Annotated in this window: 51 protein-coding genes and 1 tRNA gene (1 of these 52 running past the window's edge); 24 read left to right on the top strand and 28 right to left on the bottom strand. The window is 56.8% G+C overall.

All coding sequences use genetic code 11. The features are described from left to right. Positions 1-167 carry the 3' end of a hypothetical protein gene (locus AC2FH8_RS19780; RefSeq protein ID WP_496690550.1) on the top strand. 604 nt of this gene lie to the left of the window's left edge, so the window shows 167 of its 771 coding nt (coding positions 605-771); its start codon lies beyond the left edge, outside the window; it ends in the stop codon at positions 165-167. Positions 168-274: 107 nt separating this feature from the next. Beyond that, the gene (locus tag AC2FH8_RS19775; protein ID WP_425595613.1) at positions 275-466 is read left to right on the top strand and encodes a DUF1194 domain-containing protein; all 192 of its coding nucleotides are present in this window, start codon (positions 275-277) and stop codon (positions 464-466) included. A 697-nt stretch (positions 467-1,163) separates the two neighbouring features. On the opposite strand, the gene AC2FH8_RS19770 is transcribed toward AC2FH8_RS19775, so the two are convergent. From AC2FH8_RS19770 to AC2FH8_RS19740, 7 genes are all read right to left on the bottom strand, one after another. Continuing rightward, complete coding sequence (locus tag AC2FH8_RS19770) at positions 1,164-2,096, bottom strand: DMT family transporter (protein WP_496690549.1); 933 nt, start codon at positions 2,094-2,096, stop codon at positions 1,164-1,166. Between the two features lie 131 nt (positions 2,097-2,227). Next, a complete protein-coding gene (locus AC2FH8_RS19765; RefSeq protein WP_496690548.1) occupies positions 2,228-2,986 on the bottom strand; it encodes an alpha/beta fold hydrolase in 759 nt (252 codons plus the stop codon). A gap of 278 nt (positions 2,987-3,264) precedes the next feature. Continuing rightward, positions 3,265-4,023: an SDR family NAD(P)-dependent oxidoreductase gene (locus tag AC2FH8_RS19760; protein WP_142638985.1), complete on the bottom strand. Its 759-nt coding sequence runs from the start codon at positions 4,021-4,023 to the stop codon at positions 3,265-3,267. 18 nt (positions 4,024-4,041) lie between these two features. Beyond that, positions 4,042-4,863 (bottom strand): ABC transporter permease, encoded by an 822-nt coding sequence (locus tag AC2FH8_RS19755; RefSeq protein ID WP_142638984.1) that lies wholly within the window; start codon positions 4,861-4,863, stop codon positions 4,042-4,044. A 7-nt stretch (positions 4,864-4,870) separates the two neighbouring features. Beyond that, on the bottom strand, positions 4,871-5,722 hold the full coding sequence (locus AC2FH8_RS19750) for an ABC transporter permease (RefSeq protein ID WP_142638982.1): 852 nt from the start codon (positions 5,720-5,722) through the stop codon (positions 4,871-4,873). Positions 5,723-5,760: 38 nt separating this feature from the next. Beyond that, a complete protein-coding gene (locus AC2FH8_RS19745) occupies positions 5,761-6,924 on the bottom strand; it encodes an ABC transporter substrate-binding protein (protein ID WP_142638980.1) in 1,164 nt (387 codons plus the stop codon). A 34-nt stretch (positions 6,925-6,958) separates the two neighbouring features. Next, positions 6,959-8,071 carry an ABC transporter ATP-binding protein gene (locus AC2FH8_RS19740; RefSeq protein ID WP_142638978.1) on the bottom strand — a complete coding sequence of 371 codons (1,113 nt, stop codon included), beginning with the start codon at positions 8,069-8,071 and terminating at the stop codon, positions 6,959-6,961. A gap of 153 nt (positions 8,072-8,224) precedes the next feature. Between AC2FH8_RS19740 and AC2FH8_RS19735 the strand changes: the two genes are divergently transcribed. Together AC2FH8_RS19735 and AC2FH8_RS19730 are read left to right on the top strand one after the other, a co-directional pair. After that, the gene (locus AC2FH8_RS19735) at positions 8,225-8,980 is read left to right on the top strand and encodes a helix-turn-helix transcriptional regulator (RefSeq protein WP_496690547.1); all 756 of its coding nucleotides are present in this window, start codon (positions 8,225-8,227) and stop codon (positions 8,978-8,980) included. Between the two features lie 226 nt (positions 8,981-9,206). Next, positions 9,207-9,779, top strand: a complete 573-nt coding sequence (locus AC2FH8_RS19730) for a primase-helicase family protein (protein ID WP_496690546.1) — start codon at positions 9,207-9,209, stop codon at positions 9,777-9,779. Positions 9,780-10,033: 254 nt separating this feature from the next. On the opposite strand, the gene AC2FH8_RS19725 is transcribed toward AC2FH8_RS19730, so the two are convergent. Further along, positions 10,034-10,108 (bottom strand) — tRNA-Gln (locus AC2FH8_RS19725). A gap of 438 nt (positions 10,109-10,546) precedes the next feature. Next, positions 10,547-11,068 (bottom strand): SH3 domain-containing protein, encoded by a 522-nt coding sequence (locus AC2FH8_RS19720; RefSeq protein WP_142638974.1) that lies wholly within the window; start codon positions 11,066-11,068, stop codon positions 10,547-10,549. 137 nt (positions 11,069-11,205) lie between these two features. Between AC2FH8_RS19720 and AC2FH8_RS19715 the strand changes: the two genes are divergently transcribed. From AC2FH8_RS19715 to AC2FH8_RS19695, 5 genes are all read left to right on the top strand, one after another. Next, positions 11,206-12,192, top strand: coding sequence for a 2-hydroxyacid dehydrogenase (locus AC2FH8_RS19715; protein ID WP_281973630.1), 987 nt, complete (start codon positions 11,206-11,208; stop codon positions 12,190-12,192). 51 nt (positions 12,193-12,243) lie between these two features. After that, on the top strand, positions 12,244-14,037 hold the full coding sequence (gene ggt, locus AC2FH8_RS19710; RefSeq protein ID WP_496690545.1) for a gamma-glutamyltransferase: 1,794 nt from the start codon (positions 12,244-12,246) through the stop codon (positions 14,035-14,037). Positions 14,038-14,064: 27 nt separating this feature from the next. Beyond that, complete coding sequence (locus tag AC2FH8_RS19705; RefSeq protein ID WP_496690544.1) at positions 14,065-15,477, top strand: FAD-binding oxidoreductase; 1,413 nt, start codon at positions 14,065-14,067, stop codon at positions 15,475-15,477. A 97-nt stretch (positions 15,478-15,574) separates the two neighbouring features. Next, on the top strand, positions 15,575-16,921 hold the full coding sequence (locus AC2FH8_RS19700) for a hypothetical protein (protein WP_496690543.1): 1,347 nt from the start codon (positions 15,575-15,577) through the stop codon (positions 16,919-16,921). A 141-nt stretch (positions 16,922-17,062) separates the two neighbouring features. Beyond that, positions 17,063-19,570 carry a GcvT family protein gene (locus AC2FH8_RS19695; RefSeq protein ID WP_281996081.1) on the top strand — a complete coding sequence of 836 codons (2,508 nt, stop codon included), beginning with the start codon at positions 17,063-17,065 and terminating at the stop codon, positions 19,568-19,570. 65 nt (positions 19,571-19,635) lie between these two features. Here AC2FH8_RS19695 and AC2FH8_RS19690 read toward each other — a convergent pair whose 3' ends face one another. The 3 genes from AC2FH8_RS19690 to AC2FH8_RS19680 form a co-directional block, all read right to left on the bottom strand. Further along, entirely contained in the window at positions 19,636-19,971 is a 336-nt protein-coding gene (locus AC2FH8_RS19690) for a carboxymuconolactone decarboxylase family protein (protein ID WP_142638962.1), read from the bottom strand. Positions 19,972-20,039: 68 nt separating this feature from the next. Continuing rightward, positions 20,040-20,693: a DUF938 domain-containing protein gene (locus AC2FH8_RS19685; RefSeq protein WP_281973635.1), complete on the bottom strand. Its 654-nt coding sequence runs from the start codon at positions 20,691-20,693 to the stop codon at positions 20,040-20,042. Beyond that, a complete protein-coding gene (locus tag AC2FH8_RS19680; RefSeq protein WP_496690542.1) occupies positions 20,690-21,757 on the bottom strand; it encodes an NAD(P)/FAD-dependent oxidoreductase in 1,068 nt (355 codons plus the stop codon). Before AC2FH8_RS19680 ends, AC2FH8_RS19685 begins: the two co-directional genes overlap by 4 nt. Before the next feature lie 145 nt (positions 21,758-21,902). On the opposite strand from AC2FH8_RS19680, the gene AC2FH8_RS19675 reads away from it, so the two are divergent. Together AC2FH8_RS19675 and AC2FH8_RS19670 are read left to right on the top strand one after the other, a co-directional pair. Beyond that, positions 21,903-22,307, top strand: a complete 405-nt coding sequence (locus tag AC2FH8_RS19675) for a hypothetical protein (protein ID WP_142638956.1) — start codon at positions 21,903-21,905, stop codon at positions 22,305-22,307. Positions 22,308-22,310: 3 nt separating this feature from the next. Further along, entirely contained in the window at positions 22,311-23,543 is a 1,233-nt protein-coding gene (locus AC2FH8_RS19670; protein WP_282027800.1) for an HlyD family secretion protein, read from the top strand. Positions 23,544-23,558: 15 nt separating this feature from the next. On the opposite strand, the gene AC2FH8_RS19665 is transcribed toward AC2FH8_RS19670, so the two are convergent. The 8 genes from AC2FH8_RS19665 to xdhA form a co-directional block, all read right to left on the bottom strand. Next, positions 23,559-24,317, bottom strand: a complete 759-nt coding sequence (locus AC2FH8_RS19665; RefSeq protein ID WP_496690541.1) for a nuclear transport factor 2 family protein — start codon at positions 24,315-24,317, stop codon at positions 23,559-23,561. A 145-nt stretch (positions 24,318-24,462) separates the two neighbouring features. Continuing rightward, positions 24,463-25,536, bottom strand: coding sequence for a BMP family ABC transporter substrate-binding protein (locus tag AC2FH8_RS19660; RefSeq protein WP_281973637.1), 1,074 nt, complete (start codon positions 25,534-25,536; stop codon positions 24,463-24,465). 34 nt (positions 25,537-25,570) lie between these two features. Beyond that, positions 25,571-26,491 (bottom strand): ABC transporter permease, encoded by a 921-nt coding sequence (locus AC2FH8_RS19655; protein ID WP_142638949.1) that lies wholly within the window; start codon positions 26,489-26,491, stop codon positions 25,571-25,573. Between the two features lie 2 nt (positions 26,492-26,493). Beyond that, positions 26,494-27,576, bottom strand: coding sequence for an ABC transporter permease (locus AC2FH8_RS19650; RefSeq protein ID WP_142638948.1), 1,083 nt, complete (start codon positions 27,574-27,576; stop codon positions 26,494-26,496). Positions 27,577-27,611: 35 nt separating this feature from the next. Beyond that, a complete protein-coding gene (locus AC2FH8_RS19645; RefSeq protein WP_496690540.1) occupies positions 27,612-29,129 on the bottom strand; it encodes an ABC transporter ATP-binding protein in 1,518 nt (505 codons plus the stop codon). Beyond that, the gene (gene xdhC, locus AC2FH8_RS19640; RefSeq protein ID WP_496690539.1) at positions 29,126-30,061 is read right to left on the bottom strand and encodes a xanthine dehydrogenase accessory protein XdhC; all 936 of its coding nucleotides are present in this window, start codon (positions 30,059-30,061) and stop codon (positions 29,126-29,128) included. Before xdhC ends, AC2FH8_RS19645 begins: the two co-directional genes overlap by 4 nt. Continuing rightward, positions 30,061-32,385, bottom strand: coding sequence for a xanthine dehydrogenase molybdopterin binding subunit (gene xdhB / locus AC2FH8_RS19635; RefSeq protein ID WP_496690538.1), 2,325 nt, complete (start codon positions 32,383-32,385; stop codon positions 30,061-30,063). Before xdhB ends, xdhC begins: the two co-directional genes overlap by 1 nt. Next, positions 32,382-33,743 (bottom strand): xanthine dehydrogenase small subunit, encoded by a 1,362-nt coding sequence (xdhA, locus tag AC2FH8_RS19630; protein WP_496690537.1) that lies wholly within the window; start codon positions 33,741-33,743, stop codon positions 32,382-32,384. Before xdhA ends, xdhB begins: the two co-directional genes overlap by 4 nt. Positions 33,744-34,086: 343 nt before the next feature. Here xdhA and dnaE point away from each other — a divergent pair, with 343 nt between their 5' ends. The 3 genes from dnaE to AC2FH8_RS19615 all read left to right on the top strand — a co-directional run bounded on the left by dnaE (position 34,087) and on the right by AC2FH8_RS19615 (position 38,263). Further along, positions 34,087-37,587 carry a DNA polymerase III subunit alpha gene (gene dnaE / locus AC2FH8_RS19625; RefSeq protein ID WP_496690536.1) on the top strand — a complete coding sequence of 1,167 codons (3,501 nt, stop codon included), beginning with the start codon at positions 34,087-34,089 and terminating at the stop codon, positions 37,585-37,587. Between the two features lie 89 nt (positions 37,588-37,676). Then, positions 37,677-37,889, top strand: a complete 213-nt coding sequence (locus tag AC2FH8_RS19620) for a YMGG-like glycine zipper-containing protein (protein ID WP_496690535.1) — start codon at positions 37,677-37,679, stop codon at positions 37,887-37,889. A 20-nt stretch (positions 37,890-37,909) separates the two neighbouring features. Continuing rightward, positions 37,910-38,263, top strand: a complete 354-nt coding sequence (locus AC2FH8_RS19615) for a hypothetical protein (RefSeq protein ID WP_496690534.1) — start codon at positions 37,910-37,912, stop codon at positions 38,261-38,263. 4 nt (positions 38,264-38,267) lie between these two features. Here AC2FH8_RS19615 and AC2FH8_RS19610 read toward each other — a convergent pair whose 3' ends face one another. Continuing rightward, on the bottom strand, positions 38,268-38,462 hold the full coding sequence (locus AC2FH8_RS19610; protein WP_496690533.1) for a SlyX family protein: 195 nt from the start codon (positions 38,460-38,462) through the stop codon (positions 38,268-38,270). Between the two features lie 128 nt (positions 38,463-38,590). Here AC2FH8_RS19610 and hisS point away from each other — a divergent pair, with 128 nt between their 5' ends. Genes hisS through hisG form a run of 3 tightly spaced genes read left to right on the top strand, consistent with a single transcriptional unit; the run spans position 38,591 to position 41,856 of the window. Next, positions 38,591-40,078 (top strand): histidine--tRNA ligase, encoded by a 1,488-nt coding sequence (gene hisS, locus AC2FH8_RS19605; RefSeq protein WP_496690532.1) that lies wholly within the window; start codon positions 38,591-38,593, stop codon positions 40,076-40,078. 3 nt (positions 40,079-40,081) lie between these two features. Further along, positions 40,082-41,170: an ATP phosphoribosyltransferase regulatory subunit gene (locus AC2FH8_RS19600; protein ID WP_496690531.1), complete on the top strand. Its 1,089-nt coding sequence runs from the start codon at positions 40,082-40,084 to the stop codon at positions 41,168-41,170. After that, positions 41,167-41,856: an ATP phosphoribosyltransferase gene (gene hisG, locus AC2FH8_RS19595; RefSeq protein ID WP_496679372.1), complete on the top strand. Its 690-nt coding sequence runs from the start codon at positions 41,167-41,169 to the stop codon at positions 41,854-41,856. Before AC2FH8_RS19600 ends, hisG begins: the two co-directional genes overlap by 4 nt. Here hisG and AC2FH8_RS19590 read toward each other — a convergent pair whose 3' ends face one another. Continuing rightward, positions 41,857-42,288: a DUF1489 family protein gene (locus AC2FH8_RS19590; protein ID WP_496690530.1), complete on the bottom strand. Its 432-nt coding sequence runs from the start codon at positions 42,286-42,288 to the stop codon at positions 41,857-41,859. It lies immediately after the preceding gene. A gap of 128 nt (positions 42,289-42,416) precedes the next feature. Between AC2FH8_RS19590 and AC2FH8_RS19585 the strand changes: the two genes are divergently transcribed. Continuing rightward, on the top strand, positions 42,417-44,699 hold the full coding sequence (locus AC2FH8_RS19585) for an adenosylcobalamin-dependent ribonucleoside-diphosphate reductase (RefSeq protein ID WP_142638886.1): 2,283 nt from the start codon (positions 42,417-42,419) through the stop codon (positions 44,697-44,699). A gap of 658 nt (positions 44,700-45,357) precedes the next feature. On the opposite strand, the gene AC2FH8_RS19580 is transcribed toward AC2FH8_RS19585, so the two are convergent. From AC2FH8_RS19580 to AC2FH8_RS19565, 4 genes are all read right to left on the bottom strand, one after another. Beyond that, complete coding sequence (locus tag AC2FH8_RS19580; RefSeq protein WP_185956726.1) at positions 45,358-45,645, bottom strand: hypothetical protein; 288 nt, start codon at positions 45,643-45,645, stop codon at positions 45,358-45,360. Positions 45,646-45,916: 271 nt separating this feature from the next. Continuing rightward, the gene (locus tag AC2FH8_RS19575; RefSeq protein WP_496690529.1) at positions 45,917-47,860 is read right to left on the bottom strand and encodes a multiheme c-type cytochrome; all 1,944 of its coding nucleotides are present in this window, start codon (positions 47,858-47,860) and stop codon (positions 45,917-45,919) included. A 56-nt stretch (positions 47,861-47,916) separates the two neighbouring features. Beyond that, positions 47,917-48,894 carry an HAD family hydrolase gene (locus tag AC2FH8_RS19570; RefSeq protein WP_281996096.1) on the bottom strand — a complete coding sequence of 326 codons (978 nt, stop codon included), beginning with the start codon at positions 48,892-48,894 and terminating at the stop codon, positions 47,917-47,919. A gap of 97 nt (positions 48,895-48,991) precedes the next feature. Further along, entirely contained in the window at positions 48,992-50,623 is a 1,632-nt protein-coding gene (locus tag AC2FH8_RS19565) for an arylsulfatase (RefSeq protein WP_496690528.1), read from the bottom strand. Between the two features lie 217 nt (positions 50,624-50,840). Here AC2FH8_RS19565 and AC2FH8_RS19560 point away from each other — a divergent pair, with 217 nt between their 5' ends. Next, positions 50,841-51,182, top strand: a complete 342-nt coding sequence (locus AC2FH8_RS19560) for a UvrD-helicase domain-containing protein (RefSeq protein WP_271952627.1) — start codon at positions 50,841-50,843, stop codon at positions 51,180-51,182. A gap of 259 nt (positions 51,183-51,441) precedes the next feature. Here the strand turns inward: AC2FH8_RS19560 and curA are convergent, their stop codons facing one another. Together curA and AC2FH8_RS19550 are read right to left on the bottom strand one after the other, a co-directional pair. Continuing rightward, positions 51,442-52,473, bottom strand: a complete 1,032-nt coding sequence (curA, locus tag AC2FH8_RS19555) for an NADPH-dependent curcumin/dihydrocurcumin reductase (protein ID WP_281973653.1) — start codon at positions 52,471-52,473, stop codon at positions 51,442-51,444. A gap of 658 nt (positions 52,474-53,131) precedes the next feature. Then, positions 53,132-53,749, bottom strand: a complete 618-nt coding sequence (locus AC2FH8_RS19550) for a helix-turn-helix domain-containing protein (RefSeq protein WP_496690527.1) — start codon at positions 53,747-53,749, stop codon at positions 53,132-53,134. A 101-nt stretch (positions 53,750-53,850) separates the two neighbouring features. On the opposite strand from AC2FH8_RS19550, the gene AC2FH8_RS19545 reads away from it, so the two are divergent. From AC2FH8_RS19545 to AC2FH8_RS19525, 5 genes are read left to right on the top strand one after another with little or no spacing between them, the layout of a single operon-like run. Next, the gene (locus tag AC2FH8_RS19545; protein ID WP_496690526.1) at positions 53,851-55,041 is read left to right on the top strand and encodes an LLM class flavin-dependent oxidoreductase; all 1,191 of its coding nucleotides are present in this window, start codon (positions 53,851-53,853) and stop codon (positions 55,039-55,041) included. Continuing rightward, positions 55,034-55,711 (top strand): glutathione S-transferase family protein, encoded by a 678-nt coding sequence (locus AC2FH8_RS19540; RefSeq protein ID WP_496690525.1) that lies wholly within the window; start codon positions 55,034-55,036, stop codon positions 55,709-55,711. The genes AC2FH8_RS19545 and AC2FH8_RS19540 overlap by 8 nt, the downstream gene beginning before the upstream one ends. Beyond that, complete coding sequence (locus AC2FH8_RS19535) at positions 55,711-56,193, top strand: flavin reductase family protein (protein ID WP_496690524.1); 483 nt, start codon at positions 55,711-55,713, stop codon at positions 56,191-56,193. The genes AC2FH8_RS19540 and AC2FH8_RS19535 overlap by 1 nt, the downstream gene beginning before the upstream one ends. Continuing rightward, positions 56,190-57,086 carry an alpha/beta hydrolase gene (locus tag AC2FH8_RS19530; RefSeq protein WP_496690523.1) on the top strand — a complete coding sequence of 299 codons (897 nt, stop codon included), beginning with the start codon at positions 56,190-56,192 and terminating at the stop codon, positions 57,084-57,086. Before AC2FH8_RS19535 ends, AC2FH8_RS19530 begins: the two co-directional genes overlap by 4 nt. Then, complete coding sequence (locus AC2FH8_RS19525) at positions 57,083-57,457, top strand: nuclear transport factor 2 family protein (protein WP_271952617.1); 375 nt, start codon at positions 57,083-57,085, stop codon at positions 57,455-57,457. The genes AC2FH8_RS19530 and AC2FH8_RS19525 overlap by 4 nt, the downstream gene beginning before the upstream one ends. Positions 57,458-57,671 lie beyond the last annotated feature (214 nt).

The following is a 57,671-nucleotide window of genomic DNA, read 5'->3' as shown; positions in this document are numbered from 1 at the left end:
AGTTAATCAGAGCCATGACGGCCTACAGTTACTTCGGAAACTCCGAGCCACCGGCCGGATTTGTCGTCGCCCTGCTTGGGGAAGACAGGTCCGAATTTCTGATTTTTAGCGAAGGCTCGGCAAACTGGCTGGAGTACGGGGACTACAGGTATGATCAGTGCAATTGATGCCACCCTCCAACCAGCTTCCCAAATAGTGCGCCAGTCGAAAGGTTTGGTTTCCGCGATTGTACTTGCTTCGGGCCTTGTTTGGACCTCACCAGCTGTCGCGGCTGATGTTTCGCAACTTCCGCCCGGTTTTGCGGGCCCGTGAGGCAGTATTGTCGAAGTCGATTATTATAAATGGGTTACCGCTGATGACCCAAGAAGGTATGGGGAGTCAGTGGCACTTCGACGATCTTGACGTCTACTACCAGAACTGTGTGACAGGCGGACCTGGTTTATTCGTAGTCCCGGTGCTTGACTAGCAGGGCTTTGCGGAGGCCGTACGACGAAAATTGGTACTGGAAATTGCGTCAGCGCCAGCAACAGGAGAGGTTATGAAGGCGCAATACACCTCACCCTCAGACTATGACTGCCTGATTGGCGAGAAGATCTGGGAACGGAACCAACAAATCTGGAGCGAACCCTAGAAGCGGCCTTTGCATCAACCACCCGAGGCTCGATACAAAAAGCCAGCAGCAATTATCTGAGGAAAACTAGTGTTCTGCGCTTTCAATAGAAATGCACAGATGGTGGTAGATCTTCGACGCAGTGTGAGTAGACAAACTTATTGACATCGATTTGCACGAACCGAGTGAAATTTGCACGCTTATGGTTAATTCGCAATCATAGAACGACAACAGGCTCTTGGGGCTAAACCCTCCGAGAAACTGGGGAGGTTTCGGGGGCATTTTGCGAAGCGCGGAACGAGGACAAAGGACGAGTGAGCACGGGGCATTTCTGACCGCTAGAGAGGCCGCTGCGAGACCACTAGAGACCCGCCCACTGGTGCTGAGACGACCGCTGGCGAGTCTCGTTCCGGGGGCTGACGGGGGTCGCTGGTGCTGGCGGGTTGGGGGTGTCCGCTACTCAAAAATAGACCCGACGCTTGGCCGGGTCAGTTGGTGACGGCGAGGATCGTCACTCCGTAATGTGGTGGTCAATAGTATTCTAGAAAGCGCCTCATTCTGCTTGTTGGGGCTTGCGCCTGACAAAGCGGGAGAAAAGCCGGCCGTCGGTTACAGCAAAGCCAAGGGCAATGATGGCGAACCCGACCCAAGCCTCTGGCTCCATCTTTTCACCCAGGAATGAAACGCCAAGGCCGATAGCGAACGGTGGAATCAGTAAGGTTACCAAAAGAAGGTTGGCAGCACCTGCGCGCGCAAGGATTGCGAAATAGAGAACATAGGCCAGTGCTGTTGATAGTGCGGCCATCCCAAGAAGCCCAGACCATACGCCAGAAGACAGAGCCAAGTTTGGGGGGCCATCCATCACGAGAACAATCGGGATCATAAGCACTGTGCTGCCGATCAGCATACCAAGCGCATTCACCAGCGGTGGTTGGCCCGAAAGAGCAGTCCTGCCCCATACACCGGCAAATGCATAAGAGAGCGTCGCCCCAAGAATAGCCAGCTGTGCCAGATTGCTCGGATTGAACTCGGTCAATGCGCTTGGCCCCATAATGAAGGCCACCCCCAAAATACCCAGTGCAGCACCTGCTATCTTCTTCGGAGTCAAGGGCTCGTCCTTAAGAAGCAAACCCGCCACGACCGCTGCAAACATTGCTGTCGTTGCATTTAGGATTGAAGCCAGCCCGCTGTCGATTTGCGTTTGCCCCCAGAAGATCAGCGAGAACGGAATGGCATTATTGAGCGCCCCCATTACGAGGTAAGCGCCCCATGTCCGAGGGGTGCGTGGAACACTCAGTCCTTTGAAAAAGACGATTAGCGCAAGAATAGGAACCGCCCAAAAAACCCTGTGCAATGTAATTGTAAGTGGTGGCACCTCTGACAGGGCTACCTCACCAAAAAAGAACGACCCGCCCCAAACCGCGGCGAGCAAAAGCAGCATGACGCTGGCTGTAAAATCCATTGCTGGCATGGGTTGGTTTGTCATGTCTTCTGCTTCCGTCACTAACTATTACCTAACGGATTAGCTTACGTGACCGCGACACCGCGACCCGTTTCTTGCGGAAATCCAATACAAAGCCAACTTTCATCTATCCAATTGTGAACGGCTGCGTTCACCTATCGGTGGAGTGCCTCAGCAATCATTTCTGCAAGCCTTTCGGGCTGATCTACGCTCGCCCAGTGAGTGGCGTTTTCGAGAATAATCCGATCGATCTTGTTTTCTTCCAGCCACCGGACGGTGCTGTCCGGACAGTTGTCAGGATTGTAGAGATAAATCACATTTGCCGCGCTTTGCAAAAGCTCGCCGGGCACGCAGCCTGCTGAAAAATGCCGTGCGTCGGTGCCGAGTTGCCACAGCGCCAGAGTATAGGCCTTCGATACTTCATTACGATACCGTCGGATGATTGGTGCCGTTTTCGCCATTTCATCAAGCCGCTCAAGAAACGCTGCACGAAACGCAACCGGATCACTGTAGTCCGCGGCAGTTCCAGAAAAATAGGCATCCTCGGCGGTGATATTACCCTCTAGAGAAATAATGGTTGTCAAAGGACAGTCGGCCCTTTTGGCGGCCAGGGAGGCTATGATTGAAGCAACCGAATGAGCGACAATGATCTCAGCTCCGTGCTTGATCGCTTTGTCGGCGACGGTTTGTGCAAGTGCTTCAAGAGTTGTTGCCTTTGCCAGAGGCTGAGCGCCAAATCCCGGAAGATTGATGGGTAGCAAACGATAGCTGTTGGCGAGGTGGGTGTCAGCCAAACCTTCAAACATGCTCGCATTGTCACCAAAGCCTGCAACACAGAGAATGGCGGGTCTTTCATCGTTCACTTGACTGGGGTGTTTGGTCATTTTGGCTTCCAGAGCATCGTATGCAGACATTAACACGGCTCCGCAGTATTCGACAATTTGGGCTCACTCCCTGGTTTCGCCGCCTGAAGCGCGAACTATGGCTCCTGATTTCCCAACGTCCGTGCATTGAACGACATGACACAAGATCAAAGACTTGCCCCGATCCTCCTATGGCCGGTCTCGATCAGCCGATCACAACGGTATTGCCGCGCGAGCAACGGGCCGAGCTGAGCCCAAAGCGGACTGAAATGTGCTCGCAAAAAATGAAGTGCGGCGATAGACATTCTCTTGCGTGGTCCAACCCATCACTAAATGCATTCACCGCCATCGATAACCAAGGCTTGCCCAGTCATAAAAGCGGATTCATCTGAAGCTAGATAGACGATCCCATGGCCAATCTCTTCAACTGTCGCCCACCGGCTCATAGGGATCGCCTGCTCGATGTAGCTTTCCAGTTTGGCACGGCCACCCATCTGCTTCTCGAAGCCTGCATTGAAGGGGGTGTCCACAAATCCTGGACAAAGGGCATTGAAACGGATTGCATGGACAGCGTAATCGGCTGCCATCTGCCGGACCATCGCAACAGCTGCGTGCTTTGTGGTCGCATAGGCGATCATACCCCGGTCGTATTGAACGCCAGAATTGGAAGCAGTGACGATCACGCTGCCTCCACCTTGTGATTTCATATGGGGGACGGCTGCACGCGCGGCAATGAAGTGGGCGCGGACGTTCAATGCCCAAGAAGCATCCATTCCAACCGGTTCCACTTCTTCCAGCGTTCCTTCGATCTGTAACCCAGCATGAGAGTGCAACACGTCAAGCCGACCGAAGTTTTTAACTGCTTCGTCTATGGTTTTGGTAAGGGCATCGTCATCGGTTACATCAAGCTGTAAGGCAGATGCTTGATTTCCCTGTGCAATGATCTCGGCCACAGTGGCGTCAGCAAGTGTTGCATCGCGATCCGTTACCATGACATGCGCACCCTCTTGCGCCATTGCCATTGAACCCGCCCGACCAATTCCTGATCCCGCGCCCGTCACGAGCGCGACTTTACCTGCAAGCCGCATGTCACTTGGCTCCTTTATTTAACTATTCGATTTTGAGGCGCCTCGGCGCAAAAGAAGTTGCGCTGTAACGAGAAGCAAGAGCGACGCGCCCATAACCATAGTGCCTATGGCATTGATCTCGGGCGTTACGCCGCGCCGGATGGATGAGAATATGTAGATTGGCAGGGTTGTTTCTGAGCCAGCTACGAAGAACGCGATGATGAAATCATCAAATGAGAAAGTGAAGCTGAGCAGGAAGCCCGCCAAAATTGCCGGGGCTATCAACGGCAGTGTCACCTGCCGAAAGGTGCCCCAGGGCGTCGCAAAGAGGTCCGCCGAAGCTTCCATGAGCGCGCGGTCCATACCCGATAGCCTTGCACGTACGATGATTATGACCAGCGCCATTGTGAACATGGTGTGCGCAGCGACAAGCGTGGGCATCCCCATGGAAAGTTGCGGGGGATTTGCTCCATCGGGCCATAGGCTGGCAAGAACTGGGTTAAGCCAGCCGAATACGGTAACCAAGGCAATGAGCGTCGCGATACCGATGACGATACCGGGTATCATTATCGCAACATAAATCATCGCGTCGAACAAAGTTCGGAGCCATCCCTTAACCCCTTGTAAAGCGATGGCAGCCATAGTTCCGAGAGTGGATGCGAGGCAAGCAGTTATGAATGCTGCAAGCAGACTGGTCTCGAGCGCGTCCATAACAAATGGGTTGTTGAGCGCTTTGCCATACCATTGGGTCGAGAAACCCATGAACTGGCTTGCGTGTCGTCCGGCATTGAAGCTGAAAAGCGCGATGATGCCGATGGGAATATAGAGAAAAAGGTAGACGCAAATCGCGTATAAGCGCATCGGATCCTCACATCAGCGAGACATCTTCGCGCTGGCCACCCAGACGCGAGATGAATTTCATGTAAATTGAGACAGTGACAAGCATTACGACAACCAGAGTCATTGCGACCGCCGATCCGTACGCCCAGTTTCGAGACTGCAGGAACAGGTCCACCAGCGCATTTCCGACGAAAAAGACCTTTCCGCCACCTAAGATCGCTGGGATCAGAAACTCGCCCATCAGCAAGATGAAGACCAGCATGCAGCCAGTTGCGATACCAGGTACCGACAAAGGAAGTGTCACCTGACGGAACGTACGCCATGGGGTAGAGCCGAGATCAGCCGAGGCTTCCAGAAGGCGTTTATCCAGTTTGTCCAAGCTCACAAAAATTGGGAAAACCATCAAAGGTAGATACCCATAGACAATCCCCACAAGCACGGCGAACGGCGTATTTATCAGGCGGACATCATCGATGCCGATCGACTCCAGTAAAGCGGGCAAGCCACGCCCCCCAAGGATGAAAATCCATGCGTATGACCGGATCAGGATCGATGTCCAGAACGGCACGATCACCAGGATCAACAGCGAAGTTCTCCACTTTGGTGAACAACGCACCGCAAGAAAGTAGGCGAGCGGGTAGGCAATTACCAACGCAGCGATAGTCCCCAGAGGTGCAAGGATCAAAGTGTTCTTAAACGCCGTCCATCGCGCAGGAAGGTTGGCATATTGTTCCAACGTGAACGCTGGAACATAGCCTCCGGCGGCACCCCGTTCGCCAAAGGAAAAGACGAAGACGACCAGCAGAGGAAGGGCAAGCATTACCAAAAGCCATATTCCTGCCGGTGCCAGCAACAGTGCTTTTCTGCCTCGTTCGGTCATATTGTCCTCGTCTTTTCCGATATTGGCGGCCTTGCCGCTTAGGCCGACTTGAAGCGGGCGAGCAACTCGGCACGGTTTGGATCGGTTAGCGTAGCCGCCGCGCCGAACTCGAGCGCACTCAGAAGGTCAGCTGCCGGATAAAGGATCGGATCTTCCAGCAATTCCTTCGGCAGCAACGCATTGGTGCGAGCATCAGCCGATGGATAGCCATGAGCGAGGACTTCTTTCGCATTAACTTCCGGGTTCAGCAGGAAGTCGATCAAGGCATAAGCGGCATCCATATGGGGTGCGCCCTTAGGAATAGCGTAGTAGTCGGACCAGAGTTCACCGCCCTCAGCTCCCAGAACGTAGGCGATTTCAGGCATGTCGACATTCATCTGCTTGCCGTCACCTGTCCAGCACATCGTCATCCAGGCGTCACCGTTACGCATCGGTGGCTGATAGTCCGACGAGATTGCAAACAGATGCGGTTTAGCATCCAGCAACAATTTCTCGGCATCGGCCAGTTCCTTCTCATCGACCGAGTTGAAGGAGTAGCCGAAGTATTTCAGGGCATTACCGATGGTGGTGAGTTGGTAATCATGCACCATTGTCCGACCTGAGTAACCTTCCATAGTAAGGTCCCAGAACTCTTTCCATGTGGTTGGAGTCGGAGCGCCGTCAAGCTTGCTAGTATTCACTGCAAAGCCGGTCGTGCCCCAGTTTTTCGGCACCGCGTAAAGTTGGCCATCGACAGAGCCGGCATCCGAAAAGCGTTGTTCGAATGAACCTGCGTCGTAGTTTGGCAGTTTGGACGTATCGAGCGGGATGATCAGATCTTCGCCCACATACGTAGTGATCGTGTAGTTCGTCGGTACGAAAACGTCCCAACCAGACCCACCTGCCTGCAGTTTTGCCAACATCTCTTCGTTCGAGCCAAAAACATTGACCTGAACATGAGCGCCAGTGGCTTCCGTGAAGGCTTCGAAGTTCATCTCGTCATGGTAGTTCGGCCACGTGGCGAGGATCACTCGGTCGCCAATGTCTCCGGCAGCAAATGCCGGGCGTGGACGCAACCCAGGCATAGCCGTGCCCAGAACGGCCGTTGCCATCCCAAGACCTGTCACGCCCAAAAAATGTCGCCGTGTGACCGAACCCTTTTGGTACCGGCGAAGCTCTTCCATGAACTTTTGCTTGGAAATAGTCCCATTATCCTTGGTCATTGTGAACCTCTCTGTTGTTGGATTGCGGGATTTGTTAATTTTCCAGGATCAGCAGTGCGCCTTCGCCCCATGAAACAAAGGCCTGCTCTCCCGCATTGAACGTCCCCTCGTTCAATTCCGCTTGCCTTGGCACAAGTACGTGGAAATCACCCAGTGCTTCGTTGCGCGCAAGGTATTCTGTGTGCTCCCCAAGGAAGATCCGATTTTGAATGGTAACTGGCAGAGCGATTTCAGCTGCGGGTAGCGCGCGGGTCAGCGTGATCTGTTCAGGGCGGATACTGACGCACACTACCTGCCCTACATCGATTGGGATCTCCGGAGTTCCGTGCACCTTTTGGCCACTCGCTAAACGCACAGTGATTTGCTCGGCTGCTGCGTCAGTTACGGTTGCATCAAAGAAATTCGAGGTGCCTACAAATCCTGCCACATAGCGGCTGCGGGGCATGTCATAGAGTTCACGTGGGCTGCCTACCTGCACAATACTGCCGCCTTCCATCACACAAATTCGGTCGGACATTGAAAGCGCTTCTTCTTGGTCGTGCGTGACGAGGACAAAAGTTATTCCTAGTTGTCGTTGCAGGTTCTGCAGTTCAAACTGCATTTCTTTTCGAAGCTTTCGATCCAGAGCAGCCATTGGTTCATCGAGCAGCAAAAGCTTGGGCTCGTTTACGATCGCACGCGCCAAAGCGACGCGTTGCTGCTGACCACCAGACATCTCCCAGATGCGACGTGGGCCAAATCCACCAAGACGGACAGTTTCCAGCGCTTGCTCAACCTTTGTCGCGATTGTTTGTTTGTCTACGCGTGGTCGTTGTTGGCGCAGGCCGTACGCGATGTTGTCGAACACACTCAGGTGAGGAAAAAGAGCGTAGTGCTGAAACACCATGTTGACTGGGCGATGGTGCGCATCCAAGTCGTTGACGACTTCTCCATCGAGCAACACCTGACCTTCGGTTGGCTTCTCGAAACCTGCCAGCATTCTAAGTGCAGTGGTTTTGCCGCAACCAGATGGGCCTAAGAATGACAGGAACTCTCCTTTCCCAATGGAAAGATTCAGGTCTTTGGCAGCGACCACATTCCCGAAGGTCTTGGTCACTCCTCGGAGTTCCGCAATCGTCTGCATGGTGACGCTCATGTCAAAGCTCATATACTGCCGTTTTCCTTTTGCTTGATTTTTTGGCATTTACTGGCATACCACTCAAACAAGGAAAAAGTAACAATAACTCGGAATAACTGTATATACCACAATTGGGGTATAGGGGTGCTTTTCGAAAATCTGGAGCTGCGTGTGTACGATTGGATGGAGGAGGCCGGCAGGGTCGTGGAGAAGATCGGAACCCCAGAGTTTCCCTGTGTTTTGGCAGATGGCTTACGGCAGGTCGCGCCATTCGATTTTACTGTAGTGTTTGGCCATGTCGGAACCGAAGCACCAATAGACCTTCACGACGATTTCCCCAAAAGCAAACGGCGTATTTTTGTTGAGGACTACCAAGCCGGGCCCTACGTACTTGATCCATTTTTTTTGGCCGCGACAAAACCGATAACACCGGGTCTGTACCGCATGCGCGATATCGCACCGGACAGGTTCTATCAGGGCGAATACTATCGCAGCTATTACAAAAGGACTGGGTTAGCAGAGGAGATTGGCTACTTTATCGATATCCCAGGCGCTGGGATGGTTGTGGTCTCGCTCATGCGAGCAGAGAAGCCTTTTTCCGCCAAGGAAATTCGCCATTTGCACGCTCTATGGCCGCTCGTTCGGGCAGCCTGTTGCAAACATTGGAGTGACTTTCCATCGATGGCCCGCGGCGGCGCAGCGAATGGCGTTAGTCGTCGCGTCGATCTAGCATTCCAGGCATTTGGCGATGGCGTTCTGACACCACGAGAACGAGAAGTTGTTGAGTTCACATTGAAGGGCCATTCGGCAGAAGCTGTCGGCACAATTCTCGGCATCTCTCCAGGCACAGTCCGCATCCACAGACGCAACATTTACGCGAAACTTAGGATCAATTCGCAGGGTGAGCTTTTTTCAAAGTTCATTGAAAAGGCACTTTAAAAGGTTCCTTGAACACCCACTTTGTCCGTATTGTCGACCTTGCTACCGTGTGATCCGGAACGCCCCAACTCTACCTGAGGCGGCAACTGATATCGAAAAGGACGTGGCATTACTTGCTCGGCAGATCAGCAAGTGGGTTGTCCGCTATAAAAATCAGTTCTATCTACCTGAACGTCCCTCACATCCTCTGTCGCAGGCGGAGGCCAAACGTATCTGCTTGGGTAGGATGCGGAGCAACTACCCCACGATGGAGTTTACTCCAGGCCATGTGCGAGCGGTGTTTCAGCGGGCTTTCGAAGAAATCCACGATGATCCTAGCCAGAATGTTCGGATATGGAACGGAACTACGAAATGCCGCCCCGACATCAAAGAGCCGATCATACCTGAGGGCGATACAGTTGCTCTCAACGCTTGGAATGAACCGGCCTATCGCGACCTTGCAGTGGCCGACGCTGACACGACTATGTTCGATCGGTTTCTTGAGCGTATCTTCGGCCACGAGGCTGACCGCCGCGTCGTCAAGGATTGGGTTTCGTGGGGTCTTCAGAATGAGGCTGAGAAACTAGCTTGGGCTTTGTTCTTTTACTCCCGATATAAAGGGACAGGTAAATGCACCCTCTGCACCCTGATCACCAAGCTGTTCGGGGAAGAAAACTCGATCACGCAAAACAGCGTTGCCAAGCTGACCGGGAAGTTCAACAAGCCGATTCCGGACAGTAAGCTTGTGGTATCAGAGGAACTTCAACTGAAGCCGGATTCAGGTCGCTGGTGGACGGGTGAGAGGTTCGGTTGGTTATGACCGCCGTGATAACCTTGAGGATGAGCGTGACCGGCAGGCGAACGGGGTCGATTGGGATATGCTATAGACCTGTGGCTATGCAGAAACCTCGACTTCGGAACAGCTAACCCGTTCCTCCCGCAACGTGGGAGGGGCACCCCCGCAGAACCCGCTATGATTGTTAACGGGTGGTTCGGGTGGCTGGGGCATAAACGGGGGCATTTCTCGGAGGGTTTAGCCCCAAGAGCCTGTTGTCGTTCTATGATCTGATGAACTGGCTGGGGTGGTAGGATTCGAACCTACGATACACAGTACCAAAAACTGCTGCCTTACCACTTGGCTACACCCCAACGGTGAGGCGCTATCTACGATTGTTGTTGGTAGGGTTCAAGAGCTTTCAGGCAAAAAAATTAGGCCAGTTATAAAAAAAATTCAGAGCATCTTTCACGGGTCATGTTAGCAGCACCTCTTCCTGCCCGAAGGTGTTGAACATGGTTTGACGGCAACGGCTGTGAATTGGCTCTTCCGCCAAAGAAGCATGACTCTGCGGACAGATGTTGAACGGCTGGGCCGGGCGAGGATTCGTCTGGCAGGCGGACAGGAAGCAGGTTTTCGATTGGTTTAACGAGGGCGAGTGGCAGTCGCGAATGTGGTCTTTCTGGCGCTGCACCCCTTTGTTGCGCCTCCTGCTTACGTAGGGCCGCCCAATGCCGAAGCAGATAACAAGAATAAGCAAGTTCGAGAGTGGCGGATCGGGAACTTCATTGCCGGTTGCTCTGAGATCAGCGCTACTCGCGAATCTCTGAGGGATCGACGCCCCAAAGGTTGGATTTCAGGGCCCAGCCACGATATCCACCTGCAGAGATGCGACACCACTCGATCGTGCAGGTTCCAAGCCGCGCGACAACGCCGGTTTCAAACCGCGCACTGACCTGCGAGTTTGGGTCCGGGTTGGAATAGACCGGCAGCAAGTCGGATTCGATTAGTACTGTGCGAACGCCAGACAACAAGGCGTAATGGACCCAACCCCCTGCGCCATCGCGGTCCTGAACCTTTCTCCAGTTGCCATATTCCGCCGTCACCTGCAAAGGCATCCCGCGCCGTTTGAACACCCAGTCGATTCGATGCGACAGGGATGGTCCTCTGCGCACGTTTCCCTCGGCCGCTTTCATGGAAACATACCGTGGCAAAGGCAGATTCGTGACTTGGCCGCGCTTATCCTGTGCGCTGGCCACAAAGGGACCAAGCACAAGCAAAATTACTGAAAAAAGCGCCAGAATCCGGCGATTTACTGGTAGGAGAACACTCACTGACAGTCTGCTCTTATGCCTGTTAATTTTGCTTCGAAAAAAGGTTGGATCAATGCCCAGGGGTTCTTGTGCCCCGCCTTATCCTGCGCCACGATGCCATGACGCGCGAAAGTTTGCAAAGCAGTGGGAGTACACAGGTGCCTAGAGAACGTCTGAGTGTTGTCGTTACGCGACGGTTGCCCGAGGCTGTTGAAACCCGATTGAGCGAGCTTTTCGATGTCCGGTTGCGTGCGGACGACGCACCCATGACCCGAGAAGAGCTTGTAGCGGCCGTACAAGAAGCGGATGTACTTGTACCAACGGTTACAGACTCGATTGATGGCGGATTGCTGGGGCGGGCGGGTGAAAGGCTGCGACTGATCGCTAACTATGGGGCAGGGGTTGACAATATCGATGTCGCAACCGCCCGTCAGCGCGGCATCCTTGTGTCGAATACGCCCGGAGTGCTGACCGACGATACTGCGGATATGACCATGGCGCTGATATTGGCCGTGACCCGCCGCATCCCCGAGGGGCTGTCCGTCATGCAAAAAGGGGACTGGCAAGGATGGTCACCCAACGCGTTGCTGGGTGGGCGGATCGGTGGGCGGCGTCTTGGCATTTTGGGGATGGGCCGGATTGGTCAGGCGGTTGCCCGTCGTGCCAGTGCCTTCGGAATGCAGATACATTACCACAACCGTCGTAGGTTGAGACCGGAGACAGAGCAAGAGCTTGAGGCGACCTATTGGGAAAGCCTTGATCAGATGGTCGCACGGATGGATGTGATCTCGGTCAACTGCCCGTCTACGCCTTCGACTTTCCACCTGATGAATGCCCGGCGGCTAAAGCTGATGAAGCCGAGTGCAGTGCTCGTCAATACGTCACGTGGCGAAGTGGTCGATGAAAACGCGCTAACCCGCCAAATCCGGTCAGGCGATATCGCAGGTGCAGGTCTTGACGTTTATGAACACGGAACGAAGGTGAACCCTCGCCTACGGCAGTTGCCGAACGTGGTTCTGTTGCCGCATATGGGATCTGCCACGCTTGAGGGGCGGATCGAAATGGGCGAAAAAGTTATCATAAATATCAAGACATTCGAAGACGGCCACCGACCACCGGACCAGGTTGTTCCGTCCATGTTATAGTACGCGGCTTGGTGGCCGGACGATACAAAGTCAATTTTTCAGGAGGATACTATGAAACGAAGTCTGATTTCGGGATTGCTTTTGGCAACCATGACCTTTGCCGGGCCGTTGGCCTCTCAGGAAGCTGCGGATGCGGTTGCACCTGAGGGTGGTACTGACGGGCTGGTTCAAGGCCTGACCGCAGAAGTCATAGCCTCACTCGAAGCGAAATTGGCCGGTGAACCCGTGACGTCGCAGAACTGGATGGTGGCCGCGGCCAACCCTCTGGCGGTTGAGGCCGGGGCCAAGGTGCTGCGGGCAGGCGGTTCGGCGGCTGATGCGATGGTTGCCGTGCAGGTTGTACTTGGTTTGGTCGAGCCGCAATCCTCAGGCCTTGGTGGTGGTGCATTTCTGGTCTGGTATGATGCGGCCTCTGGCAAGCTGACAACACTGGACGGACGTGAATCCGCCCCGCTTGAGGCCACTCATCGTCTGTTTCAGGACGAGAATGGCGAACCGCTGAAATTCTTTGATGCGGTTGTCGGGGGACTTTCTGTCGGCACACCCGGCACCCCGGCTTTGTTGGAAGAGGCGCATCGCCGCTGGGGCCGCAGTCCGTGGCCCGGCCTGTTTTCTGACGGCATTACGTTGGCTGATGAGGGTTTTTTGGTTTCCCCTCGATTGGCCAGCCTTGTTGAGAATGACGCGGAACGCCTGTCGCGATTTCCCGAGACAGCCGCGTATTTCCTGCCGGAAGGACAGCCGCTTGCACAGGGGCAGCGGTTGACGAACCCGGCCTATGCGGAAACGCTGCGCATCATGGCTGCGGAAGGATCAGCTGGATTCTACGGAGGAGAGATTGCCGCCGGGATCGTCAGCGCGGTTCGCAGCGCGCCTGGGAATCCGGGCGTGCTGTCTGGTACAGATCTGGCGCTTTATCAGGTCATCGAACGTGACCCCGTCTGCGCCACCTACCGCGTTTATGAAGTCTGCGGAATGGGCCCGCCATCCTCAGGGGCGCTGACGGTCGGGCAGATTCTGGGCATGTTGAACGGCTATGATCTGGCAGCGTCAGGCCCCGAAAATATCAGATCCTGGCGGCTGATCGGGGATGCTTCGCGTTTGGCTTTTGCCGACCGTGGGCGCTATATGGCTGACCATGATTTTGTCCCGATGCCGACACAGGGGCTGGTCGATCCTGCCTATTTGTCCGAACGGGGCGCGTTGCTGAGCGGTGAGGCCGCATTGATCGACGCCGTTCCGGGGAATCCCGAATTTGACCATGCCTCGAACTGGGCGGATGATATCTCGCTGGAACTTCCGTCGACCTCGCATATTTCGATCGTGGACCAGTATGGCAATGTGCTGTCCATGACCACGACGATCGAAAACGGCTTTGGATCGCGGCTGATGACCAACGGGTTCTTGCTGAACAATGAGCTGACGGATTTCTCGTTCAAAACCCACAGTGATGGCGTTCCGATTGCCAACCGTCTGGAACCGGGCAAACGCCCGCGCTCATCCATGAGCCCGACCATTGTGATGCAGGACGGTGCACCGGTTCTGGCCATCGGATCGCCGGGTGGAAGCCGGATTATCGGCTATGTTGCCAAGTCGATCATCGCCTGGGCAGATTGGGATATGGATGTGCAACAGGCCTTGGCACTGCCGCATCTGGTCAATCGTTTCGGCACGTTCGACGTGGAACAGGGCACCGGGGCCGAAGGGCTTTCGGATGCGCTGACCGAACTTGGCTATGAGGTCAACGCGCGTGATCTGACATCAGGTCTTCATGCCATCGAGATCGGGGACATGCTGACAGGCGGTGCCGATCCGCGACGTGAGGGCATTGCGCTGGGCGAATAGTCTAGCGGCCAGTCAGAAAGGGAAAGCATGGTGCAAGCAAAGTCGCTTCGGCGAAACGAGGCGGGGATTGAAACGGTCGTCGGCATTCTGAAACAGCAATTCGGCGACCGTTTGCAAACGGGTCAGGCGATCCGCGAGCAGCACGGGCATACGACCACATGGATCGAAAACCAGCCCCCTGATGCAGTGGTGTTTCCGCATTCGACCCAGGAAGTCTCGGAAATCGTCAAGGCCTGCGCCACGCATAAGGTCCCTGTGATTGCCTTTGGCACCGGAACCTCGCTGGAAGGGCATGTGAACGCGCCAGCCGGTGGCATTTCGGTTGATCTGTCTCAGATGAACAAGGTACTGGCCGTTCATTCCGGTGATTTGGATTGTGTCGTGCAACCAGGTGTAACGCGAGAGGAGCTGAACACTCATCTGCGTGATCAGGGTCTGTTCTTTCCGATTGATCCCGGTGCGAACGCCTCGCTGGGCGGTATGGCGGCGACCCGTGCCTCGGGAACCAATGCGGTGCGCTATGGCACGATGAAGGACAATATCCTTAGCCTTGAGGCCGTGATGCCGGACGGGCAAATCATCCGGACCGGGCAGCGGGCCAGAAAGTCGTCGGCCGGGTATGACTTGACCCGCCTGATGGTAGGCGCAGAGGGCACGCTGGGCATCATCACAGAACTCACTCTGCGTCTGCAAGGCATCCCCGAAGCGATCACCTCGGCGCGTTGTGTTTTTCCTTCTGTCGACGCGGCATGTCAGGCTGTAATGATGACGATCCAGTACGGCGTTCCCGTGGCCCGGATCGAGTTGTTGGACGAGGTGTCGGTGAAGGCCGCAAACGCCTATTCGGGACTGGCCTTACCGGAAACCCCGCTTTTGCTATTGGAGTTTCATGGATCGACTGGTGGTGCGGTCGAGCAGGCTGAGACATTTGGTCAGATCGCCGAAGAGTTCGGCGGCACAGATTTCGCGGCCACTTCGACAACCGAAGAACGCAACAAACTCTGGCAGGCACGCCATGATATGTATTGGGCCAGCTTGCAGTTGCGCCCGGGTGCGCGGGGCATATCAACCGATGTTTGCGTACCGATCTCGCGACTGGCAGAATGCGTGACTGCGACCCGAAACAAGGCCAAGGAACTTGGGCTTTTGGCGCCGATTGTCGGGCATGTAGGGGACGGTAATTTTCACACCTTGCTGTTGATCGACATGGAAAACGCCGACGAAGTGGCCAAAGCGGACGGGTTTGTTGGGTGGTTGAATAACCTTGCGATCGAGATGGAGGGAACCTGTACCGGGGAACATGGGATCGGGCAAGGAAAGCGGTCATACCTGGCCAAGGAGCTAGGGGCAGCGCTGACCTTTATGGAGGCGGTGAAAAAGGCGCTTGATCCCGACAATATCATGAACCCTGGAAAAATATTTCCGGCTCGGGACGGGTAAAAACCGCGCGGATTATTCCGTATCTAGGCCACAAGGATGCCTCAATTTTCAAAGATTCTGCGCGAAATAAGCAGTGAATGAATATTGAGGTAATTTGATGGACGCGTTGCGGCTGATCGGGTTTACGCTGATTGTTGGATTGGTTGTTGCCGGGCTGGATTACTACCAGCAGGATAAGAAACACGAAGGTACGCTGTCGGCAAACGGCTATGTGGAAACGCTCAAAACGCGGTTCGCCCTTTATCATGAAGAACTGGATGCCGAAGCGGCAGAACGCGACCGCCAGAAGCGTTGGCGCGCAGGGGGCAAGCCCTATATGCCGGTCCCGGATTCAGAGCTTTCGCGTCGGGCAATAATGGACAGTGACTTCACGCTCGATGCGCGTGAAGGGGGGGGCTTGAAATCAGTCAGTGAGGCCGCGCGCCCGCTTGCCAGTAAGGTGGCCGTTCAAAAAGCTGAAATACAGGCCAAAAAACTGGATAAGGCAGGCTGGGTTTATGAAAAGGCTGGTCACACTTACTGGATTGAGATCAAACTGCGGCAGGAGGCTTCCGCGGATTCACTTGCGGGCAATATCGCAAGATCGATCGACTCGATGGATTTCGGCGCCAGCAATTATGCTCCGTTCGGTGTGATCGGGGGCGTTGCCTATTTTCAGTTCGTCGAAGCAGAGTACAGCCCGATCCATCTCGATGTCCGTAAAGTCTGGTCTATGATCACTGCCAAAGTGACGGATCTGACACAGCCGGTTGGGTTCCAGATCTATACGGGCACCCTGGGTCTGGGTGAGGAAATACGTGTTGAGATGTACACAGATGCCCCGGAGCAGGATGTGCGCATATTCCTCAGCCAGCTTGACTATGATGGGATGAACGTGTTGCTTAGCCGGCCGGTGCCTGGTGTAGGAAACGAGGCGGTTACCGACCCGGATGGCGGCATAAAGCGCGCCTTGCAAATGGCCGAAGTCCGGGCCGAGTTCACCCGGCTGCGCAGCGAGATTGCTCAGTTGCGGATCGAAAACATCAACGGGTTGGCCTTGCTTGCCAATACAATGGCGGCACAACACGGGTTGCCATCTGATGCTTTCGATCTGACGGCAAACAAAATCCAATCCCCGGATGATTTGATCCAGATCGGGTATCGCAAAGGGTTGGCTGGCCTGGAAATTGAAAACGCAGATGCGGATGGATCAGGCGGCAGTGTTTTTGGGCGACTTTTCGGGAAGCTAACGGGTGGGTCGGAAGAAAAAGAGGTCGAACCGAAAAGCTCGAGCGGTTTGTTCGGCGGCCTGAAGTCGTTTTTTAAAGGTTCAGAAACTGCCGATGCTTCTGGGAAACGTGTGAACGAAGCATCCGAGATTCGTGTGAACAAGGGTGGAGCAGGGTCTTCGGGCAAATGCGCCTTCAAAGATGCGCGCAAGACCTGCTCGCTGTCTGGCGGCTGAGAAAGTTCAAAACTTTTAGGAAAAACGACCCCCAGATGTCTGAGGGTCGTTTTTTTTATATCACTGGTCGGATGAATGTCGCGCGGTGGGCGCTGATTGCGCCATATGGTGGCAACAGATTCCAAGGGGAGACACCCGGCTATGAAAACCCAAGTCAAAGCACTGGTCGTTGGCGGCGGCGCCGTCGGCACTTCGATTGCCTATCATCTGGCCAAGGCAGGCTGGGACGATGTCATGCTAATCGAGCGGGACGAACTGACGTCAGGTTCGACCTGGCATGCGGCGGGTTTGCTGCCGCTGTTCAACATGTCCTATGCGACCACGCATATCCACAAATACTCGGTCGATTTCTACAAGCAGCTTGAGGATGAGACCGGCCTGAACGCGGGTTTCGCCGTGGTTGGTAACCTGCGCATGGCGCAGACCCAGGAGCGCATGGACGAATACATGCTGTACGCGTCGACCGCCGAAACCTGTGACGTTGCCTATGAATGGTTGACTCCGGACCAGATTAAGGAACGCTGGCCGCTGATCGAGACCTCGGACCTGAAGGGCGCGATATATCACACCGAGGACGGCTATATTAACCCAGCAGACGTGACACAGGCGATGGCCAAGGGTGCGCGTCAACGCGGAGTTGAGATCGTTCGCAAGCTGCAGGCCGATGCCTTCCATTGGACCGGCACTCATTGGGAAGTCACCTGCACCAAAATGGTCGAGAAGGGCGGTAACCTCATTCCGTCGGATGAGCAGGTGGTTATCACCGCCGAGCATGTCGTGACCGCATCGGGCAACCACGCACAGCGGACCGCGAAAATGCTGGGCATCAAGATGCCCGCGATCCCGGTCGAACACACCTTCATCGTCATGGACAAAGACCCTGAGCTGGTCAAATGGCGTGAAGCGGGCAACCCCGAACACCCTGTTGTCCGCGATGCCGACAACGAATCCTACGCACGCGAGGAACGCGGCGGCTGGATTTTGGGGATCTATGAACATGGTGCGCCGGCGCAGTTCGAACACGGCGTGCCGGACAGCTTCCGTGCTGATCTGTTCCCGCTCGATCTCGACCGGATTGCAGATCAGTATATGGCAATGGCCGAGCGCGTGCCGTCCTGTGCCGAATCCGGCCTGAAAGACGATTTCAACGGCCCGATCTGCTACACGCCCGACGGCAACCCGCTGGTTGGTCCGGCTCCGGGTCTGCGCAACATGTGGCTGGCCGAGGGGTTCTCGTTCGGTATCACCGCCGCAGGCGGCACCGGTTACTATCTGGCCCAGATGATGGTCGATGGAGAAGCCGAGATCGACATGGCCTCGCTGGATCCCAAACGCTATAGCAGCAACTGGATGACCACCGAGTTCGCGGCGCGCAAGAACGAAGAGTGCTATGAGCACGTCTATATCCTGCACCACCCCGATGAAGAACGTGCTGCCTGCCGCCCGCTGCGGACTGTTCCGGCCTATGACCGTCAGAAAGCGCGTGGCGCACAGTTTGGCTGGGTTAACGGCTGGGAGCGCCCGAACTACTTCGGTCCGCTGGATGCACCCGAAAACTTCGACCATGATGCCCGCTCGTTCCGCCGCGGTGGCTGGTGGCAGCATGCCGTTGACGAAGCAAAGGCGATCCGCGAAGGCGTTGGCCTGATCGACGCATCGGCCTTCACCAAACATGTCGTCAAAGGCCCTGGTGCGACCCAGTTCCTGGATTGGTTCACCTGTAACAAGCTGCCCAAGGTCGGTCGTATCAACCTGACCTACGCGCTGACCTCGCACGGTACCACCCGCACCGAATACACCATCGTCCGTAACGGCGAGAACAACTACTACATCGTCTCTGCCGGTGCCTGGACTGAGTACGACGCCGATTACCTGCGCAAGGCGGCCGAGGACAAGATGGAGGAGTTCGGTTACATCGAGATCCAGGATGTGACCACTCAGTGGGGCGTTTTTGCCATCGCCGGACCCAAATCGCGGGACGTTCTGAAAGAGGTCATCAAAGACGCCGATCCGGAAACCGCACTGTCCAACAAGCGCTTCCCATGGTTGTCGGCCCGTCAGATCGAACTGGGCATGTGCCCGGTCAACGCGATCCGTGTGGCCTATACCGGTGAGCTGGGTTGGGAACTGCACCACCCGATTGAAATGCAGAACTACCTGTTCGACCTGCTGGAAAAAGCGGGTGAGAAGCATGGCATGAAGCTGGTCGGCGCACGCGCCCAGAACTGGCTGCGTCAGGAGAAATCCTATCGCGCCTTCGGCACCGAACTGGGCCGCGACGCGACCCCGCTGGAAGCCGACCTGCCGCGCTTTGTTGACCTGTCCAAGGACTTCTATGGCAAGGCCAAGCTGGAAGAGACTGGCGTGCGCGTGAAATGCTGCACCCTGCTGATCGACGGACCGGAGGATGCCGATCCGTGGGGCCGTGAAGTGTTGTATACGCCGGAAGGTGAACGCGTCGGTCGTCTGACTTCGGGTGGCTATTCAGTAGCCTTCGAGAAATCCATCGGCATGGGCTATGTGAAGCCCGATCTGGCGGTGGAAGGCACCAAGCTGAAGGTCAAGCTTCAGGACAAATTGTGGGATGCGGTCGTCACCTGCGACAGCCCCTATGATCCGAAAAACGAAACCATCCGCAAGGACGGCTGATCTGGATAAGAACGGCGGCACCTTTTTGGTGCCGCCTTCAAAAGCCCGCAGCACGCGGGCTTTTTTCATGCACTCAGCTCGTCGAAACAGTCCAGCGCCTTAGAGGCGTACATCATCGACGGCCCGCCTCCCATCTGAACCGCCATGGACAGAACGTCCGAAACCTCGTCACGTGACGCGCCGGCTTTGATCAAAGCTTCGGTGTGCAGCATGATACAGGGTTCGCATCGGTCCGCTATGGATATGCCAAGAGCGATGAATTCTTTGGTCTTGTAGTCTAGCGTTCCGCCTTGCTTGACCGCCGCGCCAAGCGCACCGAAGGCGCGGGCGGTATCAGGGATTGCGCCGTTCAAATTGCGAAGACCTTTTCGCGTGTCGTTGATCTTTTCCTGCCAGGGCATGCTACATTCCATTTAACATCGTGTGTTTGGAATATGTTTAGTTGGCTTCGGTCGGGCTTTGATCTGGATCAGGTGTTAGGTTTTTCCACGATGAAGGCCAGGTTATTTGCAGGCATCTCCGCGACTTCCAGGATTTTCAGGTCGTGATTGGCCAAAAGCTCAGAAACGTCTCCGTCGTTTTTATATCCGATTTCAGCATCCTGCTGGACCAGAGCCGTATGAAATCGTTGATCCCCCACGCTGGTCAGGCGATTGTTGCGCATGAAAGGACCATAAAGGATCAACCGGCCATTCGCGTTCAGTGCTTGCGCTGCCTCACCGACAAGCGTTTCCACTTCGGCCCAGCTGATCAGGTGCAAGAGATTGATCAGAACGATCAGATCCCTGCCGCCAAACGGCTGATGCCAACCCTCGATGGTTGCATCCAGAACTTCTGCTTTAGACACATTCGGCAGGCCCGCGGTGTAGGCATTGATGCTGGCCCGCCGTTCGGATTCAACCTCACTGGGTTGCCAATGCATGCCGGGGCGGCACTCGGCAAAGGCTGCGATGTGCTGACCGGTGCCACTTGCCAGTTCTAGCGCTTGTCCGGTCAAAGGGGCGAACTGGTCCAGAAGATCACACAAAGCCCCGACGTTACGGCTGGCTGCCGGAGCGACCAACTGACCGTTCTCTCCTACAGTCGCGACGCTGGCGTTGGAGGGTAACGGGCGCTTGTTCATCTGTGCAACCTGTCTGGTCTCAGAGAGGCGATGGTCGCCGTGTCCAGACTTGATTGGTTGCCGACTGTCAGATCCGCTACCAGTTGGGATGCAGCAGGGGCCGTCTGAAACCCGTAACCACCCTGACCGGCAGACCAGATAAACGTAGGATCGGTCGGATCGGGCCCCAAAACCAGGCTGCCATCCGGTGCGAAACTGCGCAAGCCCGCCCAGTTGGTTTCGACCCGTGTCACAGGCTCGGTGACCATTGCCTCGTACCGGGCCAAGCCCTCGGCCAGAACCATGTCATCGGCAAACGCATCATGGGCGGCGGTCGGATCGGCATCGGCAGGTGAGACCAGCAATTTGCCCGCGTCGGGTTTAGCATACCAGCATTCGCCCGCACCCAACATCATGGGCCAGGCGCGCAAGTCATGCCCGCCGGGGGCCGGGATACGGGCCATTGAGCGGCGGCGCGGCTGGATACCAATCGGCGCGATACCGGCCATCGCCGCGATTTCGTCAACCCAGGCGCCGGCTGCATTGACGATGTGTCGTGCCTCAAAGCTCTCGGTGGCCTCGACGATCCAGTGCCTATGTTTGCGAATTGCCGTGACGCTTTGCCGGGTCAGAACGGATCCACCATTCCCACGGATCGTCCGGGCGAAATCCTGCATCATGCGGTCGGTATCTATATCTTGTTCACTGTCGCTGTGCGCCGCGAACCCGACGGTTTCGGGGTTCAGGATCGGGATAAGGGATTGTGCCGCGTCAAAGGAAATCTGTCGGCCGCCAAGTTGATCGGCATCCCGGTGAAACACATCGTGTTGGTCTTTCCCGCCGATCAGAACCCAGCCGCGTGGCGACAGATAGTCATTCGTCTCAAAATGCGCTGCGCTGGCAAGGTTGAGGGCAATAACAGCAGGCGGACCATAGGCGGGTGCAAACATAGCCGCGGACCGGCCTGATGCGTGATAGCCCAGCGCCTCTTCGCCTTCGAGCACGGTGACCTGGCCGCGCTCTGACAACCGCGCGCCCGCGCTAAGCCCGGCAATACCGCCGCCGATAATCAGGAAATCTATCATGTCGCCCCTTTGCTGGCCGCAGTCGTGATTTTCTGACGTCGAATGCGCCCTGCACGACCGTAGAATTCTAATTGAGACTTTAAGCAGGGTTGAATTTGCGCATCAACCCATCCAAAGAAGTGGAAAGCATTTAGAGGAGGGCAGGGTGAGCACAGCAGATTTACACCCATTGGCCACGGGGCACATTCCGTCTTACGTGACCCAGGCGGATGGCAGCGATTTTCTTTTGACGGTCATGTTCATTTTCACGGTTGTGGTGATCATCCTGATCGGCGTTGGCTATTTCACCCTGCATTCGATCCCCGAAAAGCTCGCGCATGAATCCAACCACCCGCAGTTTCAGCTTGTGGGAATTCTTGCGCTGCTGGCTTTGTTCACTCATAACGGATTGTTCTGGATTGCAGCCATTCTGGTCGCCGGATTCCAGTTTCCCGACATAGGTGCGCCCTTGCGTGCCATTGCCGATGCGATCCGATCTTTAGCGCCGCAACCGCCTGCTGATCCCGATCCCGTTCCATCCCCCGAACCCGTCGCGCAGCAGGAGCAATAGGACATGCTTGAAACACTGATGTGCGCGCTGGTTACAGTGCTGCCTGATTATCTGTTCCGCCGCTTTGTGCAGGGAAAACGTATCGGGCACGAGATCACATTATTCACCATGTGGTACGAGCTGCGCTGGGGTCTGACAACCTGTGCCATTATGGCGCTGACCGTGATCACCACTCTGTTCTATTTTCACCCGGCCAGCAAAACTGCGGCCTCGTATTTCCGCACAGTAACGATCTTGCCGCAACTGGGTGGGCGAGTGTCCGAGGTCTATGTTTCCAACAATCAACAGGTTGTTGCTGGGCAGCCAATCTTCCGGATCGAGGACTTTACTCAAACTGCAATGGTTGAGGCAGCGCATGCGCAGATCGCGCAAGTTCAGGCATCACTGAAAGTTGCGGAGACCGATCTGGCCGAGGCCGCCGCCGGGATCGCGGGCGCAAAAGCGGCGCTGGATCAGGCGCTAGAGGACTTGCAACGCAATACGACCCTGCGGGACGAAGGGTCAAGCGCCGTCCGCCTGGCCGAGATTGACCGGCTGGAAAACCTTGTCGCTGAACGAGAGGCCAAGCTGGTTGCGGCTGAATCGCAACGCGCTGCCGTCGTACAGCAAATCGAAGAGCTGATCCCGGCCCAACTGGCCAGCGCCAATGCGAACCTGGATGCTGCTTTGACCGAGCTGGACAAGACTGTGATCAACGCGGGTGTGACGGGGAGGATCGAACAGTTCGGCCTTCAGGTTGGCGATTACGTCAGTCCTCTGCTGCGTCCAGCAGGTATTCTTGTGCCGTCAAACACCGGGCATGACCGCTTTCAGGCTGCGTTCAATCAGATGTCGGCGCAGGTTATCAAGCCCGGCATGGTCGGAGAGCTGGGCTGCATGACCAAGCCGTTCACGGTTATTCCGGTTGTGGTGGTCGAAGTTCAGGATGTGATCCCATCGGGACAAATTCGCCCGTCAGACGAGCTGAGAGACGTGCAGTCCAACAAGGTGCCGGGCTCGATCCTGGTTTATTTTGAACCGCTTTATAAGGGCATGGCGGATGATATCCCGCCCGGCAGCAACTGTCTGGCGAATGTCTACACCGATAACCACGAGCGGCTGGAGCATGAAGATTTGGGCTTTTGGCACTCTGCTTTCCTGCATGTGGTCGACACGATCGGCGTGGTTCATGCGGCGGGTCTGCGCCTGCGTTTGATCCTGATGCCGGTGAACACGCTGGTTCTGACTGGGCATTAACGGCCCTTACTTAGATCAGAATTTGCCGTTGTCATTCTTCCACTCGCTACGGGGCGCTATGGTTTCCATAGTGCCCCACTGCTCGACGATCACTCCGTCTGCGACCCGAAACAGATCATAAAAGCTGGTATGTTTTCCGTGACTGGCACCTTCGCTCATGCACAGGACGAAATTCCCTTCTGCCAGCACACGATGGACGCGGTGATACTGAACGATCAACTCCGCGTCTGATCTAGCTTCAAGCACCATGCGATAGGCGTCGATGCCGTCAACACCATCGGGATCGTGTTGTATCAGGTTCGCATCAACAAACGCCTTCATCCGCTCGGTTTTCCGGTCTATCAGGACCGTTTGCGAGAAGTTGTCGACCAATTCCCGGTTCTGTTCGGTTCTGTCAATATCCGTGATTTCAGTTGGCCCTTCAAGCATGCCGCGTCCCGAAGCGTTTGGGCCGCGCAGGGGCTGAATGTTATCCCAGTGCTCAACAGCTTTGCTGTCTTCAAATCGAAAGACCTCGAACGCGGCCTTAACTTCGGCAAAATCATATTCGTTATGGGCAAAAGCGAATTCGCCATCTTCAAAAACGCGAACAAATTTAACCTTGGGATTTGTTTTCGACAGGCGGGCAAACAACGTGGCCAGCCCCTCGCTGCCTTCATGGGTCTGGGGATTGTGCTGGATGTATTTTTCTTCGTTGACGACGGTTGCGGCCTCGGCATCCCCGGTTTCGATACCTTTCAACAGTTTCTGCAGCAATTCGCGTTTTGAATTCATCTGGTCCTCGTTGATCGGTAGAGCCGCGGATCAATGTGCTTGGCGCTGGTTTCGGGCTATCGAAGATCAAGAGTGGCATAAAACAGGTGGCAAAATCAAAAAAGGCCCGCACATGGCGGGCCTTTCTGCGTTATCCTGTGCCGCCTTACTGCGGAATCTCACCTTCCAAGCCTTCGACATAGAAGTTCATTCCGGCCAGTGTACCGTCGTCTGCGGTCTCGCCTTCGGCCAGCCAGTCACTACCGTCCTGCTTTTTCAGCGGTCCGGTGAAGGGATGGTATTCACCCGCGGCCATGGCCGCTTTTAGCGCCAGTGCCTCTTCTTTGACGTCAGCGGGAACCGCGTCCGAGATTTCCCCGATTGCAACCATGCCTTCGCGGATGCCATCCCATGTATTGGCGCTTTCCCATGTGCCATCCATGACGGCCTGGGTCCGCGCAATATAGTAAGGCGCCCAGTCATCGATGATCGACGAGACGCGCGGGTACGGAGCGTATTCGCTCATGTCCGAGGCCTGGCCGAAAGTGATGACGTTGCCCGCCTCTTGCGCAGCTGCTTGCGGTGCGGTCGAGTCGGTGTGCTGCAGGATCACGTCCGCGCCCTGTTCGATCAGAACAGTGGCGGCATCTGCTTCTTTCGCCGGATCGAACCAAGTGTAGGCCCAGATGATCTTGAACTCGACATCCGGGTTGACCTTCTTGGCGTGGATATAGGCCGAGTTGATTCCGCGGACCACTTCGGGGATCGGATAGGACCCGATATAGCCAACAATGTTCGACTTGGTCATCTTGCCCGCGATATGGCCCTGTACCGCACGACCTTCATAGAAACGTGCCGAATAAACCGAAACGTTGTCGGCTGTTTTATAGCCGGTCGCGTGTTCGAACTTCACGTTCGGGAATTTCTTGGCCACGTTGATGGTCGGATCCATGTATCCGAACGAGGTGGTAAAGATCAGGTCTGCACCTTCCAGCGCCATCTGGGTCATCACCCGCTCTGCATCCGGGCCTTCGGGCACGGATTCAACAAACACGGTTTCGACCTTGTCGCCGAACTCTTCTTCAACCGCCAGACGGCCCTTGTTATGTTCATAGGTCCAGCCGCCGTCGCCCACCGGGCCGACAAATACAAAGCCGACCTTGGTTTTGTCTTCAGCTATGGCAGTAGTTGCCAAACCCAGCGCCATGGCGGCGCTTGCCAGAAATGTAGTAATTTTCATGTGTTACTCCCCAAGTTGGTTCAGTTGTCCCCGTCTAATGCGAGGCATGGAATATCCGGCCGAGTGAGGCAGGTGCGCTGCTTTTGTCGGCGGAAAGGATCACAAGCACAAGGATCGTGATGATGTAGGGCGACATTGCCAGATACTCGACCGGGATGGCAACGCCCGCTGCCTGCAAATTCAGCTGCAACACGGTGATACCGCCGAACAAATAGGCACCCAGCAGGGCGCGCCATGGCTTCCAACTGGCGAAGACGACCAAGGCCAGGGCGATCCAGCCGACACCGGCTGTCATGCCCTCGGTCCACTGTGGCACCCGGATCAAGCTGATATAAGCCCCACCCAGCCCGGCACAGGCACCGCCGAACAGGATCGCCATGATGCGGATCTTGATCACCTTATAGCCAAGCGCATGCGCCGCATCGTGGTTTTCACCTACCGCGCGCAGGATCAGTCCGACGCGAGTGTATTTAAGCGTAGCCCAGACGGCCGCTGTCAAAGCGATGCCGACATAAAGGATCGGGTCATGCTGAAACAGGATCGGGCCAATCACCGGAATATCGCTGATCACCGGGATATGGATATCGCCCATGCTGGGGGGTTTGACCCCCACATAGCTTTGACCGAGCAGGGCGCTGAACCCTAAACCAAACAGAGTCAGCGCCAGGCCGCTGGCAACCTGATTGGCCAGCGCCACCTGCGTCAGCAGCACAAACAGCAGGGACAGTACTGCACCGCCTATGGCCGCGGCGACAAAGCCCAGCCAGGGCGACCCAGTCTCGACCGAGATCGCAAAACCGCTGATCGCGCCAACGATCATCATGCCCTCTACGCCAAGGTTCAGAACTCCTGCTTTTTCGACGACCAATTCACCGATCGCGGCCAGAAGCAGGGGAGTTGCAGCCACCATCAGTGACGCGACCAGAAGTACGGGATTAATCTCACCTAGGTCCATGATTACGCCACCTCGCTACGGGCCGCACGGATGCGGTAGTTGGTCAAAAGGTCGAAGGCCAGCAGGAAGAACAGCAGCATCCCCTGGAATACTTGAATAGCCGCGGCAGGAAGACCCATTTGGGACTGCGCAATTTCACCACCGATATAGGTCAACGCCATTAGGCCACCGGCTAGCAGGATGCCCACCGGATGCAGTCGACCCAGAAAGGCCACGATGATCGCGGTAAAGCCATAGCCGACGTTAAAGTCGATGCTGACAACACCCGAGGGGCCCGAGACTTCGAACATCCCCGCCAGCCCGGCCAGTGCGCCTGACAGGCCAAGACAGAACAGGATCAGTCGTGCTGGGTTTACCCCGGCGAATTTGGCTGCGCGCGGTGCCTCACCCGTCAGGCGGATGTGAAAGCCCAGCATGTGCCGGTTCAGCAGGATATAGGAAAAGATCACGGCTATCAGTGCGGTCACAACGCCCCAATGCATCCCCGATCCTGCGATCAGCTCGGCATTATGCGCACTCTCATAGGATTGCAGATTGCGTGAACCCGGAAAACCGAACCCTTCGGGGTTTTTCAGCAGTCCCAGCGAGACCGAGGCCATCATCTGTTCAGCCACATAGACCAGCATCAGCGAGACCAAAATTTCATTGGTGCCAAAGCGCACCTTCAGAAAGGCCGGAATAGAGGCCCAGAGCCAACCGCCAAGCGCACCTGCCATCACCATGATCGGAAAGACATACCAGGCATCCAGCGGGTAAAAGGCCAGCCCGGCCCCCGCACCAAAGATGGCGCCCATGATATACTGACCCTCGGCGCCGATGTTCCAGATACCGGCGCGGAAGCCTAACGACAGGCCAATCGCAATCAGCACCAACGGCGCGCCCTTCACCAGCAGCTGCGGGCGGTAATAAAAGGCGAATTCACCGAACAGAGGCTCCCAGAAAATGGTGCCGATGGCCTGAACCGGGTTTTTACCCAGGACGGCAAACAATATGCCGCCAAACAGCATCGTCGCCAATACCGCCACAAGCGGGGTCGCATAAGACCACGCCTTGGACGGCTGTGGCCGTTTCTCCAATACAATCATCTGCTCACACCCCCGTCGTCATATTTTGTTTTGCATCAGACATGGGCTACCTCCATGCCATGTGCACCGCCCATCATCAGGCCGATCTCATCCACGGTCAGACCCATGGTTGTGCGTGGCGCGCTGAGCCTGCCTTCGTTCAGGGCGGCAAAGCTGTCCGAGATTTCCATCAATTCGTCCAGATCCTGGCTGATGCAGACCACCGCCGTGCCCTTGGCGGCAAGGTCCAGAATGGCCTGTCGGATCGACGCAGCGGCAGCGGCGTCCACCCCCCATGTGGGTTGGTTCACGACCAGTACATCGGGGTTCTGCAACACTTCGCGTCCGATCACGAATTTCTGTAGGTTGCCGCCTGACAATGACCGGGCCGCATTCTCGGGCCCTGGCGTGCGCACATCAAAGGCGCTGATGATCTTTTCAGCAAAGCTTTTGGTATCTGCCCATTTCAAGAACCCGTTGCTTTCCAACCCTTCGCGGACCGATCCGGTCAGCAGGGCGTTTTCGGTCAGGCTCATGTCTGGGGCGGCTGCATGTCCCAACCGCTCTTCGGGGGCGGTCAGTACGCCCAGCTTGCGCCGTGCGGTTGGGCCCAGTTTGCCAATCGGCTGGCCATCGAACTTGATCGCATCGGCAGCTGTCTGGATTTCGCCAGACAGGACACCCAGCAGTTCGTCCTGTCCGTTGCCGGCAACACCGCCAATTCCCAGCACTTCGCCTTTGCGAACTGTCATGTGGACATTCTTCAGCGCGGTGCCGAATTCAGACGGTGAGGGCACGGAAAGCCCGCTGACATCCAGCGCGACCTCGCCGAACTCGCGGCCTCCGCGCTCAGGTGTTTGCAGGGTTGAACCGACCATCAACTCGGCCATCTCCCGGGCCGAGGTTTCAGACGGAACGCATTCGCCCACATTCTTGCCCAAACGCAAGATCGTAGCGTGGTCGCATAGGGTGCGGATTTCTTCAAGCTTGTGCGAGATATACAGGATCGATGTGCCTTCAGACCGCAATTTATTCAGCGTTTCGAAAAGGATATCGACTTCTTGCGGAGTCAGAACACTGGTTGGTTCGTCCATGATCAAAAGCTTTGGATCCTGCAGAAGGCAGCGAATGATCTCAACCCGTTGGCGTTCCCCCGCAGACAGGTCGCCGACTGTACGAAAGGGGTCCAGCGGTAGGCCGTAGGTTTCCGAAACTTCCCGAATGCGCGAGGCCAGGTCGCCCATTGGCGGCGGGTTCTCCATCCCCAATGCGATGTTCTCGGCCACGTTCAGCGCGTCGAACAGCGAAAAATGTTGAAATACCATCGCGATTCCGTCAGCACGCGCGGCGCGCGGCTCGGGCGGAGCAAAGGGTTGGCCACGCAACAGCATGGTGCCGCTGTCGGGCTTCACCAAGCCATAGATCATTTTGACCAGCGTGGATTTTCCCGCGCCGTTTTCGCCCAACAGGGCATGAACTTCGCCCTCACCGATGTCAAAGGACACCTGATCATTGGCCACGACGCCGGGATAGGCTTTGGTCAGTCCTTGCAAACTTAGCAGTGGAGTGGTCACGCGCTCAGATCCTTCTTCAAATTGTTTTGCCCGATCGGGCGCAGCAGTTGTGATGCGACGCCCACGGCAATCATCTGCGGGTGCTTGCCCAGGCCCGGGTCGCCAATCGGGCAGGTGATCCGGCTGATCCGCTCGGGCGAGTGCCCCAGCGCTGCCAGCCGAGACCGGAACCGCGCCCATTTCGTAGCCGAGCCGATCAGCCCCGCAAAGCGGAAATCGTGCGAAAGCAGACGGTTGCACAATTCCAAGTCCAGATTGTGTGAATAAGTCAGCACCAGATGTTCAGCATCACGCGGCGCATGCCGAACCAGTTCCGCTGGTTTCGCGGCAGGGACGGCGGTGACTCCGTTCGGTACGGTTTCTGGAAACCGCTTGGATCCTGTATCGACCCAAGTGATTGCGAGATCGGGCAGCGGTGACAGGACATCCACCAGGGCGCGACCGACGTGACCCGCGCCCCAGACCCACAGTGCACGCGCTGGTTTGTGGACCGACTCGACCATCCAGCCTTCGATCAGCTGTGCCTCTGGTGCAATCCCCTGTCCGCGGGCTTCGGTCAACAGGCGTTTGACCGACAGTGGCATGTCCTGGTTCGATGTTGGGCGCGCGATGATGCTGTCGTCCAGATCGTTGATGTTGTTGCGGTCATAGACCTCGCTTAGCAAGGAAACAGCGCCACCGCAGCACTGGCCCATGTCGGGGCCAAGCGCGTGATGGGTCAGGCGCGATTGGGCGGTTTGTATCCGCGCCGCTTCGGCTGCCTGAAACTCAAGTGTGCCGCCACCGATCGTGCCGGATTGCCCGTCCTGCCAGACCAGCATTGCGGCACCAACCTCGCGTGGGGACGAGCCCTTGATCCCGGCGATGACTACCCGGATCACGCGCCCATGGGTTTTGACCGCCTCCCTCAAAGTCTCAAGGTCAAATCCCATCAGTCGTCCCCCTTCATCCTTTGGACACCATGCCAGACTTCTTCTGCCGTGGCGGGGGCATCCAATGCGGGGTAGCTGTTTCCGCAGGCCGCCACCGCATTCGACAGTGCCAGCCAGGCGGATATCCCAAGCATGAATGGAGGTTCGCCTACCGCTTTCGAGCGATAGATCGTGTCCTCACGGTTTTCAGCCTCCCAAAGAGCAACGTTGAAGATGTCGGGGCGGTCGGAACAAGCCGGGATCTTGTAGGTCGATGGCGCATGGGTGCGCAGATTGCCTGTGCCATCCCAGACGAGTTCTTCGGTCGTCAACCAACCCGCGCCCTGCACATAGCCACCTTCGACCTGACCGATATCCAGCGCAGGGTTCAGCGACGCGCCCGCGTCATGCAAGATATCCGTGCGCAAGATGCGGTTCTCACCGGTTAGTGTGTCCACGGCAACTTCGGTGATCGAGGCGCCATAGGCGAAGTAGAAAAACGGACGACCTTGGCCTTTGATCCGGTCCCATTCGATCTTGGGTGTCTTATAGAAGCCGGTGGCCGAAAGGCTGATGCGGCCCTGATAGGTCAGCGCAGCCGCTTCGGCAAAGGTATAGCGTTCCTCACCAACCGATAAATGACCATCCCCGAAGGTGACAGCCGACGGGTCGGCCTGATGTCGCTCGGCCAGATACTCTGCCATCCGGTCGCGGATCGTGTCACAGGCGGCTTTCACCGCCATACCGTTGAGATCGCTTCCCGAAGATGCCGCCGTTGCCGAGGTGTTCGGCACTTTGGCCGTGTCTGTGGCGGTGATCTTCACCATCTCTAGCGGAATACCAAAGCGTGAGGCGGCAACCTGGGCCACTTTTTGAAACAGGCCTTGGCCCATCTCGGTACCGCCATGGTTCAGGTGCACGGACCCGTCCTGGTACACATGCACCAGCGCGCCGGCCTGATTCAGATGGGTCAGAGTGAAGGAAATGCCGAACTTGACCGGAGAGAAGGCGATGCCCTTTTTGATCACGCTGTTCTCGGTATTCCATTTCTGAATTGCTGCCTTGCGCGCGGCATAGTCGCTGGAATTCAACAAGGCTTCGGTCATGCCGTGAAGTTCGAAATCTTCGACTTCCATGCCATAAGGGGTGGTGTTTGGCGTATCGCCGCCATTGCGATCAGGGGCATGGTCATCGGTACCCGCCGGGGCAGCGTAATAGTTCCTGCGGCGCAGCTCGACCGGGTCCAGACCCAGCTCATGCGCGGCGTGGTCCATGACGCGTTCGATTCCAACCATACCCTGAGGGCCTCCAAACCCCCGATAGGCGGTGGCAGATTGGGTGTTGGTTTTCAGCCGGTGACTTTCGATCCGCGCATTGGGCAGCAGATAAGCATTGTCGGAATGCAGCATCGCCCGATCCGCGACGGGCAGCGACAGGTCTTGTGCCCATCCGCATATGGCGTGGTGCAGAAAGGATACCCCCTGAATATGCCCGTCCTGATCGAACCCGGCCCTATAGCCAATGCGAAAGGCATGCCGCTTACCGGTGATGATCATGTCGTCATCGCGGTCATAGCGCATCTTGCAGGCCTTGCCGGTTGCCCGCGCGGCCACTGCGCAGGAAACAGCCAGAGCGTTGCCCTGGCTTTCCTTGCCCCCGAACCCGCCGCCCATGCGCCGGGTTTCAACGCGCACAGCATGCATGGGAACGCCCAGAGCCTCTGCCACTTTGTGCTGAATCTCAGTCGGGTGCTGGGTCGAGCTATGGACCAGCATATCAGCACCCTCATTCGGCACCGCCAGTGCAGCTTGACCTTCCAGATAGAAATGCTCTTGCCCGCCAAGCTCAAAACTGCCTTCGATCACATGCGCCGCGCCTGCGATGGCGGCGTCTGCATCACCTTTGGTGTAGATGCGCGGGCCGTCCTCGAACCGACTGTCGGCGGCCAGAGCCTGCTCAATCGTCAGGATCGCGGTTTCTTCGGCATAGTCGATCTTGCCCAGTCGCGCGGCTTTGCGCGCTGCCAGATGGCTGGTGGCGACAACCAGAAACACGGGCTGGCCGATATAGTGGACGGTGCCGTCTGACAGCAAGGGCTCGTCATGAATGGACGGTGAGACATCATTGGCAAAAGGCAGGTCTTCGGCGGTCATCACCATGACCACGCCGTCGGCCGCCTTGACCGCTGACAGGTCCATCGCGGCAATCCGACCCTTGGCAATCGGGCTAAGCCCAAAGGCCAGATGCAGCGTGCCTTTGGGCGTAGGGATATCGTCCACATAGCGCGCTGAACCCGACACATGCAGGGGCGCGGCGTCATGGGGCAGTGGTTTTGTCACGCTCATGCCGACACCTCCAGCACGTTGGTCACCTCGCCCTGATCCTCGAGGAAGTAACGCTCCAGCATCGCTTTGGCGGTCTCAAGACGGTAATGGGCCGAGGCGCGCATATCTGACATTGGCGCGTAATCCTCGGCAAACATCGTCAGAGCGGATTGAACGGTAGCAGCTGTCCATGGCTTGCCGGTCAACGTAGTTTCGACTTGAGTGGCGCGTTTCGGTACGCCCGCCATGCCGCCAAATGCGATGCGCGCCTGAATGACGGTACCTTCTGCAACGGTAATGTTGAAACACCCACAAACGGCCGAAATATCCTGATCAAACCGCTTGCTGAGCTTGTAGCATTTCAACCGATCCGCCTGGCGCGGGAAGCTTACGGCTTCGACGAATTCTCCGGGTACGCGATCCTGTTTTCCATAGTCGATGAAGAACTCTTCCAAGGGCAGCGTTCGCCTTGTGTCGCCTTTGCGCAGGTGCAGGCTGGCGCCCAGGGCAATCAGTGCAGGCGGGTTGTCACCGATTGGTGACCCATTGGCGATATTACCGCCTACGGTTGCGGCGTGCCGCACCTGTACGCTGGCATAGCGGCGGATCATTTCAGCATAAGAGGGGTGCAGATCCCCCAGCGCTTCGCCCATGCGGTTCATATCGACCATGGCACCAAGGTGAATTTCATCGTCTGTAACCGTGATCTGTTTCAGATCATCGCAACCGTTCATGAAGATTACTGTTTTCAGGTCGCGCAACTGTTTGGTCACCCAAAGGCCCACATCGGTCGCGCCTGCGACCAGGGTGGCTTCGGGGTGGTCGGCATAAATGGCGGCAAGCTCGTCCGAGGACCGCGGCAGCATAGGAGACGCGGCGGGTGCTGCGTCAGGCTTGTCATTGACCCAGACGGGAACAGGGTGCTTTTCGGCGGCTTTGGCGGCACGGATAATCGGCGCATAGCCTGTACAGCGGCACAGGTTCCCGGCCAGCTGTGTGTCGTGATCGGTTGCACCATTTGCATGCCCGGCCACCATCGACATTACAAAGCCGGGGGTGCAAAAGCCACATTGCGACCCGTGCAGATCAACCATTGCCTGCTGAACCGGGTGGGCCTTCCCGTCCGAGCTGCTGGCGCCTTCGACGGTGCGCACCGCTTTGCCGTGGAGCTGAGGCAGGAACAGAATGCAGGAGTTCAGAGCTTTGGCTCCCCCCTGATCCGTCACCATGACAGTGCAGGCACCGCAATCACCTTCGTTGCAGCCCTCTTTGGTGCCGGTCAGAGAGCGATCCTCGCGCAGCCAATCCAACAAGGTGACTGTCGGATCGACATTCGCCAACTCCACTGTCTCTCCGTTCAGAAGAAACGTGATATCCATTCGTGAAACCCGTCGCGTTACCGAATTGCGCCTCTGAATGCTCTCCTTCGATGCGACGTAGAAAGAGTGCGGGCGGATAGCTTGCCATTAGATGTTAGAAACAGCGCAGCCAATCTGGCAAGAAAAACCGCGCTTCTGATGTATCATTTCATTGGTCCGATCCTTGTGTTTCATGTGGTTTCGATGTTCATCACCTTGAAACTAAAAGGTTTTGTAGCATGTTTCACCCTCAGAGTCCGAAGCACCTTATGGATTTCCCGAACAATCAACGCATGTTTTTTTGGCAATCCGAACCTACGGTTCAGGCTTTTGTACCACCACTGGCTGCGATAGCTTGGGCGGCATGAGCAGCACTCCACGATTCATCCACCTCCGCGTTCACACCGAATATTCCCTGCTGGAAGGCGCCGTGCGGCTGAAAAAGCTGCCTGGTCTGTGTGAAAAGCTTGAGATGCCCGCCGTCGCCGTCACGGACACCAACAGCATGTTCTCTGCGTTGGAGTTTTCGGTCACCGCCAGCGGAGCGGGCGTTCAGCCGATCATGGGGTGCCAGGTCGACCTGACCTACCTGCAGGCGCAACCGGGCGAGAAAGCGAAAGCCCCCGCGCCGCTGGTGCTGCTGGCGCAGTCAGAGGTCGGGTATGAAAACCTAATGAAGCTCAGCTCTTGCCTGTATGTGGACAAGGGCGGGCAGTTGCCGCAGGTGACATTGGATGAACTGGCAGAGCGCTCGGATGGTCTGATCTGCCTGTCTGGCGGCCCTGACGGACCGGTGGGTCGCTTGTTGCAGCAAGGGCAGCGCCCAGCGGCCGAGGTCTTGGTGGATCGCCTTGCAACCATGTTCCCGGATCGTCTGTATGTCGAACTACAGCGCCATCCAGGCGAGGGTGGTCAGCCCGAGGCCGAACGTCTGACCGAGCGCGGCCATGTTGAAATGGCCTATGCCAAGAACCTGCCGCTGGTGGCTACCAACGATGTCTACTTCCCGACCACGGACATGTACGAAGCGCATGATGCGCTGATCTGTATTGCCGAGGGCGCTTATGTCGATCAGCAGGATGGCCGCCGCCGTCTGACCGCACAGCATTATTTCAAGTCGCAGCAGGAAATGGCGACCCTGTTCGCCGATCTGCCCGAAGCAATCGAAAACACGGTCGAGATCGCCAGGCGCTGTGCGTTCATGGCCTATCGCCGCGATCCGATCCTGCCGAAATTCGCTGATGACGAGGTGGCCGAGCTGCGCCGCATCGCCAATGAAGGTCTGCAGAAACGTCTGGCCGTGATCCCGCATGCGGTAACCCCTGAAGAGTATCAGAAGCGGCTGGATTTCGAACTGGACATTATCGAGGGCATGGGGTTTCCCGGTTATTTCCTGATTGTTGCCGATTTTATTCAGTGGTCCAAGGATCACGATATCCCGGTTGGGCCGGGGCGGGGCTCGGGCGCGGGGTCGCTGGTGGCCTATGCGCTGACGATCACCGACCTTGATCCGTTGCGTTATTCGCTGCTGTTCGAACGCTTCCTGAACCCCGAACGGGTATCGATGCCTGACTTCGATATCGACTTCTGCATGGACCGCCGCGAAGAGGTGATCCGCTACGTGCAGCAGAAATATGGGCGCGACAAGGTTGGGCAGATCATAACTTTTGGCGCGCTGCTGTCGAAGGCCGCCGTGCGTGACATCGGGCGGGTTTTGCAGATGCCATATGGGCAGGTGGACCGTCTGTCCAAGATGATCCCGGTCGAAGGGGTGAAACCCGTCTCGATTGAAAAGGCGCTTAAAGACGAACCGCGTCTGCGTGAAGAGGCGCGTAACGAGGAGGTTGTGGACCGTCTGCTGACTTATGGCCAGCAGGTCGAGGGGCTGTTGCGAAACGCGTCGACCCACGCGGCTGGTGTGGTGATTGGCGACCGTCCGCTGGATGCGCTGGTGCCGCTGTATCAGGATCCGCGTTCCGACATGCCTGCGACCCAATTCAACATGAAATGGGTAGAACAGGCCGGTCTGGTTAAATTCGACTTTCTGGGTCTGAAAACCCTGACCGTGATCCAGAATGCGATGGATCTGATCTTCAAATCCGGGCGCGACCTGCACATCGCTGCTGACGGAACCGAGCTGTACGAAGCCGCCGAGGGGGCCGCGAACCAGATCAACGCCATCCCGCTGGATGATGAAGCGACTTACAAACTCTACTCAGCGGCCAAGACCGTAGCGGTGTTCCAGGTGGAATCCTCGGGCATGATGGATGCGCTCAAGCGGATGAAACCGGATTGTATCGAGGATATCATCGCCCTCGTCGCGCTATACCGTCCGGGCCCGATGGAGAACATCCCCAAGTTCTGCGAGGTCAAGAACAAGCTGAGCGAACGGGACACGCTGCATCCTTCCATCGACCATATCCTGGACGAAACCCAAGGCATTATCGTCTACCAGGAACAGGTTATGCAGATCGCTCAGGAAATGGCGGGCTATAGCCTTGGCGGAGCGGATTTGCTGCGCCGCGCGATGGGTAAGAAAATTCAGGAGGCGATGGATGCCGAGCGGCCTAAGTTCCTCAAAGGCGCTGCTGAGAATGACGTGGACGAGGCTAAGGCGACCGAGGTCTGGAACCTGTTGGATAAATTCGCCAACTATGGCTTCAACAAATCCCACGCTGCCGCCTATGCCGTGGTCAGCTATCAGACCGGCTGGTTGAAGGCGAACCACCCGGTCGAGTTCATGGCCGGGGTCATGAACTGCGATATCCATCTGACTGACAAGCTGGCCGTTTACTTCGAGGAAGTCCGCAAAGGGTTGGAACTGCCTTACATACCGCCCTGCGTGAACCGCTCGCAATCCACGTTTGACGTGGTGGATCAGCATCTGGTTTACGCGCTGGGCGCGTTGAAAAACGTCGGCGTTGAGGCGATGAATTTGGTAGTAGAAGGACGTGCAGGCAAACCGTTCGTCAACCTCTTCGACTTTGCCCGCCGCGTTGATCTGAAGAAGGTCGGCAAGCGGCCCTTGGAAATGCTGGCGCGTGCTGGCGCGTTTGATGAACTCGACAAGAACCGCTGCCGCGTCTTCGAAAGCCTTGATCCGCTGGTGCAATATTCAGCTGCGATCCACGATCAGAAGAACTCGAACCAGGTATCGCTGTTCGGCGAGGCGGGCGACGACCTGCCCGAGCCACGCCTTTCGCCGACGCCGGACTGGTTGCCTGCCGAGCGTTTGAGCGAAGAGTTCAAGGCCATCGGATTTTACCTGTCCGGCCACCCGCTGGATGACTATATGCCTGCCCTAAAACGCAAGCAGGTACTGACACTGGATGAGGTGATGGAAAAGGCACGCTCGGGTCCGCTGATCGCCAAGATGGCCGGTGTAGTGGCTGGGCGGCAGGAACGGAAATCTGCGCGCGGAAACCGGTTTGCCTTTGCCCAACTTTCTGACCCGACAGGTGCCTATGAGGTCACACTGTTTTCCGAAACGCTGGAGAAATCCCGTGAGTTTCTGGAAACCGGTGCACAGGTGGTGCTGACCGCCGAAGCAACGATGGAGGCCGATCAACTCAAACTTCTAGGCCGGTCCGTCGGGCCGGTAGATGTGGTCGTGGCCGAGGCAGGGGCGACCGGGCTACGCATTTTTGTTGATCAGCCGCAGGTTCTGCCCACAGTTGCCAAAGTTCTGGAAGATGCCGCTGGCGCAGCCAAAGGGGCTGCGAAAGGGCCTATCCATCTGTGCCTGCTTGATCCTGGCCTGCCGGGAGATGTCGAGATGGACCTCGGGCAGGAATTCCCGATCAACCCGCAGATCAAAGGGGCGATCAAGTCGCTGGACGGTGTGATGTCGGTCGAGGAAATCTGACCGCCCCGGAAAAGTTGCCTGACATTCGCCCGCCGGATAGGCTGAGGACTGAAAGAGATTTTCTGGTGATGCCACAGGAGGGCAACCATATGACGATCCCACATTTCGGTTTTCGAACATTGATATTGGCCGCGTCGATGGCCTTGGTCACAGCCTCAGCAGGTGTGGCGGACGACAAGAAGAAAAAGAAAACGATCGAAGGCGCATTGATCGGGGCGGGCGTCGGCGCTTTGATTGGTGATGGCAAGGGCGCGGCAATCGGCGGCGTGGCCGGAGCCTTTATTGGACATAACTGGAAATGACTGCGATGCGTGTGACCCAAATGAAAACCGCTCTCGCAAGCCTGTGCATGATCGTTCCGGGCATGGCCATCGCCGATGAAACTGCTGAACAAATGGTTCAGGACGCATTGCCCGTCATGTATCATACATGTGCAACGGTGGTTGAAGAGGCGGACGGTGATGAGGCCTATATCTTTGCGGTAGTCGAGAAGATGACAGCACTGTCGATCTATAACCGTCAGATTGATATCAATGATCACGCAAGCACGGACGAGGACAAAGCGAAACTGCGCGAGACCTTCATAGCCGCATTGAGAGAGGGCTGCGCTGAGGACCAGCATGCCCTGTTGGGCGGGGTAGTCGATAATGCGGTGAAGACGACGCTGAGCTTGTGATCGCTCAGTAATGCGGCGGGCGTTCGTCTCCGAGAATGATGCCGCCTGATCCTTCTTGTGCCCGTTCACCTTCGCGGCGCATCAGCACCTCAACCCGGCGGGTCAAGTTGTCGATATCATCCTGCTGCCGCGTGACGATTGTGTTCAGATCTTCGACCGTTCGGGTCAGATGGGCGATTTGCTCTTCCAGATGTTGCATTGGAAACTCCTGTCTCGCGCCGGTCATAACGGCACCGGCTGTGCAAGGCCAGCGAAAGCGCGCCTTGCCCCGAAACGGGCCATGGGATAGACCGCGCGCGGAACACTTAACGCCCAAGGACGCCCCAAATGGCCAAGCCCAAGAAACAGCCCCGCCCCAAGGCCGTAACGCCGAAGGGGTTTCGCGACTATTTTGGCGAGGAAGTCACGCAGCGCACCGAGATGCTGCGGACTATCGCGGGTGTCTATCATCGCTATGGCTTTGATGCTTTGGAGAGCAGCGCGGTCGAAACTGTCGAAGCGCTGGGCAAGTTCCTGCCCGACGTCGACCGCCCGAACGAAGGCGTCTTTGCCTGGCAGGAATTCGATGAGAACGAAAAGGGCGATTGGATGGCCCTGCGCTATGACCTGACCGCGCCTTTGGCCCGTGTCTATGCGCAACACCGCAACGATCTGCCGACACCTTATCGCCGCTATGCGATGGGTCCGGTCTGGCGCAACGAAAAGCCAGGCCCGGGGCGGTATCGCCAGTTTTATCAATGTGATGCGGATACGGTGGGCACGGCCTCGATGGCGGCGGATGCCGAGATTTGCGCCATGTTGTCGGATACGCTGGAAACCGTGGGCATCCCGCGCGGTGACTATCTGGTGCGGGTGAATAATCGCAAGGTACTGAACGGCGTGCTCGAGGCGATGGGTCTGGGCGAAGACGCCGCCGCCCGTGACAGCGTGCTGCGCACCATCGACAAGTTCGATAAGGTGGGCGAAGCAGGCGTGCGCGAATTGCTGACCAAGGGTCGTCTGGACGCGTCAGGTGCCTTCATCGACGGCGTGGGTCTAAGCGATGATCAGGCAGAACCGGTCATCGCCTTCCTGACCTCCAAAGCTGCAGATATCGCAGGAACGCTGGCCAATCTGCGTGCCGCCGTGGGTGACAGCCAAATCGGTGCGGATGGCATTGGCGAACTGGAACAGATCGGGACCTTGCTGGAAGCCGGCGGCTATGGCGCGGATCGGATCGAGATTGACCCATCGGTCGTGCGTGGGTTGGGCTATTACACCGGTCCGGTCTATGAGGCCGAGTTGACCTTTGATATCTTTGACGAGAAAGGCCGCAAGCGGCAGTTCGGCTCTGTCGCAGGCGGTGGGCGCTATGACGATCTGGTCAAGCGTTTCACTGGACAGGAAGTGCCAGCGACCGGTGTCTCCATTGGTGTCGACCGCCTGTTGGCTGCTCTGCGCGAAAAGGGGCGGATCAGCGCACAGGCCAAGGGGCCGGTGGTTGTCACCGTCATGGATCGCGACCGCATGGCGGATTATCAGGCCATGGTGGCCGAGCTGCGCAATGCAGGTATCCGGGCCGAGGTCTATCTGGGGAACCCCAAGAATTTTGGCAACCAGCTGAAATATGCGGACAAGCGGAATTCACCCATTGCGGTCATCGAAGGTGGTGACGAAAAGGCGAACGGGATCGTGCAGATCAAGGACCTGATCCTTGGTGCAAAGATCGCCGAAAGCGCCACGCTTGAGGAATGGAAAGAACGCCCAAGCCAGTTCGAGGTTCCGCGCGGTGATCTGGTTGCCAAGGTGCGCGAAATTCTGGACAATCAGGACTGAGCCATGGCCAACCGTACTCAGATACAGGCGCGCGCCGCGATGATGCGGGTGCGTTTCGAGACCGCAGGTGCCCGGGTTGTTGATCCGCCTCTGTTGCAACCGGCTGAAACGTTGCTGGACCTCTATGGGGAAGACATTCGCGCCCGTGCTTACGTTACCTCGGATGCGCTGCATGGTGAACAAATGCTGCGCCCGGATTTCACGCTGCCGGTGGTGCAGATGCACATGTCCGACGGTGCCGAACCGGCGCGCTATACCTATTCGGGTGAGGTGTTTCGGCGGCAGGAACACGATCCGGATCGCGCGAATGAATATATCCAGGTCGGGTATGAGGTGTTTGATCGCACCGATCCGGCCAGTGCCGATGCCGAAGTGTTTTCGCTGTTCGCGTTGCAACTGCGTGGGTTGCCCCTGCGGGCGGCAACCGGCGATATCGGTATTCTGACCGCTGCTGTCCAGGGGCTGAGGACTTCCGACCGGCGCAAGGCGGCGCTGATGCGCCATCTGTGGCGGCCCCGCCGTTTTCGCGTCTTGCTGGACCGTTTCGCTGGGCGCAAGCCGGGGCCTGAAGGACGCAAGACCTTACTCGAGGCTGCTGACCCTTTGGCAACCGACGCGCCTATGATCGGCAAGCGCCGCGCCTCTGAAATTCAGGCACGGATCGAAGCCCTGCGTGAGGATCGTGATACCCCACCGATTTCCGACAACGAACTGGCCGGGTTGGAAACCCTGCTGAACGTCCGCGAAACCATGCCCTTTGCGCTTGAACAGCTGCGCGACGTGGCGGTGGACTTGCCGCAGATCACCCCGGCGCTGGACCGGCTTGAGGCGCGGATCGCGGCCTTGCAAGCGCGCGGCGTGGATGTGGACAGGTTGGATTTCGAAGCGTCTTATGGCCGGACCTCGATGGAGTATTATGACGGGTTTGTCTTTGGTTTCTACGCCGAGGGCCGGCCGGATTTGCCGCCTATTGCCACTGGGGGGCGCTATGATGCACTGACCCGCCACTTGGGCAAAGGCGCAGAAATCCCCGCAGTTGGCGGCGTGCTGCGCCCGGACCTGATGCTGGAGATAGAGGAGGACGCGCAATGAGCCTGAAACTGGGCGTGCCTTCAAAGGGCCGGTTGATGGAAAAGACCTTTTCGTGGTTCGAAAAGCGCGACATCACCCTGTCTCGCAGTGGGTCGGACCGCGAATATGCCGGTAAGGTGGAAGGGATCGAGGGTGTCTCGCTGATCCTGTTATCGGCGGGGGAAATTCCGCGTGAATTGGCTGCTGGTCGCATTCATCTTGGCGTCACCGGAATTGATCTGGTGCATGAAAAGCTGCCGCGCTGGGAACAGCAGGTCGAAGAAGTATCTCCGCTTGGGTTTGGCAAGGCCGATCTGATCATCGCTACGCCAGCCTGCTGGGTCGACGTGGACACGCTTGATGACCTTGACGCGGCGGCGGCGGCTTTTCGCAAGACCCACGGCCACCGCCTGCGGATTGCCACCAAATACCACCGGTTGGTGCGTGAATTTCTGACAGATGCGGGCGTGGCCGATTATACGCTGGTCGACAGCCAGGGGGCGACCGAAGGCACGGTAATGAATGAAACCGCCGAAGCGATTGCCGATATCACGTCAACGGGGGAAACCCTGCGCGCCAACCATCTGAAAATCCTGACAGACGGGCTGATCCTGCAATCGCAAGCAACCCTATGGCGCAGCCGGGTGGCCAAGTATACGGACGAAGACAAGGATGTTCTGACTGAGGTGCTCGACCGTCTGGCCTGATTACAGCACGCCGATATCCGCCAGCGCGCGGTTTAGATCATCGGGCAGGGCATCGTCCTGCGCACGGGTTTTTGGCAGATCGGCGGGGGTGTCCTCGGGCTTGAGATAACGCCACCCCTGAAAGGGGCGCTTCAGGGCGTTCTGGGTGCGATGAACCTCAGGATCCAGAATAATGGCGCAGCGGCGAATGCCGTCATCCCCGATCACTTCGTCCATTCGTAGGATGCGCTGACGGCATTGCACAACGCCTTTGATCACCCAATAGATTGATCCGCCATTCAGAATCTCTGCCTCGCGTTTGGGCCACATGCGTGTCACGTGGCACGGCAATCCGTCCTCGTACAGAGGCATGCGACTCTCCTGCCATGCGATCAGCGTGTCGACGCTCTCTGATCCGACGGACAGTTTTATGAGGTTTACGTACTTATCCACAGCTTTCCCACAGAGTCGTCCCAAGGCTACCTTTATATTGTAGCCTTCTGCACCGCTTCATCAAGGTGTTGTGGTGAAGGTGCGAATTGGGCTAATCTGGATACCTCTTTCAAGACAGGGAATCACCAATGAGCCGCTTTGCCGCCCCCATCGCCGAGCAGATCTGGGACATGAAATACCGCTTTAAGCAGGCGGATGGAACACCCATCGACCAAACGGTTGAAGACAGCTGGCGCCGTATCGCTCGCGATCTGGCCCGCGTGGAACAGGACCCTGCTCATTGGGAAGACAAGTTCTTTGAGGCGTTGGAGGATTTCAAATATCTGCCCGCCGGACGCATCACCGCCGGTGCGGGCACTGCACGCCGGGTGACCCTGTTCAACTGTTTTGTCATGGGAACCATACCAGACAGCATGGGCGGTATTTTCGATATGTTGAAAGAGGCCGCCCTGACCATGCAGCAGGGTGGGGGGATCGGCTATGATTTCTCAACCATTCGTCCGCGTGGCGCGGATGTACACGGGGTGGCGGCGGACGCCTCGGGGCCGCTGAGCTTTATGGATGTGTGGGACGCGATGTGCCGCACGATCATGTCTGCGGGGTCGCGCCGCGGGGCGATGATGGCGACCATGCGCTGCGATCATCCCGATATCGAACAGTTCATCACCGCCAAATCCGACCCGGCCCGTCTGCGCATGTTCAACATGTCGGTTCTGGTGACAGATCCGTTTATGGAGGCAGTCAAGGCCGATGGCCCGTGGGAACTGGTGTTTGATGGCAAGGTCTATCACACCATACAGGCCCGCGATCTATGGAACAAGATCATGCAGGCCACTTACGACTATGCCGAGCCAGGTGTGATCTTCATCGATCGGATCAATGCGGCCAACAACCTCAGCTATGTCGAGACCATCGCGGCGACGAACCCCTGCGGTGAACAGCCCCTGCCGCCGTATGGCGCCTGTCTGTTGGGCTCGATCAACCTGGCGCGTCTGGTGGCCGGACCGTTCGAGGATGCCGCACATCTCGATGAGGCCGCGCTGCAAGAGCTGGTCGCCACCGCCGTTCGCATGATGGACAATGTGGTCGACGCCTCGAAATTTCCGCTGGCCGAACAAGAGGCCGAGGCGCAAGATAAACGCCGCATTGGTTTGGGTGTCACCGGGCTGGCCGATGCACTGTTGATGCTGGGTCTACGCTATGGCTCTGACGAGGCGGCGCGTCAGACCGAGCGCTGGTTGCACGCAATCGCCCGCGCCGCGTATCTGGCGTCGGTCGATTTGGCAAAGGAAAAGGGGGCGTTTCCCTTGTTCGAAGCCGAGAAGTACCTGGCCAGCGGCACAATGCTGCAGATGGATGACGACGTACGCGATGCGATCCGCGAACACGGCATCCGCAACGCGCTGCTGACGTCGATTGCCCCGACGGGGACGATTTCCCTGTACGCGGGCAACGTCTCTTCGGGGATCGAACCGGTCTTTGCCTATGCGTATACGCGCAAGGTCCTGCAAAAAGATGGCTCACGCACCGAAGAAGAAGTCGTGGATTACGCCGTTCAGATGTGGCGCGACAAGTTTGGTGATAAGGACCTGCCCGACTATTTCGTCAACGCGCAGACGCTGCCTCCGTCTGATCATGTCAAGATGCAGGCGGCGGCACAGAAATGGATCGACAGCTCGATTTCCAAGACGATCAACTGCCCCGAGGATATCAGCTTTGACGCTTTCAAAGATGTCTACATGCAGGCCTGGGATCAGGGCTGCAAAGGGTGCACGACCTATCGCCCCAACGATGTGACGGGGTCGGTTCTGACCGTATCAGAGAGTGCCGACAAAGCTCCTGGAGAAAGTGCGGATGCGCCGCACGAGGTTGATGGCGGTGATGTCATCTATATGTCCGAACCGCTGGACCGCCCACAATCGCTAGAGGGGTCAACATATAAGTTGAAATGGCCCGACAGCGAGCATGCGATTTACCTGACCATAAATGACATTGTCATTGGCGGCCGCCGTCGTCCGTTCGAGGTATTCATCAACTCCAAGAACATGGAGCATTATGCATGGACGCTTGCGCTGACCCGCATGATCTCGGCCGTGTTCCGTCGGGGCGGCGATGTGTCCTTTGTGGTCGAGGAACTCAAGGCGGTGTTCGACCCGCGTGGCGGGGCCTGGGTGAAAGGCAAATACATCCCCTCGATCCTGGCCGCGATTGGCGGAGTGATCGAGCAGCACCTGATCAATATAGGCTTCCTTGAGGGCGAAGGGATGGGGCTGAAATCCGACCCTCAGGCGCAAGTGGTCAACCTCGACGGCCCCCGCGGCAAAGCCTGCCCGTCCTGCGGTCAGTTCGACATGGTGATGATCGAAGGATGCATGACCTGCCGTAGCTGCGGTCACTCTAAATGCGGGTGAGCTGAAGTAGTGGATTCTGTTGTTGGTACACCAAGCAATTGAGACCCAAATCAGCGATTTTTTCGCCCAAAGACAAGGTCTTTGTCGGCCTAGTATCAAAATCCCCTTGTTATCATAGGAGTGGGAAAGCGTTTGATTTTCTTAACAGATGCTTTCTCAGCCAGTATCAATAGTACGAAGGTATTGACGTGCGTCCGGCAATAGGGCTGTTTCATTCTATGACGACATCACAGCATATCTTTCTCATACGATTTCTCTGATCTGCCCCTGTTAGTGCCGACCGTTGGCTGCTTCTCAATTCTACTCTTCTTCGCACGTTGTCGGTCGGTTTTTCTCACTGGATAGATGAGGGAACTGCTATGAAGACCATCAAACTCCTACTCGCCACTGATCCCAATTTTAAAAAAGATGCTCTTACGCATCGGTTCACTGAATATTTGAAGAAATAGCGCAAAACGCGGCTGGCCAGAGAATTCATCGGAGACGATGAACATTCGGTCGATCTCGGCGGAGATGATTTCGATAAAGTTGCTCGCGAACTATCGGATGGTGTCGCGCTAACTTGAGATGACAAGCGGCGCATCAAAAATCTAGTTCAGCGCATCCCAAAACACAGGGCTGAAGCCTCAGGTCTTGAGCATCTTTCGGAGAAAGAAATCTAACGACTGCGCCCACTAATGAATGAGGTTCGCTTGGTGGAGCCGAGAGACGAGCACTGGGTGGACGAGACAGTATCTTCTTTACATGAAGAAATGCCGTGGATGTCTGCCGACACCAATGAGGGCTGGCACGCGTTGCGGCGCATCTCTAGTATCAAAGATACAATCTCGTTGCCGAAGGACAGGTCCGTGTACATATAGTCGGTGAGAAAGCTCCATTTCCCGTTACTGGCGGCAAAGGCTCCCATAAAGGCAAAGTCCAGATTCTCAAGAGCGTCGCCAAACATGAGTGCGCCCTTGATCTGCCCTGAGGGTGTATCGATTGCGGTTTTGGTCTCGGGCGCGAACAGGTAGATCGTTGCCTCGTAGTTCCAGTCAGTATTCTGAGCAGACGCGGGCCCGGATGCCGGCAACTGTCGGCACGATTGCGGTCAAGATCGTTTTCATAGGCAGTGCCTTTTGAGCTAACGTTTCATTGTGTGCAGGGTGGCTTCAGGGATAGCAGAAGCTGAGCAGCTCAGCGGTCCGCTCTGAGGTTCCGGATTCTGGCAAGAGCAGTCACTCGCTATCTCCTTGCGGCGCAGGTTTTCCTTCCAGCTCTGCCTGTGCGGCCAGAAGTGCGGGATGTTCCGGATTGGCTGACAGAGCTTCTGCCACAACCGCGGCGGCAGCAACGCGTCCTTGGGTTGCCGCTGTGATCCTGGCCAGTATCATCCATGCATCCAGCCGTTGCGGATCCAGCCGCACCACCTCGCGGAACGCGGATGTGGCCATGCCCATGTTGCGCATGGTCAGTGCCACACCGCCCAGTTGGAGGTGGGTTTCAGGAAAATCGAGCCGGTTTGCCATGGCATCCTGCCATTCAGCCATGGCGGCTTGCAGCTCTCTGGCGGTTCCGTTCTGGAGGCGGTTCTCCGTATCACCCAGCATCGCGCGGGCAGCGGCCATGCGCACATTGCGAGCAGGGTCGGCAAAGACAGCGGCCAGGCGCTTGCCCCTTTCCTGAAGCGGTGCAAGGCGCTGCAGAGAGGCCGCGGCAGCGCGGACAAGCGGATCCGGGTCCCGCAGCAGGTCCGTCAGCCTAGCGGCGAACAGCGGGTCGTTGGACTGCTCCAGAAGCCAGAGCGCAGTGGCCCGCACGATGCCCGGCTGGCTGGTATTCTGCGCAAGCGCTGTCAAGTCGCCGGCGGCCGCTGCCGCATCGGCACGCCCCCGCGCCAGCACCTCCCCGTAATGTCGGTAACGGTTTCTGTCGTCCGGATACCAAGCGGAAATCTGTGCAGCTGCCCAGGCTGCGTCCTGGCCGCGGTGGCAGGCGGTGCAGGCATCCGGTGCTCCCGTCACCGGCGAAAGATCCGGCCGGGGAATGCGGAAGGAGTGATCGGCGCGCCAGTCGTTGCCCATGTAGACGCGTTCTGGCATGTGGCAGGACTGGCACTTCGCTCCAGCGCTGCTTTCCGGGTGGAAGTGATGTGCAGGGCTGTCGTAGTCTGCTGCTGTGAGTGTTGGGAAGTCCGGATTGCCCGCCGGGCTGTGGCATTGGGTGCAAAGGCCGTTGCCTTCTGCCTTCAGGTCCAGACTGTGTGCGCGGTGGCAATTCAGGCAAGTCACGCCCCGAGCGTGCATCTTAGATTGCAGAAAGGAGCCGTAGACATAGACCTCGTCCTGGATCTGCCCGTCCGCGTGGTAAAGTCCTGGGCGCAAAAGTGCGAGCGTGTAGGCATCATGAAAACGCGTGCCTGGCATCGGGTTGCCGTCCAAGTTGGCTTCGCGTCTGGAATGGCACGTCGCGCATTGTTCGACTGCCTGCCGAGGATCGGCGAAATCCACAGGAAATCCATGGTTTGCGGGCGGCGGTGTCCTTGTCGTTTCCCATGTATCAGCCCAATCAACGTGGTCCTTTCCCGGTCCGTGGCAGGCCTCGCAGCCAACGCCTATTTCGACCTGGGTTGATGCATAGCTTAAACGGCGTGCGTCGTAGTTTTTGCGGAACCCGGTGGCGTGGCACTCCGCACAGCGCGCATTCCAGGTCTTGTAGGGACCCGTCCAATGCAGACCATCCAACGGAGGCAGGGTCTGGTCCGGATAAAGGTGGAACCACTTCCCCTCTTCGGTGTCCCAGACCACGTCAAAACTCTGCAGCTGCCCCGGTTCGGTCTCGAGAAGATATTGCTGCAGCGGTTCGATCCCCGCAACCGAATGCACTTTGTATTCCGCCTGCGATCCATCCTTTTCGATCACCTCGACGTAGTATCCGCCCTCCGCTCCTGTCTGAAACCGGGCGGTCATACCGTCATGGTGAAAGGCCGTTCCGCCGAAGTCACCTGCGACCGTCTCCGGCGACGGCGTTGTCCAGGCCTGAGCGTGATGCGATCCTGCCCAGCCTGCGGCACTGTCCTTATGGCAACCGGTGCAACGATCCGACCCCAAGTAGCCGTCAAGGCTCTGGGCCATCGCTGGCAGACCCAGCAGCAAGAGAAGGATCAAGACTACAATCTGCATTTTCAGAGGGCCATCCGATTTTCTGGGTCGTTCATGCACAGGGATGGTGCAGGGCTTCATTCGCGGCTCGGCCAGATCCGCTCCCAATCACGGGCCATGTCGATTACCAGCCAACCGCGGCTGGCTGCTTCATCAAGTCCGCGTGCAAGCTGCCCGATATGGCTTTCACGGCCGTAAGCGTATTCGCGTTCGCTGTCAGTATGGTGCAGCAGGATGCCCAGCCGCGCACCATCGCCCGCAGTAGTCCACTCAAGCATCTGGAAATCTCCATCGGAATTTCCCACTGCGATCACCGGCCGGCGCCCGATGCGGGCCTCGATAGCAACGGGCTTACCTGCCTTGTCGTCGATGAAGAATAAACCGGGGTCCTTCATCACCCGCGGCGGTCCGTCCCCGGCGGAATAACTGCCATTTCCGATGGACCCGATGACCTGCTCGGGCGGAATGTTATAGGCGCTTTCAGAGAACACCCGGATGAAATGCAGGCCGCCGCCTGAGGCAATGTAAGTACGGAAGCCTTCATCGCGCAGATAGGTCAAGAGCTCCAGCATGGGTTGATAAACCATTTGGTCATAGGCCAGGCCTGTGCCGGAATGCCTGGCCGTGTCCAGCCAGCTGCGCACGGCCGCCTGGAACTCGTCCACCGTCAGGCCGGAGTGGGTGGTGGAGACGATTTCCAACAGTCCCTCAGTGCCCGAAGCGGCCACTGTCTCCATGTCGCCTTCGACTGCGGCCTGCAGCACGTCAGACGTGAGCACCCCGGGATCAGCAGCGGCCATTTCTTTCAATCGGTCAATGGCAAATAGCAGTTGAAAGTAGACCGGCTGTTCTGCCCAAAGCGTGCCGTCATTGTCGAAGGTCGCAATACGCGCGGCCGGGGTGACATAATCAGGTGAATCCGGGTCCGTTATGCCTTCGACAAACGCAATGATCCGATCCTTGGTGGCCGTATCCGTCCAAGACGGCAAAGGGTCAGCGAGCGGAGCTGATGCAAACAGAATTGTCAAAGGAATTGAAATTAGCAGAGCACGCATAGGGACAACCTCCGCAAGTGCAGGGAAAGGGATGCCGAGGCAACCGGAAAATTAGGCGCCCCGACGGAATACTCCGTCGGGACGAAGTGGGATGAGTCTACTGCGAGCCGCCCGGCTGCGACAGCTTCTCCATTACCTTGTCGAGGCTGAACGAAGCCGCCTCCTGCCGCGGTGGGTATTCTTCGAAGGTTGCCAGGAACTGCCCAACATAAGCCTGGGCCGGCACCAGCATGAAGGCATGGTCGAGCAGCCAGTCGTAATAGGTGTTCGACGTCCGGTAACCGCGTTCATAAGGGTCGCGGCGCAGGTTGAAGATCAGCGGCACGCGCAGCGGCGTCAGCGGCTCCATCCAGGCCCGGAGAGTTCCCCAGGCCTTCTGCTCGAGGAAGGTGATCTTCCAGTTGTTGAGCCGGATCGCCGCGAGGTCGCCGTCGTCAGTGAAGTAGAAGATCTCATTACGCGGGCTCTTGTCCGTGTCACCCTTGAGCATCGGCAATAGGTTGTAGCCGTCGAGATGGACGCGATACTCGCGGCCTGCCATTTCCGGAACTGTGATGCCTTCGAGCAAATCTTCCTTGATGGTTTCATTGCCTGCAGCGGCGAGGAATGTTGGCAGCCAATCCATGTGATGCACGATCTCGTTCGAGATCGTTCCGGGCGCGATATTACTGGGCCAGCGGACCATAGCAGGCACCCGCCAGGCGCCTTCCCACTGGGTGTTCTTCTCGCCCCAGAACGGGGTCATTCCGGCATCCGGCCATGTGTTCATATGGACGCCGTTATCAGTGGAATAGAACACGATGGTATTATCGGCGATGCCGAGCTCGTCAAGCTTTTCGAGGAACTTGCCGATATCCATGTCGTGTTCGATCATGCCGGCAGTGTATTCGTCAGCTTTTTCGCCATTGTATAGCTCATCCGCGAGCGCGCGGTTCTCTTCGCTGACGTGGGTACGGAAATGCATCCGTGTGCCGCTCCACCACAGGAACCACGGGGTGCCGGCGTTGGTCTGTTCTTCCATCCAGGCAATTGCAGCATCTGATGTCTCGTCGTCCACAATCTCCATCCGCTTCCGGGTCAGTGCCCCGGTATCCTCGATATTCTGGGTGATTTCATTTTCGCCGTAGGTCGCGGTCACGTTCAAAACACCACGCGGACCGAACCGTTCAAGGAACGTCGTGCCGTCTGCCAACACCATATCCTTCGGGTAGTCCTCGTTTTCCGGCTCTTCTTCGGCGTTCAGATGGTAGAGATTTCCGAAAAACACATCGAAACCGTGGTTCGTCGGAAGGTGTTCATCCCGGTCTCCCAGATGGTTCTTGCCGAATTGACCGGTGGCATAGCCTTCGGCTTTGAGGAGGCCGGCAATGGTGGGATCTTCGATCTGCATACCTTCCTTGGCACCGGGCAGGCCGACCTTGGAAAGGCCGGTGCGGAAGACCGACTGGCCCATGATAAAGGATGACCGGCCAGCCGTGCAGGATTGTTCACCGTAGTAGTCGGTGAAGATCATACCTTCTTTGGCAACCCGGTCGATATTCGGCGTTTGATAACCCATCAACCCCATTGTGTATGCGGAGATATTGGACTGGCCGATGTCGTCGCCCCAAATGACGAGAACGTTCGGCTTGCCGCCCGCGCTGCCTTCCTGGGCAAGCGCCGGCGCAATCCCAATGCTTAAAATCAGGAACCCGGCCGCGACGGCCCTATTCAAATACGAAACTGGCATAATCGGTCACTCCCTCACATTCGCTAACAGTGAAACTTGAGTTGGTCGCAGACAAGCACCAAGCGAGAGACTTTGTCCGCCCGTAGAACATTTCGAGTGGGATCAACTATCCATAAGTTGAATGTATGGCGCAACACTTTCTTTTTTTTGGGCAATCTTTCGGTTGTCGGCCATTGTGTCTAGGCCGTTGCGGACCGGCACGTCATCAGGAACTGCCATGGCCTGCAAGCGGAGTCCTTGGCGCACGAGCCGGAGGCCCACGCGCACTGCAGGCTTTCCGGTCATCTTTGTCGATGAAGGTCAGGACACAGACCCGGCCTTTGTGGATGCGCTCCGCGAAGTGGCGCAGGCGGTTTCACTAGGCTTCTGTCTCGGCTTCTTCGGCGATCCGGAGCAGAAAATTTACATGCAAGGTGCCGGGCAAATTCCGCCTGAAGAGGGATGGGAGATGTCTGACGTCAGCGCCAACCTGACGTTGACGTATTACAATATCATCGAATGCTGCGTTTGCTTCGATGGCCGCTATGAGCCGATTGTGTTGAAAAACTCGAGTATCTGACGGCTGCATTTGCGTCGCCGCTGGCGACATACACGCCTCCCAAAGCAATGTGCCCGCACGCAAAATCCCTGTCGAGCGTCATCCGAATGCCGTGACGGGCGACTAAACTTCTGAAAGTGGCGCATCCTTCCAGTAGCCCGAATGGCAGATTTCGGGATCAGCCGAGAAGATCGAACCTTTGGCTCAACTGCAGCTTTGGGCCGTTACTTTGTCGATGGAACCATCCAAAGAACGATGCAATGTCTGGCTGCGTGTCCGGCTAACCAACTTTTACGACCATCTTTCCAAAGTTACCGCCGGCCAGCAGTTGATTGAATGCTTCCGGAGCATTTTCAAGCCCCTCAACCACATGTTCCTTGTAGCTTATTGAACCGTTTTTGAGCCAAGCCGTCATATCGCGGACAAACTCCTGATACACGTCGGCACCAAAGTTGTCGAAGATTATGAAACCCTGCATTCTGACTTTCATCCGCAGGATCGTGCCCATGATCGCAGGGCCCATATCCGGGCCGTCCGGTAGGCCGGGCAGGTTGTACCAGGATACAATCCCGCAGACGGGCACCCGTGCAAACGGGTTCAAGAGCGGCAATACGGCATAGAGAACTTTGCCGCCAACGTTTTCGAAATACACGTCAATTCCACTTGGACAAGCCTCGCGCAGTTGCGCTGCCAGATCATCAGATCGATGGTCCAAACATGCGTCAAATCCAAGGTTTTCGACTACATGAGCACATTTTTCAGAACCGCCTGCGATGCCCACTACGCGACATCCTTTTAGCTTTGCGATCTGACCGACTGTTGCGCCTACCGGGCCGGCTGCGGCAGCCACAACAACTGTTTCACCGGCTTTTGGCTCCCCGATTTTCAGAAGCCCGGCATAAGCCGTGTAGCCTGGCATTCCGAGAATTCCGAGCGACCAAGACGGGTTGTCCGGAGATTTACCCAACTTAACGACCTGCGTTCCGTCTGAGACAGCAAAATCCTGCCACCCGCTTGTATTGAGCACATACTCTCCGACTTCGTATCCTTCGATGTTGGATTTGACCACCTGCCCGACGACCTGCGCCGTCATAACACCGCCAATCGGAACGGGTTCGGCATAGGATTTAGCGTCATTCATTCGGCCACGCATGTAAGGATCCAACGACAGGTACACCGTACGTACCAGCATTTCGTCTGGTCCAGGTTCAGGAACGCTCGTGGTTTCCAGGCGCAATGTATTCTCGTCCGGTTGTCCGGTTGGGCGATTGGCGAGAACAATACGACGATTGGTGGCGGATGCTTGGGGCATTGTGACCTCTCATAAGACGGCTTTCTTGCAACAGAGACCAAATTCCGCTGCAGAGCAACACGACAGCACCGACGAGTTCGAAAAACCTATAGACGTGGCCCAATCACGCACGATCTGCGCATTGAAATGCCCAAACGCTCATGGAAACGCCCTGCTAAAAAGTAATCAAACCCGACCTTAGGTTCGTCTTCCATTCACCTCTCGACTGAGGTTCTGGTTCCTTCATGAATCTCGAAGTGGAGGGGTCTCTGAGTCTTGCTTTGCAGGTCTGAAGCTTGCTCATGGATCTGACCAGAAGCCATGACATCATAGACTTCAATCGTGACCAAGCCATAGCCGCACAATTTACTGTCGATGGCCATATCGAAGAGAGCGAGATCGCGATGGTTAGCTGCGAGCGGACGCAGTGTCTCAAATGCAGTGCGAGAGGAGAATCTGGTGTTGCTGTTCAGCGGAAGGGGTAACCATTCATGCAGACCGTAGCGGCGATTAGTGGTCGAATTTACAGATCGCAGGACAAAGCCAACTGTTGTCTCTATTGACCAAATGACTGGTTTTGGCCCAAGCAGTTAGGTCAGACCTGTGGGCTTTTCCGAATGCCATTATCCGTTGCTTTGTATCAAAAGCAATTCTCGCAATAGCGATGGCTGGCCAATAATCACCAAGTAATCCGTATTGGCGACATCGCCCAGACCATTGTGGCCTCATTGTCAGTCCGGTTGCGGAACCGATGCGCGATCATTGAAGGGTAGGAAAAGCTGTCGCCTTTGCGAAGAACTATGATTTCTTCACCAAGGCGCAGCTCCACTTCGCCACTCAAGACGATCGCATGTTGCTCGCCCTCGAAGGAATAGCCTTCCTGGGGTTCGGGCGGTGTACCGGCCCCTGGGCGGAACCGGGACAGGATCAGATAGCATTGTCCGGATAGTGTGCTGGATAGCAGTTCGTCTTCGAATCCCAACTCCTGGGTTGTTCGCGTGTACATGTTGGAAAGCGCCCTGCGATTTTCTTTGCGTACGACGTGTTTGCGCTCCAATGGTCCGGCACCCGATTGCTTGGGAAAGAACCAGTTGGGATCGACCGAGAGCGCTTCACTGATCTCTCGCAGAAGCTCCGCCGATGTTTTTGCTGATCCCAGCTCGATCCGGCTCAGATACGCCGTCGAGCAGGATACCGTTTCCGAAAGGTCTTGTAACGTCAGGCCACGCGCCTTGCGCACTTCGCGGATTTCGCTGCCAAGCCGTTGAGTGTCAGTATCAGTAACGTTGCTATTCATGCATTCGGGATAAGAGATTTTTGTTGATTTTTCGAGCAAAATTCAACTTAGTTGAAAAATGAGTAAAAATTCAACTTACCACATCTGTCCGGGAGCTCGCTATGCGCTTTGATTTGATTGCCAATTTCAGTCCTGGTGAGACGATTCCCTGGACCCGGACATTGGAGATGATCCTCGAACAATGTTCGCTGGCAGAGCAGGCTGGATTCACGACCGCCTGGTTCACAGAACATCACTTTGCCCATAACGGCTATATGAACGCGCCGCCCAACCCGATCCAGATGGGTACGCATGTGGCTGCTCATTGCACAAAACTGCGGGTTGGAACGGCGCCCATCATCTTGCCGGACTGGCACCCATTGCGCGTGGCCGAAGACGCGGCGATGCTGGATAACATGTCGCTGGGCCGGTTCGATTTTGGTGTCGCCAAGGGCATCAATGAGCGCTCGACCATCCAGTTCAACACGGATGCGGATCGGCGCGACAACGCCAAGGTGATGCGCCTCTATCAAGAGAGCCTGGATATTATTCTGAAGGCGTGGACCAACGACGCCTTCACCCATCAAGGTGAGTTCTATGAGTTCCCAGTTCCAGGCTGGAAAGAAACCAACCGTTTTTTTGAACCGCTGGACCCGCGCTATCACGACGAGAATGGCGAGTACAAAGCGATATACGTGCATCCACGCCCGTATTCTGATCCGCACCCTCCGGTCTGGCTCATGTCGAATGCGCCTCCTACATTCAAGCTTGCTGGTGAAAAAGGGTGGGGTGTGATCTCGATGGCCGCTGGACCCAAGGCGACACTGGCCTGCTGGGAACCCTACCGCGAGGCGCTGTCCAAACGTGAAGGGCGCGATGTGAAACCAGGAGAAGGCGTTGGCGTCTGCACGGCCTTCTATGTCGGTGAAAGCATGGAGGAGGCGGTGAACACCATTCGTGGCCCGATCAATGCCTATTACGAATTCCTCGGCGGGTCGCGCCCCAAGGGCGAGTGGACAAAACATGGCTATCTTGATGTCGGCGAAGAGATGACTTCTGAGGACGAAGAGATGGATTGGTTCGATTTCCTCAATAAACGCGGGATCATTGTGGTTGGTGACGCCGAATATGTAGCGGATCGTTTTGCCGAGCGGCAGGAAACCATCGGCCTCGACCACCTCATGTTGATGCAGCAATACACTGGCGTTCCCTATGAGAAAATCCTGTCCAGTTGGCATCGACTGTTTGAGCATGTCGTTCCAAAATTCGGGACACAATCCATCGCGCAGAAAAGGATGTTGGAACATGCTTGAAATTTGGGGGCGGCCCTATTCATCAAACGTTATTCCGGTGATTTGGACAGCCAATGAGTTGGGATTGGACTATACGCTGCAACTGGCCGGGGGCAGCTTTGGCAAGCTCGACACTGATATGTACGCGCAGATCAATCCCAACAAAATGATCCCGGCGATCCGCGATGGGGATTTCGCGCTTTGGGAAAGCCTCGCCATTGTGCGGTATCTCTGCGACCGGTACGGCGCGGGAACGTTTAGCCCCTCTGACCTACAGACCCGCGCCATCGCGGATCAATGGATGGAGTGGTCCGCCAGCCGTGCCTTCGGGCCGGTGATTTACCTGTTTTTTGCAACTGTGCGCACCCGATCCGACCAACGGGACCCGGAACAGATCGCCAAACTTCGCGATGAGGTGCATGAAGCGCTGACCATTCTGGATCAGCACCTTGCGGATAAGGCCTATGTCTGTGGCGACAGCTTTACCATGGCGGATATTCCGCTGGGTTGCGTGGCGTATCGCTATTTCAATGTCGAGGTCGACCGCCCACCGTTGCCCAATGTCGAAGCGTGGTACGAACGATTGGCGGAACGCCCCGCATACCGGGGTCACGTCATGCGTCATTTCGGCACAAACCCGGATGAGTGGGCCGCCCTTGAAAAGGCCTGTGTCAGTGAAGGAGTTCTGTGATGGACTTGCGTGACTTTCGCCGTGCGCTTGGCGCTTTTCCGACAGGGGTCACAATCGTGGCCACTTATGACCCCGAGGGCATGCCATGGGGCCTGACCGCCAACTCCTTCACCTCGGTCTCACTCGAACCGCCTGTGATCTCTGTCTGTGTCGCAAAATCGGGTCGCGTGTTCCCGACGCTGTCCAGGTCAGATCATTTCGCGGTCAACATCCTGTCCGCGGATCAGAAAGCTTTGGCGTTGCATTTTGCCAGCAATGTGGAAAACCGGTTTGCCGATACGGAATGGACTCCTGGGACCAAGACGCCTTTGGTCCCCGGTGCATCTACGCATCTGGAATGCACCGTGCACAACCGGGTTGATGCGGGTGATCATGAAATCCTCTTGGGACGTGTCGCGAACTATGCCCATGCACCCGTTCCTCCGCTGGTCTTTTGTCGCGGTGCGTTCTTTTCCGCGCCCCAATCGGAGGCAGTATCATGAGTGATCACCTAACTTTCCACACCCGGTTCAGCCCTGACGAATTCGACGCGCAGTACAATTTGCGGGCTGGGCGGCCGGACTATGAAGTGACCGTCATTCCCGGGTGGAGCCGCGACAGCGCGCACGCGCGTGCAACATCCGATTGCAGCCTAGATATCCGCTATGGAGAAGGCGAAAAACAAAAGCTGGATGTCTTCCGCTGCGCGGATACCGCCGCACCGACATTGGTCTATTTCCACGGCGGCTATTGGCAGCGTGGCGACAAATCGATCTACAGCTTTATTGCGCCGCCGTTTGTTGAGGCGGGGTTCAATGTTGTTGTCATCGGATACGATCTTTGCCCGTCTGTGACCATCACGAGAATTTCAGAAGAAGCGCGTGAGGCCATGTCCTTTGTCTGGCGCAACGCGGGCGCATTGGGCCTCAATCCAGACCGTCTCTGCGTTATGGGTCATTCCGCTGGCGGTCATATTACCCAGATGATGATGGCGACCGATTGGCCGGCATTTAACGATGACTTGCCCGCAGACCTGATTAAATCTGGCATTCCGGTCTCACCGCTCAGCTATCTTGAGCCGGTCCGCCTGACCGAGGCTTTGAATGCGGGCATCCGAATGGATCCGGCAGAAGCCCAGGCCGAAAGCCCGATGACCAAGCACCCACCGGGTACCAATGCCCCTCAGCTGGTCGTCGTCGGCGGCGCAGAAACCGACGAGTTCCACAGGCAGGCACAAATGTATGTCGAAAAATACGAAACAGCAGACCGCAAGATGGGTCTCTATTTCGTGCCCGATGTGGATCACTTTGACGAACTGAATGTGCTGGTCGACCCGGCGAGCCCCTTCTTCAAACACACTTGCGATATGCTTCAAGGAAAAGGACCGAAATCATGACCGCTTTGACCCGAGACCTAGTCGACTCTGTCGGTGACGCGTTTAACGCCAATGACATCGATGCCGTAATGAGACACTTCGCAACCGACGCTACATTTGATCACGCTGTTGGCCCCGAAGAACATGGCGTGCGTCTGGAAGGAGCCGAAACCATTCGTGGTGCTTTTGCAGCCCTGTTCGAAAAGGTCGCGAACGTGCATTGGGAAACGCTCGACTGCGCTATTTCCGGCAACAAGGCTTATTGCGAATATCGCCGTACAGCCGTGCACAAGGATGGTTCAAAAGAAGAGTTTCTAAGCGTTGACATCCTGACCTACCGAGACGGGCTGATTGTCCATAAAGACACGTATTACAAGCAACGTACAAGCTGACCCGACAGCCTTTGATGCAGCCAAGCACGCAGCAGTTTTGTAAGAGGGAACCTATCTCGCTTTGACAAACCGCTGCGTCGGCAATCAAGTTCCGTTTCGCGCAATCCGTTATTGCGTAATGAAAAGATGCGAAAACATCTAGGGTCAGGACCCATTGATTTCCGTTTTGCGGCGTGATTCACGGTTCAAAAACGAGCGGTGAACATGTCTGATC

The organism is Ruegeria sp. CDSC025 (assembly GCF_059610805.1).
The sequence above is the reverse complement of the archived record's forward strand: the minus strand, read 5'-3'. Positions and strand labels throughout refer to the sequence as shown.

Coding starts and splice junctions, on each gene's coding strand:
- AC2FH8_RS19775 (WP_425595613.1), top strand. CDS start 275: ATGTTTCGCAACTTCCGCCCGGTTTTGCGGGCCCGTGAGGCAGTATTG.
- AC2FH8_RS19770 (WP_496690549.1), bottom strand. CDS start 2,096: ATGACAAACCAACCCATGCCAGCAATGGATTTTACAGCCAGCGTCATG.
- AC2FH8_RS19765 (WP_496690548.1), bottom strand. CDS start 2,986: ATGTCTGCATACGATGCTCTGGAAGCCAAAATGACCAAACACCCCAGT.
- AC2FH8_RS19760 (WP_142638985.1), bottom strand. CDS start 4,023: ATGCGGCTTGCAGGTAAAGTCGCGCTCGTGACGGGCGCGGGATCAGGA.
- AC2FH8_RS19755 (WP_142638984.1), bottom strand. CDS start 4,863: ATGCGCTTATACGCGATTTGCGTCTACCTTTTTCTCTATATTCCCATC.
- AC2FH8_RS19750 (WP_142638982.1), bottom strand. CDS start 5,722: ATGACCGAACGAGGCAGAAAAGCACTGTTGCTGGCACCGGCAGGAATA.
- AC2FH8_RS19745 (WP_142638980.1), bottom strand. CDS start 6,924: ATGACCAAGGATAATGGGACTATTTCCAAGCAAAAGTTCATGGAAGAG.
- AC2FH8_RS19740 (WP_142638978.1), bottom strand. CDS start 8,071: ATGAGCTTTGACATGAGCGTCACCATGCAGACGATTGCGGAACTCCGA.
- AC2FH8_RS19735 (WP_496690547.1), top strand. CDS start 8,225: ATGGAGGAGGCCGGCAGGGTCGTGGAGAAGATCGGAACCCCAGAGTTT.
- AC2FH8_RS19730 (WP_496690546.1), top strand. CDS start 9,207: ATGCGGAGCAACTACCCCACGATGGAGTTTACTCCAGGCCATGTGCGA.
- ggt (WP_496690545.1), top strand. CDS start 12,244: ATGAAACGAAGTCTGATTTCGGGATTGCTTTTGGCAACCATGACCTTT.
- AC2FH8_RS19705 (WP_496690544.1), top strand. CDS start 14,065: ATGGTGCAAGCAAAGTCGCTTCGGCGAAACGAGGCGGGGATTGAAACG.
- AC2FH8_RS19700 (WP_496690543.1), top strand. CDS start 15,575: ATGGACGCGTTGCGGCTGATCGGGTTTACGCTGATTGTTGGATTGGTT.
- AC2FH8_RS19695 (WP_281996081.1), top strand. CDS start 17,063: ATGAAAACCCAAGTCAAAGCACTGGTCGTTGGCGGCGGCGCCGTCGGC.
- AC2FH8_RS19690 (WP_142638962.1), bottom strand. CDS start 19,971: ATGCCCTGGCAGGAAAAGATCAACGACACGCGAAAAGGTCTTCGCAAT.
- AC2FH8_RS19685 (WP_281973635.1), bottom strand. CDS start 20,693: ATGAACAAGCGCCCGTTACCCTCCAACGCCAGCGTCGCGACTGTAGGA.
- AC2FH8_RS19680 (WP_496690542.1), bottom strand. CDS start 21,757: ATGATAGATTTCCTGATTATCGGCGGCGGTATTGCCGGGCTTAGCGCG.
- AC2FH8_RS19670 (WP_282027800.1), top strand. CDS start 22,311: ATGCTTGAAACACTGATGTGCGCGCTGGTTACAGTGCTGCCTGATTAT.
- AC2FH8_RS19665 (WP_496690541.1), bottom strand. CDS start 24,317: ATGAATTCAAAACGCGAATTGCTGCAGAAACTGTTGAAAGGTATCGAA.
- AC2FH8_RS19660 (WP_281973637.1), bottom strand. CDS start 25,536: ATGAAAATTACTACATTTCTGGCAAGCGCCGCCATGGCGCTGGGTTTG.
- AC2FH8_RS19655 (WP_142638949.1), bottom strand. CDS start 26,491: ATGGACCTAGGTGAGATTAATCCCGTACTTCTGGTCGCGTCACTGATG.
- AC2FH8_RS19650 (WP_142638948.1), bottom strand. CDS start 27,576: ATGATTGTATTGGAGAAACGGCCACAGCCGTCCAAGGCGTGGTCTTAT.
- xdhC (WP_496690539.1), bottom strand. CDS start 30,061: ATGGGATTTGACCTTGAGACTTTGAGGGAGGCGGTCAAAACCCATGGG.
- xdhB (WP_496690538.1), bottom strand. CDS start 32,385: ATGAGCGTGACAAAACCACTGCCCCATGACGCCGCGCCCCTGCATGTG.
- xdhA (WP_496690537.1), bottom strand. CDS start 33,743: ATGGATATCACGTTTCTTCTGAACGGAGAGACAGTGGAGTTGGCGAAT.
- dnaE (WP_496690536.1), top strand. CDS start 34,087: ATGAGCAGCACTCCACGATTCATCCACCTCCGCGTTCACACCGAATAT.
- AC2FH8_RS19620 (WP_496690535.1), top strand. CDS start 37,677: ATGACGATCCCACATTTCGGTTTTCGAACATTGATATTGGCCGCGTCG.
- AC2FH8_RS19615 (WP_496690534.1), top strand. CDS start 37,910: ATGAAAACCGCTCTCGCAAGCCTGTGCATGATCGTTCCGGGCATGGCC.
- AC2FH8_RS19610 (WP_496690533.1), bottom strand. CDS start 38,462: ATGCAACATCTGGAAGAGCAAATCGCCCATCTGACCCGAACGGTCGAA.
- hisS (WP_496690532.1), top strand. CDS start 38,591: ATGGCCAAGCCCAAGAAACAGCCCCGCCCCAAGGCCGTAACGCCGAAG.
- AC2FH8_RS19600 (WP_496690531.1), top strand. CDS start 40,082: ATGGCCAACCGTACTCAGATACAGGCGCGCGCCGCGATGATGCGGGTG.
- hisG (WP_496679372.1), top strand. CDS start 41,167: ATGAGCCTGAAACTGGGCGTGCCTTCAAAGGGCCGGTTGATGGAAAAG.
- AC2FH8_RS19585 (WP_142638886.1), top strand. CDS start 42,417: ATGAGCCGCTTTGCCGCCCCCATCGCCGAGCAGATCTGGGACATGAAA.
- AC2FH8_RS19580 (WP_185956726.1), bottom strand. CDS start 45,645: ATGTTTGGCGACGCTCTTGAGAATCTGGACTTTGCCTTTATGGGAGCC.
- AC2FH8_RS19575 (WP_496690529.1), bottom strand. CDS start 47,860: ATGCAGATTGTAGTCTTGATCCTTCTCTTGCTGCTGGGTCTGCCAGCG.
- AC2FH8_RS19570 (WP_281996096.1), bottom strand. CDS start 48,894: ATGCGTGCTCTGCTAATTTCAATTCCTTTGACAATTCTGTTTGCATCA.
- AC2FH8_RS19565 (WP_496690528.1), bottom strand. CDS start 50,623: ATGCCAGTTTCGTATTTGAATAGGGCCGTCGCGGCCGGGTTCCTGATT.
- AC2FH8_RS19560 (WP_271952627.1), top strand. CDS start 50,841: ATGGCCTGCAAGCGGAGTCCTTGGCGCACGAGCCGGAGGCCCACGCGC.
- curA (WP_281973653.1), bottom strand. CDS start 52,473: ATGCCCCAAGCATCCGCCACCAATCGTCGTATTGTTCTCGCCAATCGC.
- AC2FH8_RS19550 (WP_496690527.1), bottom strand. CDS start 53,749: ATGAATAGCAACGTTACTGATACTGACACTCAACGGCTTGGCAGCGAA.
- AC2FH8_RS19545 (WP_496690526.1), top strand. CDS start 53,851: ATGCGCTTTGATTTGATTGCCAATTTCAGTCCTGGTGAGACGATTCCC.
- AC2FH8_RS19540 (WP_496690525.1), top strand. CDS start 55,034: ATGCTTGAAATTTGGGGGCGGCCCTATTCATCAAACGTTATTCCGGTG.
- AC2FH8_RS19535 (WP_496690524.1), top strand. CDS start 55,711: ATGGACTTGCGTGACTTTCGCCGTGCGCTTGGCGCTTTTCCGACAGGG.
- AC2FH8_RS19530 (WP_496690523.1), top strand. CDS start 56,190: ATGAGTGATCACCTAACTTTCCACACCCGGTTCAGCCCTGACGAATTC.
- AC2FH8_RS19525 (WP_271952617.1), top strand. CDS start 57,083: ATGACCGCTTTGACCCGAGACCTAGTCGACTCTGTCGGTGACGCGTTT.